The 55,403-nt window shown below is 32.8% G+C and carries 69 protein-coding genes; 49 read left to right on the forward strand and 20 right to left on the reverse strand.

Annotation, left to right across the window (positions count from 1 at the left end):
* The first annotated feature begins 520 nt into the window (after positions 1–520).
* Positions 521–1,384 carry a hypothetical protein gene (locus N4A42_RS09935; RefSeq protein ID WP_294073474.1) on the forward strand — a complete coding sequence of 288 codons (864 nt, stop codon included), beginning with the start codon at positions 521–523 and terminating at the stop codon, positions 1,382–1,384.
* A 55-nt stretch (positions 1,385–1,439) separates the two neighbouring features.
* A complete protein-coding gene (locus N4A42_RS09940; protein WP_294073475.1) occupies positions 1,440–1,919 on the forward strand; it encodes a hypothetical protein in 480 nt (159 codons plus the stop codon).
* Between the two features lie 66 nt (positions 1,920–1,985).
* Here N4A42_RS09940 and N4A42_RS09945 read toward each other — a convergent pair whose 3' ends face one another.
* Together N4A42_RS09945 and N4A42_RS09950 are read right to left on the reverse strand one after the other, a co-directional pair.
* Positions 1,986–2,288 (reverse strand): immunity 53 family protein, encoded by a 303-nt coding sequence (locus tag N4A42_RS09945; protein ID WP_294073477.1) that lies wholly within the window; start codon positions 2,286–2,288, stop codon positions 1,986–1,988.
* 328 nt (positions 2,289–2,616) lie between these two features.
* The gene (locus N4A42_RS09950; protein WP_294073479.1) at positions 2,617–4,458 is read right to left on the reverse strand and encodes a cystathionine beta-synthase; all 1,842 of its coding nucleotides are present in this window, start codon (positions 4,456–4,458) and stop codon (positions 2,617–2,619) included.
* Between the two features lie 173 nt (positions 4,459–4,631).
* Between N4A42_RS09950 and N4A42_RS09955 the strand changes: the two genes are divergently transcribed.
* Both N4A42_RS09955 and N4A42_RS09960 read left to right on the forward strand, forming a co-directional pair.
* Complete coding sequence (locus N4A42_RS09955; RefSeq protein WP_294073481.1) at positions 4,632–4,784, forward strand: hypothetical protein; 153 nt, start codon at positions 4,632–4,634, stop codon at positions 4,782–4,784.
* A gap of 25 nt (positions 4,785–4,809) precedes the next feature.
* Positions 4,810–5,274 (forward strand): hypothetical protein, encoded by a 465-nt coding sequence (locus N4A42_RS09960; protein ID WP_294073483.1) that lies wholly within the window; start codon positions 4,810–4,812, stop codon positions 5,272–5,274.
* Positions 5,275–5,368: 94 nt separating this feature from the next.
* On the opposite strand, the gene N4A42_RS09965 is transcribed toward N4A42_RS09960, so the two are convergent.
* Entirely contained in the window at positions 5,369–5,812 is a 444-nt protein-coding gene (locus N4A42_RS09965) for a DUF1569 domain-containing protein (RefSeq protein WP_294073485.1), read from the reverse strand.
* A 61-nt stretch (positions 5,813–5,873) separates the two neighbouring features.
* Here N4A42_RS09965 and radC point away from each other — a divergent pair, with 61 nt between their 5' ends.
* From radC to N4A42_RS09985, 4 genes are all read left to right on the forward strand, one after another.
* Positions 5,874–6,572, forward strand: a complete 699-nt coding sequence (radC, locus tag N4A42_RS09970) for a DNA repair protein RadC (RefSeq protein ID WP_294073487.1) — start codon at positions 5,874–5,876, stop codon at positions 6,570–6,572.
* Positions 6,573–6,664: 92 nt separating this feature from the next.
* Positions 6,665–7,960 carry a polysaccharide deacetylase family protein gene (locus tag N4A42_RS09975; RefSeq protein ID WP_294073489.1) on the forward strand — a complete coding sequence of 432 codons (1,296 nt, stop codon included), beginning with the start codon at positions 6,665–6,667 and terminating at the stop codon, positions 7,958–7,960.
* Positions 7,957–8,643, forward strand: a complete 687-nt coding sequence (locus tag N4A42_RS09980) for a YjjG family noncanonical pyrimidine nucleotidase (RefSeq protein WP_294073491.1) — start codon at positions 7,957–7,959, stop codon at positions 8,641–8,643. Before N4A42_RS09975 ends, N4A42_RS09980 begins: the two co-directional genes overlap by 4 nt.
* 8 nt (positions 8,644–8,651) lie before the next feature.
* A complete protein-coding gene (locus N4A42_RS09985; protein ID WP_294073493.1) occupies positions 8,652–9,437 on the forward strand; it encodes a hypothetical protein in 786 nt (261 codons plus the stop codon).
* Here the strand turns inward: N4A42_RS09985 and N4A42_RS09990 are convergent.
* The gene (locus N4A42_RS09990) at positions 9,434–10,711 is read right to left on the reverse strand and encodes a replication-associated recombination protein A (protein WP_294073495.1); all 1,278 of its coding nucleotides are present in this window, start codon (positions 10,709–10,711) and stop codon (positions 9,434–9,436) included. The genes N4A42_RS09985 and N4A42_RS09990 overlap by 4 nt on opposite strands.
* 104 nt (positions 10,712–10,815) lie before the next feature.
* On the opposite strand from N4A42_RS09990, the gene N4A42_RS09995 reads away from it, so the two are divergent.
* Positions 10,816–11,559 (forward strand): rhomboid family intramembrane serine protease, encoded by a 744-nt coding sequence (locus tag N4A42_RS09995; protein ID WP_294073497.1) that lies wholly within the window; start codon positions 10,816–10,818, stop codon positions 11,557–11,559.
* 4 nt (positions 11,560–11,563) lie between these two features.
* Here N4A42_RS09995 and rlmB read toward each other — a convergent pair whose 3' ends face one another.
* Both rlmB and N4A42_RS10005 read right to left on the reverse strand, forming a co-directional pair.
* The gene (gene rlmB, locus N4A42_RS10000; protein WP_294073499.1) at positions 11,564–12,298 is read right to left on the reverse strand and encodes a 23S rRNA (guanosine(2251)-2'-O)-methyltransferase RlmB; all 735 of its coding nucleotides are present in this window, start codon (positions 12,296–12,298) and stop codon (positions 11,564–11,566) included.
* Between the two features lie 79 nt (positions 12,299–12,377).
* Positions 12,378–14,021 (reverse strand): POTRA domain-containing protein, encoded by a 1,644-nt coding sequence (locus N4A42_RS10005; protein ID WP_294073501.1) that lies wholly within the window; start codon positions 14,019–14,021, stop codon positions 12,378–12,380.
* 257 nt (positions 14,022–14,278) lie between these two features.
* Here N4A42_RS10005 and rpsL point away from each other — a divergent pair, with 257 nt between their 5' ends.
* From rpsL to eno, 34 genes are all read left to right on the forward strand, one after another.
* Positions 14,279–14,653 carry a 30S ribosomal protein S12 gene (rpsL, locus tag N4A42_RS10010; RefSeq protein ID WP_008269190.1) on the forward strand — a complete coding sequence of 125 codons (375 nt, stop codon included), beginning with the start codon at positions 14,279–14,281 and terminating at the stop codon, positions 14,651–14,653.
* Between the two features lie 22 nt (positions 14,654–14,675).
* Positions 14,676–15,152: a 30S ribosomal protein S7 gene (gene rpsG / locus N4A42_RS10015; RefSeq protein WP_294073508.1), complete on the forward strand. Its 477-nt coding sequence runs from the start codon at positions 14,676–14,678 to the stop codon at positions 15,150–15,152.
* A gap of 6 nt (positions 15,153–15,158) precedes the next feature.
* Positions 15,159–17,285: an elongation factor G gene (gene fusA, locus N4A42_RS10020; RefSeq protein ID WP_294073510.1), complete on the forward strand. Its 2,127-nt coding sequence runs from the start codon at positions 15,159–15,161 to the stop codon at positions 17,283–17,285.
* Between the two features lie 13 nt (positions 17,286–17,298).
* A complete protein-coding gene (gene rpsJ / locus N4A42_RS10025; protein ID WP_007650482.1) occupies positions 17,299–17,604 on the forward strand; it encodes a 30S ribosomal protein S10 in 306 nt (101 codons plus the stop codon).
* A 358-nt stretch (positions 17,605–17,962) separates the two neighbouring features.
* A complete protein-coding gene (gene rplC, locus N4A42_RS10030) occupies positions 17,963–18,580 on the forward strand; it encodes a 50S ribosomal protein L3 (RefSeq protein ID WP_294073519.1) in 618 nt (205 codons plus the stop codon).
* Positions 18,580–19,209, forward strand: a complete 630-nt coding sequence (gene rplD, locus N4A42_RS10035) for a 50S ribosomal protein L4 (RefSeq protein WP_294073521.1) — start codon at positions 18,580–18,582, stop codon at positions 19,207–19,209. The genes rplC and rplD overlap by 1 nt, the downstream gene beginning before the upstream one ends.
* Before the next feature lie 7 nt (positions 19,210–19,216).
* Positions 19,217–19,507 (forward strand): 50S ribosomal protein L23, encoded by a 291-nt coding sequence (gene rplW, locus N4A42_RS10040; RefSeq protein WP_294073523.1) that lies wholly within the window; start codon positions 19,217–19,219, stop codon positions 19,505–19,507.
* A 10-nt stretch (positions 19,508–19,517) separates the two neighbouring features.
* Positions 19,518–20,345 carry a 50S ribosomal protein L2 gene (gene rplB / locus N4A42_RS10045; RefSeq protein ID WP_294073525.1) on the forward strand — a complete coding sequence of 276 codons (828 nt, stop codon included), beginning with the start codon at positions 19,518–19,520 and terminating at the stop codon, positions 20,343–20,345.
* Between the two features lie 10 nt (positions 20,346–20,355).
* Positions 20,356–20,634 carry a 30S ribosomal protein S19 gene (gene rpsS / locus N4A42_RS10050; protein ID WP_008269180.1) on the forward strand — a complete coding sequence of 93 codons (279 nt, stop codon included), beginning with the start codon at positions 20,356–20,358 and terminating at the stop codon, positions 20,632–20,634.
* 5 nt (positions 20,635–20,639) lie between these two features.
* A complete protein-coding gene (rplV, locus tag N4A42_RS10055) occupies positions 20,640–21,047 on the forward strand; it encodes a 50S ribosomal protein L22 (protein WP_294073528.1) in 408 nt (135 codons plus the stop codon).
* Positions 21,048–21,056: 9 nt separating this feature from the next.
* Positions 21,057–21,770, forward strand: a complete 714-nt coding sequence (gene rpsC, locus N4A42_RS10060; RefSeq protein ID WP_278006376.1) for a 30S ribosomal protein S3 — start codon at positions 21,057–21,059, stop codon at positions 21,768–21,770.
* 20 nt (positions 21,771–21,790) lie between these two features.
* Positions 21,791–22,210 carry a 50S ribosomal protein L16 gene (rplP, locus tag N4A42_RS10065; RefSeq protein WP_294073532.1) on the forward strand — a complete coding sequence of 140 codons (420 nt, stop codon included), beginning with the start codon at positions 21,791–21,793 and terminating at the stop codon, positions 22,208–22,210.
* A gap of 12 nt (positions 22,211–22,222) precedes the next feature.
* Entirely contained in the window at positions 22,223–22,414 is a 192-nt protein-coding gene (rpmC, locus tag N4A42_RS10070) for a 50S ribosomal protein L29 (protein ID WP_294073534.1), read from the forward strand.
* Positions 22,415–22,431: 17 nt separating this feature from the next.
* Positions 22,432–22,689, forward strand: a complete 258-nt coding sequence (gene rpsQ, locus N4A42_RS10075) for a 30S ribosomal protein S17 (RefSeq protein WP_294073536.1) — start codon at positions 22,432–22,434, stop codon at positions 22,687–22,689.
* 2 nt (positions 22,690–22,691) lie between these two features.
* On the forward strand, positions 22,692–23,060 hold the full coding sequence (gene rplN / locus N4A42_RS10080) for a 50S ribosomal protein L14 (RefSeq protein WP_294073538.1): 369 nt from the start codon (positions 22,692–22,694) through the stop codon (positions 23,058–23,060).
* Positions 23,061–23,073: 13 nt separating this feature from the next.
* On the forward strand, positions 23,074–23,385 hold the full coding sequence (gene rplX / locus N4A42_RS10085) for a 50S ribosomal protein L24 (RefSeq protein WP_294073540.1): 312 nt from the start codon (positions 23,074–23,076) through the stop codon (positions 23,383–23,385).
* A 2-nt stretch (positions 23,386–23,387) separates the two neighbouring features.
* The gene (gene rplE / locus N4A42_RS10090; protein ID WP_294073542.1) at positions 23,388–23,939 is read left to right on the forward strand and encodes a 50S ribosomal protein L5; all 552 of its coding nucleotides are present in this window, start codon (positions 23,388–23,390) and stop codon (positions 23,937–23,939) included.
* 2 nt (positions 23,940–23,941) lie between these two features.
* Complete coding sequence (gene rpsN, locus N4A42_RS10095; protein ID WP_076620346.1) at positions 23,942–24,211, forward strand: 30S ribosomal protein S14; 270 nt, start codon at positions 23,942–23,944, stop codon at positions 24,209–24,211.
* A 101-nt stretch (positions 24,212–24,312) separates the two neighbouring features.
* Entirely contained in the window at positions 24,313–24,711 is a 399-nt protein-coding gene (rpsH, locus tag N4A42_RS10100; RefSeq protein ID WP_294073545.1) for a 30S ribosomal protein S8, read from the forward strand.
* Positions 24,712–24,723: 12 nt separating this feature from the next.
* Positions 24,724–25,266, forward strand: a complete 543-nt coding sequence (rplF, locus tag N4A42_RS10105; protein ID WP_294073547.1) for a 50S ribosomal protein L6 — start codon at positions 24,724–24,726, stop codon at positions 25,264–25,266.
* 10 nt (positions 25,267–25,276) lie between these two features.
* Positions 25,277–25,633: a 50S ribosomal protein L18 gene (rplR, locus tag N4A42_RS10110; RefSeq protein WP_294073549.1), complete on the forward strand. Its 357-nt coding sequence runs from the start codon at positions 25,277–25,279 to the stop codon at positions 25,631–25,633.
* A 6-nt stretch (positions 25,634–25,639) separates the two neighbouring features.
* The gene (gene rpsE, locus N4A42_RS10115) at positions 25,640–26,164 is read left to right on the forward strand and encodes a 30S ribosomal protein S5 (RefSeq protein ID WP_294073551.1); all 525 of its coding nucleotides are present in this window, start codon (positions 25,640–25,642) and stop codon (positions 26,162–26,164) included.
* An 88-nt stretch (positions 26,165–26,252) separates the two neighbouring features.
* The gene (gene rpmD / locus N4A42_RS10120; RefSeq protein ID WP_114300031.1) at positions 26,253–26,432 is read left to right on the forward strand and encodes a 50S ribosomal protein L30; all 180 of its coding nucleotides are present in this window, start codon (positions 26,253–26,255) and stop codon (positions 26,430–26,432) included.
* 16 nt (positions 26,433–26,448) lie between these two features.
* Positions 26,449–26,901 (forward strand): 50S ribosomal protein L15, encoded by a 453-nt coding sequence (gene rplO, locus N4A42_RS10125; protein ID WP_294073554.1) that lies wholly within the window; start codon positions 26,449–26,451, stop codon positions 26,899–26,901.
* A gap of 11 nt (positions 26,902–26,912) precedes the next feature.
* Positions 26,913–28,280, forward strand: coding sequence for a preprotein translocase subunit SecY (gene secY, locus N4A42_RS10130; RefSeq protein ID WP_294073555.1), 1,368 nt, complete (start codon positions 26,913–26,915; stop codon positions 28,278–28,280).
* Between the two features lie 79 nt (positions 28,281–28,359).
* Positions 28,360–28,575: a translation initiation factor IF-1 gene (infA, locus tag N4A42_RS10135; RefSeq protein ID WP_007094967.1), complete on the forward strand. Its 216-nt coding sequence runs from the start codon at positions 28,360–28,362 to the stop codon at positions 28,573–28,575.
* Positions 28,576–28,580: 5 nt separating this feature from the next.
* Positions 28,581–28,697 carry a type B 50S ribosomal protein L36 gene (gene ykgO, locus N4A42_RS10140; protein ID WP_008269159.1) on the forward strand — a complete coding sequence of 39 codons (117 nt, stop codon included), beginning with the start codon at positions 28,581–28,583 and terminating at the stop codon, positions 28,695–28,697.
* A gap of 101 nt (positions 28,698–28,798) precedes the next feature.
* Positions 28,799–29,173 (forward strand): 30S ribosomal protein S13, encoded by a 375-nt coding sequence (gene rpsM, locus N4A42_RS10145; protein ID WP_294073561.1) that lies wholly within the window; start codon positions 28,799–28,801, stop codon positions 29,171–29,173.
* Positions 29,174–29,276: 103 nt separating this feature from the next.
* A complete protein-coding gene (rpsK, locus tag N4A42_RS10150) occupies positions 29,277–29,660 on the forward strand; it encodes a 30S ribosomal protein S11 (RefSeq protein ID WP_294073563.1) in 384 nt (127 codons plus the stop codon).
* Positions 29,661–29,867: 207 nt separating this feature from the next.
* Complete coding sequence (rpsD, locus tag N4A42_RS10155; RefSeq protein ID WP_294073565.1) at positions 29,868–30,473, forward strand: 30S ribosomal protein S4; 606 nt, start codon at positions 29,868–29,870, stop codon at positions 30,471–30,473.
* Positions 30,474–30,565: 92 nt separating this feature from the next.
* Positions 30,566–31,558, forward strand: a complete 993-nt coding sequence (locus N4A42_RS10160; RefSeq protein WP_294073567.1) for a DNA-directed RNA polymerase subunit alpha — start codon at positions 30,566–30,568, stop codon at positions 31,556–31,558.
* 135 nt (positions 31,559–31,693) lie between these two features.
* Positions 31,694–32,170: a 50S ribosomal protein L17 gene (gene rplQ, locus N4A42_RS10165; protein WP_294073569.1), complete on the forward strand. Its 477-nt coding sequence runs from the start codon at positions 31,694–31,696 to the stop codon at positions 32,168–32,170.
* Positions 32,171–32,381: 211 nt separating this feature from the next.
* Complete coding sequence (carA, locus tag N4A42_RS10170; RefSeq protein ID WP_294073571.1) at positions 32,382–33,485, forward strand: glutamine-hydrolyzing carbamoyl-phosphate synthase small subunit; 1,104 nt, start codon at positions 32,382–32,384, stop codon at positions 33,483–33,485.
* A gap of 151 nt (positions 33,486–33,636) precedes the next feature.
* Positions 33,637–34,929 carry a phosphopyruvate hydratase gene (gene eno / locus N4A42_RS10175; protein ID WP_294073573.1) on the forward strand — a complete coding sequence of 431 codons (1,293 nt, stop codon included), beginning with the start codon at positions 33,637–33,639 and terminating at the stop codon, positions 34,927–34,929.
* Positions 34,930–34,988: 59 nt separating this feature from the next.
* Here the strand turns inward: eno and N4A42_RS10180 are convergent, their stop codons facing one another.
* Positions 34,989–35,741, reverse strand: coding sequence for a DUF481 domain-containing protein (locus tag N4A42_RS10180; protein ID WP_294073575.1), 753 nt, complete (start codon positions 35,739–35,741; stop codon positions 34,989–34,991).
* 308 nt (positions 35,742–36,049) lie between these two features.
* Between N4A42_RS10180 and N4A42_RS10185 the strand changes: the two genes are divergently transcribed.
* Together N4A42_RS10185 and N4A42_RS10190 are read left to right on the forward strand one after the other, a co-directional pair.
* Entirely contained in the window at positions 36,050–37,336 is a 1,287-nt protein-coding gene (locus N4A42_RS10185; RefSeq protein WP_294073577.1) for a citrate synthase, read from the forward strand.
* A gap of 155 nt (positions 37,337–37,491) precedes the next feature.
* Complete coding sequence (locus N4A42_RS10190; RefSeq protein ID WP_294073579.1) at positions 37,492–38,403, forward strand: dimethylarginine dimethylaminohydrolase family protein; 912 nt, start codon at positions 37,492–37,494, stop codon at positions 38,401–38,403.
* A 4-nt stretch (positions 38,404–38,407) separates the two neighbouring features.
* Here N4A42_RS10190 and N4A42_RS10195 read toward each other — a convergent pair whose 3' ends face one another.
* The 6 genes from N4A42_RS10195 to rsfS form a co-directional block, all read right to left on the reverse strand.
* The gene (locus tag N4A42_RS10195; protein WP_294073581.1) at positions 38,408–38,674 is read right to left on the reverse strand and encodes an acyl-CoA-binding protein; all 267 of its coding nucleotides are present in this window, start codon (positions 38,672–38,674) and stop codon (positions 38,408–38,410) included.
* Positions 38,671–39,324, reverse strand: a complete 654-nt coding sequence (locus N4A42_RS10200; protein WP_294073583.1) for a phosphatidylserine decarboxylase family protein — start codon at positions 39,322–39,324, stop codon at positions 38,671–38,673. The genes N4A42_RS10195 and N4A42_RS10200 overlap by 4 nt, the downstream gene beginning before the upstream one ends.
* Complete coding sequence (locus N4A42_RS10205) at positions 39,314–40,135, reverse strand: phosphatidate cytidylyltransferase (RefSeq protein ID WP_294073585.1); 822 nt, start codon at positions 40,133–40,135, stop codon at positions 39,314–39,316. The genes N4A42_RS10200 and N4A42_RS10205 overlap by 11 nt, the downstream gene beginning before the upstream one ends.
* On the reverse strand, positions 40,135–40,743 hold the full coding sequence (locus N4A42_RS10210) for an LUD domain-containing protein (RefSeq protein ID WP_294073587.1): 609 nt from the start codon (positions 40,741–40,743) through the stop codon (positions 40,135–40,137). Before N4A42_RS10210 ends, N4A42_RS10205 begins: the two co-directional genes overlap by 1 nt.
* A 103-nt stretch (positions 40,744–40,846) precedes the next feature.
* Positions 40,847–42,790 carry an ATP-dependent zinc metalloprotease FtsH gene (ftsH, locus tag N4A42_RS10215; protein WP_294073589.1) on the reverse strand — a complete coding sequence of 648 codons (1,944 nt, stop codon included), beginning with the start codon at positions 42,788–42,790 and terminating at the stop codon, positions 40,847–40,849.
* 35 nt (positions 42,791–42,825) lie between these two features.
* Positions 42,826–43,197 carry a ribosome silencing factor gene (rsfS, locus tag N4A42_RS10220; protein ID WP_294073591.1) on the reverse strand — a complete coding sequence of 124 codons (372 nt, stop codon included), beginning with the start codon at positions 43,195–43,197 and terminating at the stop codon, positions 42,826–42,828.
* Positions 43,198–43,289: 92 nt separating this feature from the next.
* Here rsfS and N4A42_RS10225 point away from each other — a divergent pair, with 92 nt between their 5' ends.
* On the forward strand, positions 43,290–44,021 hold the full coding sequence (locus tag N4A42_RS10225) for a biotin--[acetyl-CoA-carboxylase] ligase (RefSeq protein WP_294073593.1): 732 nt from the start codon (positions 43,290–43,292) through the stop codon (positions 44,019–44,021).
* On the opposite strand, the gene N4A42_RS10230 is transcribed toward N4A42_RS10225, so the two are convergent.
* Both N4A42_RS10230 and pyrE read right to left on the reverse strand, forming a co-directional pair.
* Complete coding sequence (locus tag N4A42_RS10230; protein WP_294073595.1) at positions 44,018–44,413, reverse strand: SRPBCC family protein; 396 nt, start codon at positions 44,411–44,413, stop codon at positions 44,018–44,020. The genes N4A42_RS10225 and N4A42_RS10230 overlap by 4 nt on opposite strands.
* A gap of 113 nt (positions 44,414–44,526) precedes the next feature.
* Positions 44,527–45,171 (reverse strand): orotate phosphoribosyltransferase, encoded by a 645-nt coding sequence (gene pyrE / locus N4A42_RS10235; protein WP_294073597.1) that lies wholly within the window; start codon positions 45,169–45,171, stop codon positions 44,527–44,529.
* 120 nt (positions 45,172–45,291) lie between these two features.
* Between pyrE and N4A42_RS10240 the strand changes: the two genes are divergently transcribed.
* Positions 45,292–45,873, forward strand: a complete 582-nt coding sequence (locus tag N4A42_RS10240; protein ID WP_294073599.1) for an NUDIX domain-containing protein — start codon at positions 45,292–45,294, stop codon at positions 45,871–45,873.
* 19 nt (positions 45,874–45,892) lie between these two features.
* On the opposite strand, the gene N4A42_RS10245 is transcribed toward N4A42_RS10240, so the two are convergent.
* Both N4A42_RS10245 and N4A42_RS10250 read right to left on the reverse strand, forming a co-directional pair.
* Positions 45,893–46,255, reverse strand: a complete 363-nt coding sequence (locus N4A42_RS10245; protein ID WP_294073601.1) for a hypothetical protein — start codon at positions 46,253–46,255, stop codon at positions 45,893–45,895.
* 11 nt (positions 46,256–46,266) lie between these two features.
* Complete coding sequence (locus N4A42_RS10250; RefSeq protein WP_294073603.1) at positions 46,267–48,021, reverse strand: M14 family metallopeptidase; 1,755 nt, start codon at positions 48,019–48,021, stop codon at positions 46,267–46,269.
* Between the two features lie 113 nt (positions 48,022–48,134).
* On the opposite strand from N4A42_RS10250, the gene ctlX reads away from it, so the two are divergent.
* Positions 48,135–49,067 (forward strand): citrulline utilization hydrolase CtlX, encoded by a 933-nt coding sequence (ctlX, locus tag N4A42_RS10255; RefSeq protein WP_294073605.1) that lies wholly within the window; start codon positions 48,135–48,137, stop codon positions 49,065–49,067.
* A 91-nt stretch (positions 49,068–49,158) separates the two neighbouring features.
* On the opposite strand, the gene N4A42_RS10260 is transcribed toward ctlX, so the two are convergent.
* From N4A42_RS10260 to N4A42_RS10270, 3 genes are all read right to left on the reverse strand, one after another.
* A complete protein-coding gene (locus N4A42_RS10260) occupies positions 49,159–49,788 on the reverse strand; it encodes a chromophore lyase CpcT/CpeT (protein ID WP_294073607.1) in 630 nt (209 codons plus the stop codon).
* Between the two features lie 131 nt (positions 49,789–49,919).
* Positions 49,920–51,989, reverse strand: a complete 2,070-nt coding sequence (locus tag N4A42_RS10265) for a tetratricopeptide repeat-containing sensor histidine kinase (RefSeq protein WP_294073609.1) — start codon at positions 51,987–51,989, stop codon at positions 49,920–49,922.
* Between the two features lie 330 nt (positions 51,990–52,319).
* Positions 52,320–53,444 (reverse strand): glycosyl hydrolase 53 family protein, encoded by a 1,125-nt coding sequence (locus N4A42_RS10270; protein ID WP_294073612.1) that lies wholly within the window; start codon positions 53,442–53,444, stop codon positions 52,320–52,322.
* A 139-nt stretch (positions 53,445–53,583) separates the two neighbouring features.
* On the opposite strand from N4A42_RS10270, the gene argS reads away from it, so the two are divergent.
* Positions 53,584–55,356, forward strand: a complete 1,773-nt coding sequence (gene argS / locus N4A42_RS10275; RefSeq protein ID WP_294073614.1) for an arginine--tRNA ligase — start codon at positions 53,584–53,586, stop codon at positions 55,354–55,356.
* The last annotated feature ends 47 nt before the right edge of the window (positions 55,357–55,403 follow it).

The following is a 55,403-nucleotide window of genomic DNA, read 5'->3' on the forward strand; positions in this document are numbered from 1 at the left end:
AAAATAAAAACAGTATAAAAAATAAAACCGCCTTAGGATTCTTTTTTCGTTTTTGATAGATAAAGAAACATAGCAAAAACCCCTGAATAGCACCAAGTAATATCAATAGGTTTAAGAAACTATAGTTTAAGGCCATCTTTTATAATAGAACATCGGCTAATATAACAATTCAAAACAGTATTATAAGTTTCTACCATTCCCGCACAAGCAAAAACCTCTAGTTTATAATGCAGTAATATCAGTTTTAAGCCCTTGCCATCCTGAACTAGTCTCAGGATCTCATAATTAATTTCTTTTCAATAATAGATTAACTTACACTAAATTTTCGATTTCAAAATTGAGTGTGAGATAGCAACGGGTCTGAGCTTTTCTGAATTCAGAGTATTATTTTAATGTTTTATAATTTCATATTTGATATGGAGTAAAGATTAGGTTCTGATTTTTACTTGAAAATATTGTTTGTAATAGTCATAATTACTTCATTATTTTATAAATTTAACATCTTAAAAATTAGATGTTTATGAAAAGAAAAATAAAGTTTTATTCATTGAAACAAAAACAGGTTGGAAGAAGTTATACTTACGGTGTCGCTGAATCTTTAAAAGGTGTGTTAAATTACATAAATACTTTAGATATAGAAGATAAAGCCTATACAATAGAGCGTAAAACATGTTTTATAAGTAATGTTAGTTTTGATGAGGAAAACGATTTGTATAGAATAATTTTTAAGTCAGCTTCCTCAGGTTATAGGTCTGATTTAATAGATGTTAGAACATTGATTGAAAGACCTAACCCTAAAAATTTGACAGAGGGTGAGGGGGAAATGACTCATGCAATAATTAAATTTGAGAGTGACGACTGCCTCCTTCTTTTAGAAACTAATGGTAAAGGTGTTGGAATCAAGAAGATTGTTAATTATTTTAAATACATTTACAATAATCATAAGCAAGATTTAGGGGAAGATTTACCTAGCCTCCTATATAAAGAGTGGATTGTTGCTCATGAAAATCTTCAAGAAGTTTTAAATAAGTTAAATAGGATAAAAACGGCAAGTGTTTTTGTCGAAAAGAGCGTATTAGGAAGTGATACTTTCAATTTTTCTGGTAGAACTCAAAATGTAAAGGATGTAGTGGAGTTAAAAGTTTCAGCTGACTATAGAAAAGATATTAAAGCATTTGCTATTGAAACAATGAGTAAATTTTTAGCTGGAACTACAACTGTTGTTAATAAAATTCGAATTGAAGGGACAGACGAGAATAATGCGAATTCAATCATTGATACAGAGATATTGCAGAAGGTTGATTCATTGGTAGTAGAGGTTAATAATGCAACTGGAGAGGTCAGTAGTGTTGATATTTTGAATAAAATAGAAAATTTGTTATAACGTAAATATAATGTATAGAGAATTCTTTATAATTCTTATTGACTTTTTTAAGAATATGAGATATAAAAATCTTGTGTTTGAAGTTGTTTTGCCTTTAATTTTCTCTGTTATAGGTGTTTATTTCCTGTCTAAAAATGTTTCCGACATAACTATTCTTGATGCTATTTTTAATTCTACGTCTAATACAATACTTTCTACTTTGAGTATTTTAGTTGGTTTTACATTAACATTAATTACAGTTATTATTTCTACTGATAAGTTGGCGAAAATTAAAGAGTACATGACTCATTATAAGATTGATGGTAAGCAGATAACTCTTTATAAATATTTGCTAATAAATTTATCATACACTGCTCTTATTGAATTTTTTCTAATATCATTCAATATCTTATTTATTTCATTCGGTCATTCATTCGCAATGACAACTATTTATTTATGCATGTTGTTTAATGCTTTTTTATGTGTGCACCTTCTCTTTATTTCAATAAGAAGTTTTACTGATTTATACAACATTATTATTGGTACTTCCGATTAACACTTATGATTATCAGATTCGAGTAAGATTTATTTTAAAAGATATAAACCTTGGGAAAGTGAAAATTTATTTATTCTCAATCTTTTCAATCATCTCTCTAAATAAATTGAGTAGAAAAGTCAGTTTTGTAGCATCACCAGCAGCTCTAAATCTTTGATTCTGAATTTTTACACCATACCAATCTTGCTTTCCATTTTCGTTAAGAACCCATTTAATCTCAAAATTAGCAATAGAGGTTTTTGAGATATCAATTTCAACATCCCATCCTGCAGGACTATCTATGTTTGTAATTTGTATGGCATCACCTTTTTCCCAGTCTCCATCACAATTGGCTTTAAACCAATTTTGTATCCATTCTAAAATTTCCATGTATTTAATTTTTTCGTCAGTTCTAGCGATTTTTTCTTTTTAAAAAAATGTATCAAGAACCAGTTGCGTTACTAATTTGTTCTCGTTACATGTATTTGTTTTCCGTAGCGCTTAAAATAATTAAAACTTATTTTAATTAACTAAGCTTTACTTCAGTAATAGATTAAAGCATATTCAAATTAAGGGTTCACCCGTATTTAAGTCGGGTTAAATCCGGGTGTAACTCGGGTCTAACCCATATAAAACCCAATATATATAGCGGTCTGTAACTGTGTTTTGGTATTACTAATTAGTATCTAAAGCTAGCATCACTTTAAAAAAACGTTAGCTAAATACACTCAACAAATGCTTTAAATACCTCTTTGTGCTTATCTAAATCCAAATTTGGTGAAACCGCAACCCTAGCAATATAGTCTTTATCACCTTCTTTGGTGGTGCCTTGTGTTGAGGTTGCTGGTATGGTCCAATAACAGCCTTTTAGTTGTCCGTAACTTACACAGTACTTACTCTCGTTAGGGATTTCAGTAATCATTAAATTAATAAGCTTAAGATTTAAGGCGCGTTTGTATGCTTCCTTTTCCTCTGCGGTGTTGCCCTTTGTAGGTAGATCTAACGAAAATACAGATGGTGTAAACCCTTGTTCAGCAAGCTCTTCAGATACAAAATTAATCTTAGCGTTTGGTAAAGTGGATTCTATAAAACTTACAAAAGCTCTAGTGTTAGTATAAGCATCTGCAATACGTTGTAGCATTGAGGGCATTTGCTTGGCCAAAATCTCATATTGCAAATCTGTAGCTTCATTATCGCATATTAAAAGATGGGTTTCAATCTTTGCAATTAAGCTTTCTGCACTTTGGTTAGCTACACAATAGCCTGCAGTACATTTTCCTCCACTAGGAAACTTAGAACCACTAACATAAGCTATAGTCTTTACAGAAGATAATAAACTGTCATTACTTAAAAACTGAAGGTTTGGGCAAAAAGTCTGGTCTAAGATAAAAACAGGCGCAACAGCTGTTGTGTTGGTTGTGGTTTCTCTGCTTTTAGTTAAAACCGCTTTTAAGGCTTCCATATTAGGAACTTCAACACGTGGGTTGGTAGGTATCTCTGCTATAATATAAGGCACAGCATCTTCTTTAGCCACTTTGTCCAAAACAACCTCTAAGCTACTTACCATATCATTATCACCATCTACTTGTAAGTCTAAGACATCTACATTGTCTATACAGGCTGCAATACGCCTAGCTTGATCATTGGTGCCTCCGTAGCAGTTAGTAGGTACAATAAACGTTATGACCTTTTCAGGGTGTTTCTCTATAGCATCATCAATCAAGCCCATCATAATCGCATACTGAATTGATAAACCACTAGAGCCAACTAATGGTTTAGAACTAATGTTATTAATGTTAGTTATAGTGCTTAAAACCTGAGATTTATTGCTCTCTACATGGTAATCAGGATAATTAAATGCAGATTGAGATACCAAAGCATTTAGTGCAATAATACAGTTAGCAGGCGTCATAGCAATGGTCTCTCTACGTCTTACATGTTGTATAGCTGCAATAGTGTTGCTGTTAGTTTTAGAAATGCTTAAAATACTTCCTAGGCCTTGGTAAATATTAACATGAAAATCAACATTTTTATCCTGAAGACTGGTTTCAATCTGTTGAGAATTAGAAATTAAAATAGTAGAACCTTCAAAAGCTTCAACAGTGCTCGTGCTTTCAACCTGTTTAATCTCGAAATTATAATTATAAACCGATTTTAATAGTTCTGCGTTAAACCCTTTTGGTAGATCTTTAGTATACAGAATTCGGGTAGCTTTATTTTCTAAAAGGTTTGTGCGTAAAATGGCTAATACCGCAATAGTTTCTGATGAAAAACTAATAACATTTTCAGAGTTTAAATCATTAAGTTTAGCAATTGTCCATTCTAGTATACAAGACAAAGGATGTCCTAAACGTATGTAATCGTATGCTGTAGGTAGTTCTGCTAATGCATTTTGATTAACATTTTTAGAATCATACAAGCTTTCAAATTTTTCTGTAAATTCGGTCTTGGCTAAAGATTCGTTATAAATATCTAAGCGATGTGTAGTTAGATTAAGCCAGTCTGTTGGCATGTTGTCTAACACTTCATTTATATAATTTAGAACTTTATGATCTTGCATGTTTTATAACTTTCAATTAGTCTGCAAAGATACGTTAGTTCAGTATTTATGTAAAATCTTCTAATAATAAAACAATAAGTTAATTTCTAGTGCGTTAGCTGTAAAGTTTAACCAATCTTTTTTAAAAATATAAAGCACTATTACGTTTCTAACATTAATCAATCTCAACAATTATGAAACGAATAGTATATCTATGTTTTATTGCTTTATTAGGTTCTTCCTGTTCAACATCAGATAATAACGAAGGTCAAAATCTAGAGTCTAATTTTTATGCGCTTACCGTAGGTAATAAATGGGTCTATAAAAATTATAGGTATAATAGTTAATACGCAAAATTATGATGATACTGGTGTGATTGATTCAATAAGCATCATTGGTACAGAAGTTATTAATGATAATACCTACTATAAGTTTAGACGTTTTACAACAGGAAACGAAAATAACATTTCGTTATGCAACGCAAATGGAGAACATTTTGAACTACTGAGAGATTCTTTGGGGTATTTAGTCTGGGACGATGGTACAATTAAGTATGCTAATAACGACTTTACTGCAATACCTAAAACCATAACAGATTGGGGAACTATTTATGACGAACTTATTGCTTTGGATAATGAGATTACAGTTGAAGCTGGTACATTTATTAGTACCTATACGCAACGTTATGCTGTTTTGTCTAACGGTGAACAGGCTTCAGGTTTAGATCATTTTTACTATGCAGATGGTTTTGGACTTATCTATGATACATCTTCTTTTGTGAGTCAGGATATTCCAGCTATTATTAGACGATTAGATTCTTACGAAATTCAAGATTAATTTTTAAATAGCATGTGTGAACACTGCTTAATGCTATATTGGGTGGAATTGATTTATGATTGTTGTTTATTGTATACTGTGAACGACCATTGAGTTATACTCCAAATTGTCTAAAATGATGGTCTAAATGTTTGTATTGCATTTGTCCCCATTGTTGTGCTGTAAAATACCCAAAGGCAGGGTGTAGATTCCATTCTGTTTTGTCTTTATGTGAATAGGCTTCCTGAATAAGTGCTTGTAATTTGGTTTTTTCAACTGTAAAATCTTTAGTGTCTTTTGTTTTTAGAAATTTAGCTGTAGGTAAACCTTTTTTCCATGGTTTGTTATTATATAACGATTTTTTAAAAAACAATTTAGCAATCCAACTCGGTTTCATGTCATAATTGTTTTTTTCTAAAAGAATATTTAAAGGACCTTGGCAGTGCCAAACCATTTGACCAACATTCATTTTTCCCCAAATCGCAGTTGTACTTCCATTTAGTTTGTTAACGCGCTCCATAATTTCGTTATAAGCGTTTTCTTCAAAAATAGATTTCATTTTGATTGATTTTAGTTGAATTATTTTGATGCTTCAAGTTACAATTTTTTATCTTTAGAGCATGTCCGAGAATACAAACTCATTTTCTATAAAGAACTGGTCGCAAGATGATCAGCCCAGAGAAAAATTACGAGATAAAGGAAAAGCTGTTCTTAGTGATGCAGAGCTGGTAGCAATTCTTATTGGATCTGGCAGCAGAGAAGAAAGTGCTGTAGATTTATGCAAACGAATTTTAGCAAGTGTAGATCATAATCTTAATGCTTTAGGGAAATTATCTATTAAACAATTAATGGAATTTAAAGGAATTGGGGAAGCCAAAGCAATTACTATTGCTGCTGCTTTAGAGCTAGGAAGAAGAAGACGATTAGAAGAAACTTTAGAGTTGACTAAAATAACATCGAGCCGTTCTGTATTTGATATGATGCAACCTGTTTTAGGTGAACTGCCTCACGAAGAATTTTGGATTTTGTACCTTAATAATTCTAACAAAGTGCTCCGTAAAAATCAATTAAGTAAAGGAGGTATTACAGGTACCTTAGTTGATGTAAGATTAGTTCTTAAAACGGCTTTAGAAGTTGGTGCAACAGCTTTAATTTTGTGTCATAATCATCCCTCAGGGACTTTAAAACCTAGTGAAGCAGATAAAGCAATTACAAAGAAGTTAAAATTAGCTGCCCAAAGTTTAGATATAAAAGTATTAGATCATTTAATAGTTACTGAGAAAATGTATTTTAGTTTTGCTGATGAAGGTATTCTGTAAGAATGTCAAAAAAATCAAATCATAAACACCAAATTCCAATTTCCCATAAAGCGATTTGAAATTTGGATTTTAGAAATTGAAAATTGAACCATTTGCTTTTAGTTTATACACATAAAATTACACCACGTCTTAAGTTTACCTTTAAGCATATCTGTAAGCGTATTTTAGGTTTAGAGGTAAAGTTTACATCAAAAGTTGAAGATTTCATTGCGCACAATAGTCTTAAGATGTCTTATACTAGGCAGCCTTTAAGTAGTGAGTTGTTTGTAAGAAGCCATGCCTTATTGTTTGAGCAAGGTTTATCTGATCTAGACATTAATGTGCATTCTTGGGATAATACTAAAGGCTTTTTTGTAACAGGTGAGCGTAGTGATTTGCCATTCGATGTTTTTGCAGCATCTTTTTACCTGCTAAGTCGTTATGAGGAATATTTGCCACATGTTAAAGATGAGTTTGGTCGTTTTATGGCCAAAGAGAGTTTGGCATATAAACATAAGTTTTTAAATCAGCCAGTAGTAGATATTTGGGCATACAAACTTAGAGGGGTTTTAAAGGAGCGTTTCCCAGAATTTTTATTTCCAGAAAGAACCTATAGCGTGCAACCAGTTATAGATGTGCCAATGGCATACTATTTTAGAAAAAAGGGATTGTTACGAACAATTGGAGGTACAATATCAGATATTGGTAGATTTAAGTTTAAGCAATTGTACCAGCGTTATTCAGTGTTAATGGGGTTTAAACGCGATCCTTATGATACGTTTAAATGGATTATTACCAAGCAAAAACAGTGCGATTTTAAGTTTATGGTTCTGTTTTTAATTGGAGATTATTCAACTTACGATAAAAACCTCAGCACAAACAAAAAGGAATTTGTATCGCTTATAAAATCTATAGCAGATTATTGCGACGTTGGCATAAAGGTATCTTATTTTGCTTTAGATGATATTTCTATTTTAAAGAAAGAAAAGTTGAAAATGGAAGCTATTGTTAATAGAGAATTAAATGCTGTTAGGCATTCATTTTCTAAGTTAAATCTTCCGAAATCTTATAGAAATTTAATTGAGTTAGAAGTTAATAGAGACTTTACAATGGGTTATATTGATACGCTTGGTTTTAGAGCAGGTACATGTACGCCATTTCAGTTTTATGATTTAGATTATGAGGTGCAAACACCGTTGCAGATTAATCCTTATCAATGTTTAGATAATGGACTTTTAAAGTATCAATCAGAGTTAGACAAAAAAGAACATTTGCAAAAACTTATTGACGAAATAAAAGCTGTAAATGGTAGATTTGTTCCAATATTTCATAATTATGCATTTAGTGATTTAGACCTTTGGAAAGGATATAGATCGCTTTTTAATTTAATATTAGAATCGGTAGAATGAAAGATAGAATAAAGCATGTGTTTTTTGATTTAGATCACACCCTTTGGGATTTTGATAAAAACTCTGGTCTAACATTTAAAAAAATATTCAGCTTAAATAATATTGAAGTAGAGCTTCAAAGTTTTTTAGATGTTTATGAGCCAATAAACCTTAAGTATTGGAAGCTGTATAGAGAAGAACAAATCTCTAAATCAGCCTTACGTTATGGCAGGTTAAAAGATGCGTTTAATGCAATACACGTAGATGTAGATGACACAATGATTAATCATTTGTCTGTTGCTTATATAGATTATCTCACAACGTTTAATCACTTGTTTGATGGAACAATAGAAATCCTGAATTATTTAAGTGATAAATACCAATTACATATTATTACCAATGGGTTTGAAGAAGCTCAAGAACGTAAAATGAATAATGCCAATATTAAAGGGTATTTTGAAACCATTACTAATTCTGAAATGGTTGGTGTAAAAAAGCCTAATCCAAAGATTTTTAATTTTGCATTGAATGCAGCTAATGCAAGTGCAGCCGAAAGTATAATGATAGGTGATAGTTTAGAAGCCGACATACAAGGTGCTGATAATATTGGTATGGAAACTATTTATTTTGATTGTAGAGGGTTAAACAATTCCAATGGATTTAAAAGAATAACGGATTTAAAATCAATAGAAAACTATCTTTAAAAGAACATATGATGAACAAGAAAATAGCAATCGTAATACTTTTTATAGGTGTTGGACTTAGCGCACTGGCACAGAGGGATATTAACAACTATAAATATGTGATAATACCTTTAAAATATGATTTTATTAGTGAAAATGATCAGTATAGGCTTAATACTTTAACCAGATATTTATTTAAGCAAGAGGGCTTTATTGCTCTATTTGATGAAGAAAAATTTCCTGAAGAGTTAAATAATGATAATTGCAAGGCGCTTTATGCTAATGTTAACAAAATTAAGGGCGGTTTGTTTGCTACTAAACTAGAAATAGTCCTTAGTAATTGTTTTGGGAAGGAAGTGTATAAAACGGAAATAGGCTCAAGTAGAGAAAAAGACTATAAAAAAGCGTATAATGAAGCATTGAAAAACGCGTTTAAATCTATAGAAGAGTTAGAATATAAGTATGAAGCAGTTGAAGTAAAACCTATAGAAAAGAAAGTTGTAAAAAAAGATATTGTAGAAGTAAGTGATGATGTAAAACCAAAGAGTATTGAGAAAAAAAAGGAAGCAAAGACCAATACTTTAAATAATGTTAAGAAGGATCCTTATAAAGCTCAACTGTTTGGTGGTTTAAACTATAAGTTAATGAATAATAAAGGAGAGCTTGTTTATGTTCTATTATATTCAGGAAAAGAAAATGTATATATAGTTAAAGGAGTAGATGCGTTAGTTTATAAATTAAATAATAATTGGGTGTTAGCTAAAAGTACTGATAACAAAATAGAAATAGAATCTATAGAGATTAAATTTGATTAATATCCATACTTTTCTTTCCATCTCGCTTTTAAAAATTGACGTTGAGCATTTTCTCTAGCGTTATTTCTTGGGTTGTAAAGTGTTGTGTTTTTTATTTCTTCAGGTAAAAATTCATGATTAGCAAAATTGTTTTCATGGTTATGAGCATATTTATAATCGTCTCCATAACCCAACTCTTTCATGAGTTTAGTAGGTGCATTTCTTATAGATAATGGTACCGATAAATCGCCTGTCTCTCTAACGAGTTGTTGCGCTTTATTAATAGCTTCATAGGCAGCATTGCTTTTTGGTGAACTTGCCAAATATGTTGCGCATTGACTTAAAATAATACGAGACTCAGGATTACCGATTACAGAAACCGCCTGAAAGGTGTTGTTTGCAATTACCAAAGCTGTTGGGTTAGCGTTACCGATGTCTTCGCTGGCTAAAATCAGTAAACGTCTGGCAACAAATTTCACATCTTCACCACCTTCAATCATTCGTGCTAAATAATACACTGCAGCATTAGGGTCACTACCGCGAATAGACTTAATAAAGGCTGAAATTATATCGTAATGCTGTTCACCTGTTTTGTCGTAACGCGCAGCTTTGCTTTGCAATTGTTTTGTGACGAGCTCGTTTGTAATTGTTATGGTTTCGTCTTCAAAGGAATTAACGAGTAATTCAAATATGTTTAGTAGTTTTCTGGCATCACCTCCAGAAAATCTAAGCAAAGCTTCAGTGTCTTTTAGTTCAATTTTTAATTTCGAAATAATTTCATCTTCAGACATTGCGCGCTGAAGTAGTGCTTCTAAATCGGTTTTGCTAAAGGCGTTTAATGTGTAAACTTGGCAACGCGATAGTAATGCAGAGATAACTTCAAAACTTGGGTTTTCAGTTGTGGCACCAATTAAGGTTACCCAGCCTTTTTCAACAGCTTCTAATAACGAATCTTGTTGCGATTTACTAAAACGATGTATTTCATCAATAAACAAAATAGGATTTTTAGCAGTAAATAAACCTCCACTTTTTTTAGCCTTATCTATAACATCTCTAATATCTTTTACGCCAGAGTTTATGGCACTAAGTTTAAAAAAAGGACGTTCAGATTCGTTGGCAATGATATGTGCTAGAGTTGTTTTTCCAATACCAGGAGGTCCCCAAAGTATTAATGATGGAATAACTCCACTTTTAATTTGCTGATATAGCATGCCGTCTTTACCAACAAGATGTTGCTGGCTGAGGTAGTCATTAAGAGTTTTTGGTCTAAGGCGTTCTGCTAAGGGAATATTCATAAATCAAAATTACAAAATGAGAACTGAAAGAAAGGGTTTGTGACAATATTTCATGCAATTCTATTTTGGTTTTAAATTTGAAGAAGAGAATAGAAAAGTATTGAATGTCAAAACAACAATTTAAATATTCTAACCGAATTATTATTTATCCATTATTAATGGTGCTTTTGTTATGGTTGGTGTTTTGGTATCAAACCAATATAGATTATGGTATAAAATCATTCGGCATACGACCAAAAAAGGTTGAAGGGCTTTTAGGTGTTTTTACGAGTCCATTTTTGCATGGAGATCTTAATCATTTGTATAATAACTCTATGCCACTTTTGGTACTGTCCTTAGCCTTGTTTTATTTCTACAATAAGATTGCTTGGAAAGTCATTCTTTATGGTGTTCTATTGTCGGGTTTTTTGACTTGGATAATCGGAAACTCAGGTAATCATATAGGTGCAAGTGGATTGATATATGTTTTAGTGAGTTTTATTTTCTTTAAAGGCATTTTTGCAAAACATTATAGATTAATAGCCTTGTCTCTAATGGTGATTTTTTTGTACGGTAGTATGATTTGGTATGTGTTTCCTATTAAGCAAGGTATGTCATGGGAAGGACATTTAGGGGGTTTAATTACTGGTTTATTATTTGCTTTAGTGTTTAGAAAACAGGTTGCTAAACCAGAGCGCTACCTTTGGGAAGAACCAGATTATAATGAGGGAGAAGATCCTTTTATGAAACATTTTGATGAAGATGGAAACTTTATTGAAGTCTTGCCAGAAGAGGACGATGAAGACAATTCGCATGTAGATATGTCTTCAAAAATCAATTACATTTTTAAAGATTCAAAAAAAGATTAAATAATTAACAACGTTGCCTTACGGCTTCATATAAAAAAGCACCACATGCAACAGAAACATTAAGTGATTCTATTTCTCCTAGGATTGGAAGTTTGGCTTTGTTGTCTACTATTTTTAATACTGATGGATTAATACCTTTGCCTTCTGAGCCCATTATAATAGCGCAAGGTTCTTTAAAAGAAACATCATAGATTAAGTCAGTTGCTTTTTCAGTAGCGGCAACAACTTTTATTCCAGAAGATTGCATGTGAAATACAGCATCCTTAATGTGGTCTACTTTACAAATAGGAATTTTAAATATGGCTCCAGCACTTGTTTTAATTGTGTCTCCATTTATTGGAGCTCCTCCTTTTTTTTGAATAATAATTCCTGAAACTCCTGTACATTCTGCTGTTCTAACTATAGCTCCAAAATTTCTAACATCACTTAGTTGATCTAATAATAAAAACAACGGTGTTTTGTCAGATTCAATGGAGTTAAGTACTAAGTCGTCAATATTATGAAACTTAATAGGTGAAATGTGTGCTACAGCTCCTTGGTGGTTTCCTTTGGTTAATCGGTTTAATTTTTCAATTGGTACATAGGATGAGTTTATACCTTCAGATCGTAATAGATGTTCTAACTCTTGAAATAAGTCACCTCTTAATCCTTTTTGTATAAATACTTTGTCAATAGTTTTACCAGATTTAACAGCTTCAATTATTGCTCTTATTCCAAAAATAGTAGTCTCGTTTTTCATAAGGCAAATGTATGAAACAAATTAGCGTGCGACTAATTTTTTGATTTTTATAGTGCGAAAAGTGGTTTTGTGGAAAAAATCAAAAAGTAGCTGTTAGGCTAACGTGTACTTTAGAGTCTGATAATCTAAATTGTCTGTTTTCAGATTTTCCACTAGAGTAGTTAAGTCTAAAAAGGCCAGCATTGGTTAATAAGCCTAAGCCAAATCCAAATCCAAACAATTTTTCTTTTGTGTTGGTTATTTGATTTTCAAAATACGCAGCGTCTAAAACAGAATGAATAAATACGCTGTTGCTTAAGCGGTAACGGTATTCGGTGTTAATTACGCCGTAAAGATTAGCGACTAAACTGTTTTCTTCAAAACCTCTAATAGAATTAATGCCTCCAAACCTAAAAAGCTCATTGTCTAAATAATCATCGGAAGTTAAAATGGCGCCATTTAATCTAGTGTAGATACTGTTTTTAGGGTTTAGGTTGAAGATTTTGTAAGTGTCTAAATTAAAAACTGTTTGGCTTTGTTTTCCTGCATCGTTTTTTCTGCTACCAAAACCAGATGAAAAATCAATCCAGAAGTTAATGGGGAAAAGTGTGTTGTAAAATTGTGGTTTGGTGTAATTGTAGCTTAAAGTGTAATAATTAGAAGTGTAATCATTTAAGATTGAAGTGTCGTTTTCTAATAGGTTAGATGAGTTGGTAGATGAAATTCCTCCAGCTATTTTGTGTTGAGGGTTTATTTGGTAATTAATCTTGGCATATTGTTTAGCGTTAGAAAATGTGGTGTCTTTTCTGAAAATGTGTAATCCAACCTGTAGCCCAATTGGTGAACCAAACAAATAGGGTAAATCTGCATCAACTCTAAAGGTTTGCTGATCTATCTCGTCACTTTTGTAATATAGATTTAAGGTTTCTCCGAAATTAAGATTGTTGACAAGTCTTAAATCTAAATAACCGTCAAACTCAATTTTATTTGTGTTTTCATTAGTTCCAAAGCCAAGGAAGCCATCAAAAGTGTTTACGCGTGTTTTTTCTATATATAAGTAGAGTGTAGTAGAGTCTTTTGTAAAAAGTACTTCTGGATCTTTTATTTTTGAAGCAAAGCGTATGTTGTTTAGAAGTTCTGTTTTTTCTTTAATCTCATTTAAATTGAAAGCCTTTTTTGTTTTAAGCTTCATGTATCTTTTAATGTAAGATTGTGGAAACTTTTCATAACCCTTTACAATGATTTTGTCTATGCGCCTTTTTTGATGGGTTGTAATTTTAAGTTCGGCAGATATTAACTTAGTGTTGTCTTTATGAATGTTAATAAGTTGTAGCGTGGAAAAAGGATCACCTTCTTCTGCGATTTTTGAGTTAAGCTCATTTAGGGAGTTTTCTAGCTGCTTAATATTAAGTTCAAAAAAATCATCTCCCTTAGTGTGGTTTATGAAGTTTAGTAATTCGGTATTAAAGGTAGAGTCATATTTAATTCTTATTTTACTTATTCTTGAGCCTAAATAAAAATGAGCTTTAAATAGAGTGTCATTCTTTTTTGTAATACTATCAAGTGTTGTGTCTATAAACCCTAGTCTTAATAATTTGGTTTTTAAGTTGTTTAATTCGGTATTAATACTAATGTAGTTTTTAAAAGAAGTTGTGTATCCTATAGAATCAACGATAGAAGATTTAGCTTTGTCTTCACAAATTACTTTTAAGTTTAGATTTTGACTATTAATTTGATTTGTCAAAATCAATATATGAATTATGAAAAAAAGCCTGATAGTTTTAAGCATTTAGTAATGAAGTCGTTTTTTTATCACTTTTTGAGGTGAAGTGATTGTCATTTTTAATTAACAACGTAAAAATATATTATTAAATATATGTGTAAAATGAATTCTTATGGTTCTTTGAAAAATAAATTCTCAACTATTTGAATAATAAATATATATTTCTACCTTTGCAGCCCTCAAAAGTGAGGGTTAAACAAATATTTATATAGAAATATATGCCAACAATTTCACAATTAGTACGAAAAGGAAGAGCCAAAATAACTAAGAAGAGTAAATCGGCTGCTTTAGATTCGTGTCCTCAGAGACGTGGTGTATGTACTCGTGTTTATACAACGACACCGAAAAAACCTAACTCAGCAATGCGTAAGGTGGCAAGGGTTCGTTTAACAAACGGAAACGAGGTAAATGCATATATCGGTGGAGAGGGTCACAACCTGCAAGAGCACTCGATAGTATTAGTTAGAGGTGGAAGGGTAAAAGATTTGCCAGGAGTTAGATATCACATTGTTCGTGGTGCGTTAGATACAGCAGGTGTTGCTGGTCGTACCCAACGTAGATCTAAGTATGGTGCAAAACGCCCTAAAAAGTAATTTAAAACTTTAAAAAGAAGACATGAGAAAAAGAGCAGCAAAAAAGAGACCGCTTTTACCAGATCCAAGGTTTAACGACCAGTTGGTGACACGTTTTGTGAATAACATGATGTGGGATGGTAAAAAGTCTGTAGCTTTTAAAGTATTCTACGATGCAATTGATATTGTTGAGGAGAAAAAGAACGACGAAGAAAAAACAGCTTTAGAAATATGGAAAGACGCTTTATCTAATGTGATGCCTCACGTAGAAGTACGTAGCCGTCGTGTTGGTGGTGCAACATTCCAAATTCCAATGCAAATTCGTCCAGACCGTAAAGTATCAACAGCTATGAAATGGTTGATTGGTTATGCGCGTAAGAGAAACGAAAAATCTATGGCACAACGTTTAGCGGCAGAGATATTAGCTGCAGCTAAAGAAGAAGGTGCGGCCGTTAAGAAAAGAGTAGATACTCATAAAATGGCAGAAGCAAACAAAGCATTCTCACACTTTAGATTTTAATTAGAAATGGGAAGAGATTTAAAATTCACAAGAAATATAGGTATTGCAGCACATATTGATGCTGGTAAAACTACAACTACAGAGCGTATCCTTTATTATACAGGTGTGTCTCACAAAATAGGTGAGGTGCATGATGGAGCTGCTACTATGGACTGGATGGAGCAAGAACAAGAAAGAGGTATTACTATTACTTCTGCTGCTACAACCTGTACATGGAATTTTCCAATAGAAAATGGGCAAAAAACTCCAGATACAAAAGGATATCACTTTAATATTATTGATACTCCAGGTCACGTTGACTTTACTGTTGAGGTGAACCGTTCTTTGCGTGTATTAGATGGTTTAGTATTCTTATTTAGTGCTGTTGATGGTGTTGAGCCTCAGTCAGAAACTAACTGGAGATTAGCTGATAACTATAAAGTACCACGTATTGGTTTTGTAAATAAAATGGACCGTCAAGGATCTAACTTTATGGCAGTATGTCAACAAGTTAAAGATATGCTTGGGTCTAATGCAGTGCCAATTGTTATGAATATTGGTGATGAAGCAGATTTTAAAGGTATTGTTGATTTGGTTAAAAACCGTGCTATTGTTTGGCATGATGAAACACAAGGGTCAACTTTTGATGTTATTGATATTCCAGAAGAATTAAAAGAAGAAGCAGCTGAGTTAAGAGCTAAGCTTATAGAAGAGGTTGCTAGTTACGACGAAAACCTTCTTGAAAAATTCATGGAAGACGAAGATTCTATTACAGAAGAAGAAGTGCATGCTGCACTTAGAGCTGCTGTAATGGATATGTCTATCATACCAATGATTTGTGGTTCTGCATTCAAAAATAAAGGTGTACAGTTCTTATTAGATGCAGTATGTCGTTATTTACCTTCACCAGTAGATAAAGATGCTATTGTTGGTACAGATCCAGATACAGAGGGCCAGATATCTAGAAAGCCAGATGTAAAAGAGCCATTTTCAGCTTTAGCATTTAAAATTGCTACAGATCCTTTTGTAGGTCGTTTAGCATTCTTTAGAGCGTATTCTGGTCGTTTAGACGCAGGTTCTTATGTGTTAAATAATAGGTCTGGTAAAAAAGAGCGTATCTCTCGTATCTATCAAATGCACTCTAATAAGCAAAATGCTATCGAGTATATCGAAGCAGGAGATATTGGTGCAGCTGTAGGTTTTAAAGATATTAAAACAGGTGATACATTATCAGACGAAAAGAATCCTATTGTTTTAGAATCTATGGACTTCCCAGATCCAGTAATTGGTATTGCGGTTGAGCCTAAGACTAAGGCAGATGTAGATAAGTTAGGTATGTCTTTAGCAAAATTAGCAGAAGAAGATCCTACATTTACTGTAAGAACAGACGAAGCTTCAGGTCAGACAATTATTTCTGGTATGGGTGAGCTTCACTTAGATATTATTGTAGACCGTCTTAAGCGTGAGTTTAAGGTAGAGGTTAACCAAGGTCAGCCTCAAGTAGAGTACAAAGAAGCAATTACACAACGCGCTCAACACAGAGAAGTTTATAAGAAACAATCTGGTGGACGTGGTAAATTTGCAGATATTGTATTTACACTTGAACCAGCTGAAGAAGGTAAACAAGGTTTGGAGTTCGTATCTGAAATTAAAGGTGGTAACGTACCAAAAGAATTTGTTCCTTCTGTAGAGAAAGGATTCAAAATGGCAATGGTAAATGGTCCATTAGCAGGTTACGAAGTAGATGCTATGAAAGTAACTTTAACGGATGGTTCTTATCACGATGTTGATTCTGATCAATTATCATTTGAATTGGCTGCTAAGTTAGGATTTAAAGCTGCTGCAAAAGCTGCTAAAGCTGTAATTATGGAGCCAATCATGAAATTAGAAGTGTTAACACCAGAAGAAAGTATGGGTGACATTGTTGGTGACTTAAACCGTCGTCGTGGTCAGGTTAATGACATGAGCGATAGAGCAGGTTCTAAAGTTGTAAAGGCAAATGTTCCATTATCTGAAATGTTTGGTTATGTAACGTCATTAAGAACATTATCTTCAGGTAGAGCAACATCTACAATGGAGTTCTCTCACTATGCAGAAACACCATCTAATATATCAGAAGAAGTAATCAAAGCAGCTAAAGGCGTAGAAGCTTAAAACTAATAAGAAAATGAGTCAGAAAATTAGAATAAAATTAAAGTCTTACGATCATAATTTAGTTGACAAGTCTGCTGATAAGATTGTAAAAACAGTAAAGAGCACAGGTGCTGTTGTAACAGGTCCAATTCCTTTACCAACACACAAGAAAATTTTCACTGTGTTACGTTCACCACACGTTAATAAGAAGTCTAGAGAACAATTTCAATTAAGCTCTTACAAGAGATTATTAGATATTTACTCGTCTTCTTCAAAAACTATTGATGCATTAATGAAGCTTGAATTACCAAGTGGAGTTGAAGTTGAAATAAAAGTGTAATTAATATCCTGAAATAATTCAGGAATTTAAAATAGAGATAACAGTCCAAATAGTTTTACTATTTGGACTGTTTTGTTTTTTGATTAATTGTTTTTTGTTAGTTCGATTATATGCGATGTACCATCTTTTGAGTAATGTATATCTATCGTGAATTAAATTTCAATAAAAAAACAACAAATAACATGTTGTAAATGAATAATTAATTCCTATATTTGCACGCTCTTAGCGGTATGCTAAGAAGAACATGTCCCACCGATGCGGTCGCGGGAAAAACGGTAGAAAAATACAATTCAAGGCTGAAAACGTATTTTTCAGCCTTGAATTGTAAATAGAGAATAATAATTAATAATAAATAAATATGTCTGGGTTAATTGGAAAAAAAATCGGTATGACCAGCATCTTTGATGAAAATGGAAAGAATATTCCATGTACTGTCATTGAAGCAGGCCCATGTATCGTTACCCAAGTCAGAACTGAAGAAGTGGATGGTTATAGTGCGCTTCAATTAGGTTTCGATGACGCGACAGAAAAGAGCGCTACTAAAGCTGCCTTAGGGCATGCTAAAAAAGCGGGTACTTCTGTAAAACGCAAAGTCGTAGAATTTAAAGGTTTTGATGCGGAGTACAAATTAGGTGATGCAATCACGGTAGAGCAATTTACAGAAGGTGAGTTCGTGGATATTTCAGGAACTTCTAAGGGTAAAGGTTTTCAAGGTGTGGTTAAGCGTCATGGTTTCGGTGGTGTAGGTCAAGCAACGCATGGTCAACACAACCGTTTAAGAGCTCCAGGTTCTATTGGTGCGGCTTCATATCCTGCGAGAGTATTTAAAGGAATGAAAATGGCCGGAAGAATGGGTGGTGACACAGTTAAAGTTCAAAATTTAAGAGTTTATAAAGTAGTTCCTGAAAAGAACTTACTAGTGGTTAAAGGGTGTGTTCCTGGTCACAAAAATTCTTATGTAATTATTGAGAAGTAATGAAGGTAGCAGTTTTAGATATAAACGGAAAAGATACGGGAAGAACAGCTGAGCTTTCTAAAGACGTATTCGCTATTGAGCCTAATAATCATGCTGTCTATTTAGATGTTAAGCAATACTTAGCAAATCAGAGACAGGGAACGCATAAGGCAAAAGAAAGAGCAGAGATTACTGGAAGTACACGTAAGATTAAAAAGCAAAAAGGAACAGGTACTGCGCGTGCAGGTTCTATTAAGTCTGGTGTATTTAAAGGTGGTGGTCGTATGTTTGGTCCAAGACCAAGAAATTACGGTTTTAAGTTAAATAAAAACGTAAAGCGATTAGCCCGTAAATCTGCATTAAGTATTAAAGCAAACGATAAGTCAATTGTTGTGTTAGAGGATTTTAACTTTGATGCGCCAAAGACAAAAAATTTCGTTAATGTTTTGAAAGCATTAGAGATAGATAACAAAAAGTCTCTATTTGTATTGGGTGATGCTAATAATAATGTATATTTGTCGTCGCGCAATTTGAAAGGTTCTGAAGTTGTAACAAGTTCAGAATTAAGCACTTATAAAATAATGAACGCTAATAAAGTGGTTCTTTTAGAAGGTGCACTAGAAGGAATTGAATCGAACTTAAGTAAATAGAACACAGATGAGTATCTTAATTAAACCGATTATCACAGAGAAAGCAACTATGCAAAGCGAGGTGCTTAACGCGTATGCGTTTGAAGTGAGCACAAAGGCGAACAAGGTAGAAATCAAAAAAGCGGTTGAGGCTGCTTATGGTGTTTCTGTAGAAAAAGTTCGTACTATAAATGTCCGTCCAGATAGAAGAACACGTTATACCAAAACGGGTATTCAACATGGTAAAACAAATGCTGTTAAAAAGGCAATTGTACAACTGGCGGAAGGTGAGACAATAGATTTATACGCTAACATGTAATTAGACGAAAATGTCAGTTAGAAAATTAAAACCGATCACATCAGCTCAGCGTTTTAGAGTGGTTAATGGATTTGACGCCATTACTACTGACAAGCCGGAGAAAAGCTTACTTGCTCCGAAAAAAAGAACTGGTGGTAGAAACAGTCAAGGAAAAATGACCATGCGCTACAAAGGTGGTGGTCATAAGAAGAAGTATCGTATTATCGATTTTAAACGTAACAAAACTGGAATTCCAGCAGAAGTTAAAACGATTGAATATGATCCAAACAGAACAGCATTTATTGCGCTATTAAACTATCAAGATGGTGAGAAAAGATATGTCATCGCTCAAAATGGTTTAGAAGTAGGTCAAAAAATTGTGTCTGGTGAGAAAGGTATTGCTCCAGAGATTGGAAATGCAATGCCATTAAGTGAAATACCTCTAGGTACTATCATTTCTTGTATAGAGTTACGTCCAGGTCAAGGTGCTGTTATGGCGCGTAGTGCTGGTGCATTTGCTCAGTTAATGGCAAGAGATGGTAAGTTTGCTACTGTTAAATTGCCGTCTGGTGAAACAAGAATGGTATTGGTAACGTGTATGGCTACAATAGGAGTTGTTTCTAATTCAGATCATCAGTTAATTGTATCTGGTAAAGCGGGTAGAAGTAGATGGTTAGGAAGACGTCCACGTACAAGACCAGTAGTAATGAATCCAGTTGATCATCCAATGGGTGGTGGTGAAGGTAAATCTGCCGGAGGTCACCCAAGATCTAGAAACGGTATTCCTGCTAAGGGTTATAGAACGCGTTCTAAGACGAAAGCGAGTAACAAGTATATTGTAGAACGTAGAAAGAAATAATTAAGATAGTATGGCACGTTCATTAAAAAAAGGACCTTATATCCATTATAAATTAGAGAAGAAAGTTGCAGAAAATGTAGCTTCAAACAAAAAGACGGTAATTAAAACTTGGTCTAGAGCATCAATGATTTCTCCAGATTTTGTTGGTCAAACAATCGCAGTTCATAATGGTCGTCAATTTGTTCCTGTATATGTTACAGAAAACATGGTAGGTCATAAATTAGGAGAATTTTCACCAACAAGATCTTTTAGAGGTCATGCAGGTGCTAAAAATAAAGGTAAAAAATAAGAATCATGGGAAGTCGTAAAAAACAAATGGCGGAAGCTATTAAGGCTGAGAAAAAGCAAGTTGCTTTTGCTAAGCTAAATAACTGTCCTACATCTCCAAGAAAAATGCGCTTAGTAGCAGATTTAGTAAGAGGGGAAAAGGCTGAGAAAGCTCTTCAGATTCTTAGATTTAGCCCTAAAGAAGCTTCTCGTCGTTTAGAGAAGTTAGTGATGTCTGCAATTGCAAACTGGCAAGCTAAAAATGAGGATGCTGATGTTGAGGAAGCTAATCTATTTATTAAAGAGATTAGAGTCGATGGTGGAACAATGTTAAAGCGTTTACGCCCAGCACCTCAAGGTAGAGCACATAGAATTAGAAAAAGATCTAATCACGTTACAGTGGTTATAGATTCATTAAATAAAACACAAAGCTAAGATAGAGATATGGGACAAAAGACAAATCCAATCGGAAATCGCTTAGGAATTATCAGAGGATGGGAATCTAACTGGTATGGAGGGAATGATTATGGAGACAAACTTGCAGAGGATGATAAAATCCGTAAGTATATCCATGCTCGTTTATCTAAAGCTAGTGTAAGTAGAGTAATTATTGAGCGTACGCTTAAACTTGTAACCGTTACTATCACTACTGCTAGACCTGGTATTATTATCGGTAAAGGTGGTCAAGAGGTAGACAAGCTAAAAGAAGAGCTTAAGAAAATTACAGGTAAAGAAGTTCAATTGAACATCTTTGAAATTAAAAGACCTGAACTAGATGCACATTTAGTTGCAGCAAGTATTGCTCGTCAAATTGAAAGTAGAATTTCTTACAGACGTGCAATTAAAATGGCTATCGCTGCAGCAATGCGTATGAACGCTGAAGGAATTAAAGTTCAAATTAGTGGTCGTTTAAATGGTGCTGAAATGGCACGATCTGAGCACTACAAAGAAGGACGAATTCCGTTATCTACATTTAGAGCAGATATAGATTATGCTTTAGTAGAATCACATACTACTTATGGTAGATTAGGTGTGAAAGTGTGGATTATGAAAGGTGAAGTATATGGAAAAAGAGAACTTTCTCCATTAGTAGGTCTTTCTAAGCAAAAAGGAAAAGGTGGACGTGGTGGAAACAAAAATCAACGTCGTAGAAAGTAATTTTTTAAAGAAAAGAAAAAATGTTACAGCCTAAAAGAACAAAATTTCGTAAGCAGCAAAAAGGTCGTATGAAAGGAAATGCCGGAAGAGGTCATTTGTTATCAAATGGTACTTTTGGTATTAAATCATTAGACTCGTCTTTTATAAATGCTCGCCAAATAGAAGCAGCTCGTATTGCCGCTACTCGTTACATGAAGAGAGAAGGATCGTTATGGATTAAAATATTTCCAGACAAGCCTATTACAAAGAAACCTCTTGAAGTACGTATGGGTAAAGGTAAAGGTGCTGTAGAATATTGGGCAGCTGTTGTAAAACCAGGACGCGTATTATTTGAAGTAAGTGGTGTACCATTAGACGTAGCTCAAGAAGCTTTACGTTTAGCAGCACAAAAACTTCCGGTAAAAACTAAGTTTATCATAGCTAGAGATTACGAAGCTTAATAAAAGAGTATTATGAAGCAATCAGAAATTAAACAGCTTTCAACAGCTGAGTTACAAGAAAAACTTAGTGAGACTAAAAAGAGTTATGCAGACCTAAAAATGGCTCACGCAATATCTCCTTTAGACAATCCAATTCAGTTACGTCACGCTCGTCGTGCAGTAGCAAGAGTTGCGACAGAATTAACTAAAAGAGACGGACAATAATTGTATTCTGCTGAAAGATGGAAAAAAGAAATTTAAGAAAAGAACGTATAGGGATAGTAACTAGTAACAAAATGGAGAAATCTATTGTTGTTTCAGAGGTTAAAAAAGTAAAGCACCCTATGTATGGAAAGTTCGTGTTAAAGACAAAAAAATATGTCGCACACGATGAAACAAACGACTGCAACGAAGGAGATACTGTAAAGATCATGGAAACTAGACCTATGAGTAAATCTAAGAGTTGGAGATTAGTAGAAATAATTGAAAGAGCGAAGTAATTATGGTACAACAAGAATCAAGATTAAAAGTAGCAGATAACACTGGTGCTAAAGAAGTTTTAGTAATTCGTGTTCTAGGTGGTACAAAAAGAAGATATGCTTCTGTTGGAGATAAGATAGTAGTTTCTGTAAAAGATGCTACTCCTAACGGAAGTGTTAAGAAAAAAGCAGTTTCTACTGCTGTTGTTGTACGTACAGCAAAAGAAGTAAGACGCCCAGATGGTTCTTACATTAGATTTGATGACAACGCATGTGTACTATTAAATCCTGCAGGCGAGATGAGAGGAACTCGTGTTTTTGGTCCTGTAGCTAGAGAACTTCGTGATAAACAATTCATGAAAATTGTATCATTAGCACCAGAGGTGCTTTAATTGATTAAGTAAGATGACAAAGCTTAAAATAAAATCAGGAGATACAGTAAGAGTAATTGCTGGAGACCATAAAGGATCAGAAGGTAAAGTGCTTAAAGTATTAAAGGAAAAAAACAAAGCCATCGTAGAAGGTGTAAACATGGTTAAGAAACACACTAAACCAAGTGCGCAAAATCCTCAAGGTGGAATTGTAGAAAAAGAAGCATCAATTCATATTTCAAACTTGTCTTTATTAACAAGCAAGGGCGAAACTACAAGAGTAGGTTATAGAATGGATGGCGATAATAAAGTGAGATTTTCTAAAAAATCTAATGAAGTAATTTAATTATGGCTTACGTTGCAAGATTAAAACAAGAGTATAAGGACAAAATTGTTTCTGCTCTTACAGAAGAATTTGGATATAAGAATGTAATGCAAGTACCTAAGCTTAAAAAGATAGTTATATCTAGAGGTGTTGGTGCTGCTGTTGCAGATAAGAAATTAATTGATCACGCTGTTGAGGAATTAACTAAAATATCTGGACAGAAAGCTGTAGCTACTATATCTAAGAAAGATGTTGCATCTTTTAAGTTACGTAAAGGTATGCCAATTGGTGCCAAAGTAACTTTAAGAGGTGAGCAAATGTATGAGTTCTTAGATAGATTAGTTACTTCTGCTTTACCACGAGTAAGAGATTTTAACGGCATTAAAGCTAATGGCTTTGATGGTCGTGGAAACTATAACTTAGGTGTTACAGAACAAATCATTTTTCCAGAAATTAACATTGATAAAATCAATAAGATCTCTGGTATGGATATCACATTTGTGACTTCTGCTGAAACAGATAAAGAAGCAAAGTCATTATTAAAAGAACTAGGATTACCATTTAAAAAGAATTAATTATGGCTAAAGAATCAATGAAAGCTCGTGAGGTGAAGCGTGCTAAAACGGTTGCTAAATATGCTGAGAAAAGAAAAGCTTTAAAAGAAGCAGGAGATTACGAAGCATTACAAAAGTTACCAAAAAATGCATCACCAATACGTATGCATAACCGTTGTAAACTTACAGGAAGACCAAAAGGTTATATGAGACAATTTGGTATTTCTCGTGTAATGTTTAGAGAAATGGCTAACAAAGGGTTAATTCCTGGTGTGAAAAAAGCAAGTTGGTAATAAGGAAGCGAATTAGCTTCTGTACTATTAACAATATAATTATTGTATAATCGGAATTTAGGTTCGGATAGATCGAAAACCATTTTCCAAAATTTTAAACTATGTACACAGATCCAATAGCGGATTATTTAACGCGAGTTAGAAATGCTGTGAAAGCTAACCACAGAGTGGTTGAGATTCCTGCTTCTAACTTAAAAAAAGAGATAACTAAAATCTTATTCGATCAAGGATATATTTTAAGTTATAAGTTTGATGACTCTTCAGTTCAAGGTATGATTAAAATCGCTTTGAAATATAACAAAGACACAAAAGAGTCAGTTATCAAAAAAATTCAAAGAATCAGTAAACCAGGTTTACGTAAATATGCTGGTGCTAACGAAATGCCAAGAATCTTAAACGGTTTAGGTATTGCAATTGTTTCTACATCTCACGGAGTGATGACAGGTAAACAAGCGCAAAGAGAAAATGTTGGTGGAGAGGTATTATGTTACGTTTATTAAAAACAGGAAATTATGTCAAGAATAGGTAAAAGCCCAATCGCAATTCCTGAAGGTGTAACAGTAGAGATAAAAGATAACGTAGTTACTGTAAAAGGTAAATTAGGTGAATTATCTCAAGCGTATTCAGCAGTTGAAATTAAAGAAGAAGAAGGTATTATAACAGTATCACGTTCTTCTGAAAGAAAAGATCAAAGAGCAAAACACGGTCTTTATAGAGCGTTAATTGCTAACATGATAGAAGGTGTTTCTAAAGGATTTACTAAAGAATTAGAATTAGTAGGTGTAGGTTATAGAGCATCAAATCAAGGACAGAAATTAGATTTAGCCATCGGTTTTTCTCACAACATCGTTATGGATATTGCTCCAGAAGTAAAAGTTGAGACAATATCTGAAAAAGGTAAGAATCCAATCGTTAAATTAACATCTCACGACAAACAATTAGTTGGTCAGGTAGCTGCAAAAATTCGTGGTTTCCGTAAGCCAGAACCTTACAAAGGAAAAGGTATTAAGTTTGTAGGTGAAGAAATTAGAAGAAAAGCAGGTAAATCAGCTTAATAATTAAGTTATGGCATTGACAAAGAACGAAAGAAGATTAAGAATAAAAAACAGAATCCGTAAGGTAGTATCTGGTACTGAAGCAAGACCAAGATTAACTGTTTTTAGAAGTAATAAAGAAATTTATGCTCAGGTCGTAAATGATGTAACTGGTAAAACTATAGCTGCTGCATCTTCTAGAGATAAAGATATAGCAAAGTCTAAAGGTAATAAAACCGAGGTTGCTGCTTTAGTTGGTAAAACTGTTGCAGAAAAAGCTATGAAAGCTGGTATTGAAACTATTTCTTTTGATAGAGGTGGTTACTTATATCACGGAAGAGTAAAATCATTAGCAGAAGGTGCTAGAGAAGCAGGACTTAAATTTTAAGACATTATGTATCAAAAATATAAAAACGCAGAATTAGTAAAACCAGGCGGATTAGAATTAAAAGATCGCTTAGTTGGTGTACAGCGTGTAACTAAAGTAACAAAAGGTGGTAGAGCATTTGGTTTTTCTGCTATTGTTGTTGTAGGTGACGAAGCAGGAGTTGTTGGTCATGGATTAGGTAAATCTAAAGATGTAGCTACTGCAATTGCAAAAGCTGTAGAAGATGCTAAGAAAAACTTAGTGAAAATTCCTATCGTAAAAGGAACATTACCACACGAACAAAAAGGTAAGTATGGTGGTGCTAGAGTAAACATTATACCTGCTGCACCTGGTACAGGAGTTATTGCTGGTGGTGCCGTTAGAACAGTACTTGAAGCTGTTGGTGTACATGATGTATTATCAAAATCTCAAGGATCTTCTAACCCTCATAACGTAGTAAAAGCAACTTTTGATGCTTTATTACAATTAAGAGATGCTAACGCTATAGCAAGAGAGCGCGGAATTTCACTTGAAAAAGTATTTAAAGGATAAAACATAGTATGAAGTACAAAGTAATTAGTTGTTGTATAATACAATAAATGCTAAATACTTGATACTATATACTTAATACTAGCATAAAATGGCAAAGATTAAAGTAACTAAAGTAAAAAGTGCAATCAATCGTACTAAAAGACAAAAGCTAACATTAGAGGCTTTAGGATTAAAAAAGATTGGTCAAGTAGTAGAGCACGATGCCACACCAAATATCCTTGGTATGGTAAAGAAAGTTGAACATTTAGTTTCTGTAGAAGAAGCTTAAAAATATACACTTAAAAATGGATTTAAGTAATTTAAAACCTGCTAAAGGTTCAGTTAAAAATCAAGGGAAACGTGTTGGTCGTGGTCAAGGATCTGGTAAAGGTGGTACAGCGACAAGAGGACACAAAGGTGCTAAGTCTCGTTCTGGATATTCTAAGAAATTAGGATTTGAAGGTGGACAAATGCCTTTACAAAGACGTGTTCCTAAGTTTGGATTTACTAACATTAATAGAGTAGAGTATCAAGGTGTAAACTTAGATACATTACAACAGTTAGTTGACGAGGATAAGATCAAAGATACTGTAGATTTTGAAACACTTGTATCATTAGGTAAAGCTGGAAAAAATGATTTAGTTAAGATCTTAGGTAGAGGTGAATTAAAAACAAAATTAACAGTAACTGCTCATAAATTTACTGCTACAGCAAAAGCTGCAATTGAAGCTGCTGGTGGTGAAGCTGTAACTTTATAAGACTTATTAATATGAAAATAATAGAAACATTAAAAAACGTCTGGAAAATCACTGAACTTAAGGATAGAATTGTTCTAACCTTAGGTTTATTGTTAGTGTATCGTTTTGGAGCTCAAGTTGTGCTACCAGGAATTGATATTGATAGATTAGGTGGTTTACAGTCTGGAGTCGATGGTGGAATTTTAGGTTTACTAAACGCTTTTACAGGTGGTGCATTTGCTAATGCATCTGTATTTGCATTAGGTATTATGCCTTATATTTCTGCTTCTATTGTTGTTCAGTTAATGGGTATTGCTATTCCTTATTTGCAAAAGTTACAGAAAGAAGGTGCTAGCGGACAAAAGAAGATTACTCAAATTACGCGTTGGTTAACTATTGGTATCTGTTTGGTTCAGGCGCCAGGTTACCTAGCAAGTGTCCCTGCGTTATCAGGTGCACAATCAATGAGTGCTTTACTAGTGCCTAATTTTTCTGAAAGTATCTTTTACTTTTCATCAGTAGTTATATTAGTAACAGGTTGTGTCTTTGCAATGTGGTTAGGTGAAAAGATCACCGATAAAGGTATTGGTAATGGTATTTCATTATTAATTATGGTAGGTATTATAGCTACTTTACCTCAGTCATTTGTTCAAAATGCAGCTTCAAGATTAGAAGGTGGTAATGGTGGTTTTATGATGATATTAATAGAAATGGTAATTTGGTTCTTAATTATATTAGGATCTGTATTCTTAGTAATGGCTGTTCGTAAAGTTGCAGTTCAATACGCAAGAAGAACAGCTTCTGGAGGATATGAAAAGAATGTATTTGGTTCTCGCCAATTCTTACCATTAAAGTTAAATGCATCTGGTGTAATGCCAATTATCTTTGCTCAAGCAATTATGTTTGTGCCAGGATTAATTGGGCAAGCATCGTTTTTAGAGGGTACAGATACAGGTCAATGGTTACAAGCAGAATTCGGTAATAATTTATTTGGGTTTTGGTATAACTTAGTATTTGCATTATTGATTATTGTATTTACATATTTCTATACAGCGATTACAGTACCAACCAATAAAATGGCAGATGATTTAAAACGAAGTGGAGGATTTATTCCAGGTATTAGACCAGGTACTGAAACTGCAGAGTATTTAGATAAGATTATGTCACAGATTACTTTACCTGGATCTATATTCTTGGCTTTAGTAGCAATCTTCCCTGCTTTTGTATTTCAATTTGCAGGCGTACAACAAGGTTGGGCATTATTCTTTGGTGGAACATCACTATTAATTATGGTTGGTGTAGCTATAGATACCATGCAGCAGATTAATTCTTATTTATTAAATAAGCATTATGATGGCTTGATGAAAACCGGTAAAAACAGAAAAACTGTTACCGCATAATTATAAAACCAATTTAGAAAGTTCGGTATAAAAAAGGCAAGGTATTTGCTAATTGAGGATTGAACACTAAAAATAATTTATGGCAAAGCAAGCAGCAATAGAACAAGACGGAACAATTATAGAAGCATTATCTAATGCTATGTTTCGTGTAGAATTAGAAAATGGTCACATAGTGACAGCACACATTTCTGGTAAAATGCGTATGCATTACATTAAGCTTTTACCAGGTGACAAAGTAAAATTAGAAATGAGTCCTTACGATTTAACTAAGGCTCGTATAACTTATAGATACTAAGTAAGATGAAAGTAAGAGCATCAGTTAAAAAGAGAAGTGCTGATTGTAAATTAGTACGTCGTAAAGGAAGACTTTACGTAATTAACAAAAAGAATCCTAGATTCAAACAAAGACAAGGATAAAAAGAAAAAGTCATTAGTAATTAGTAGTTAGATGAATCTGTTCGAAATCGAAAGGTTTAGGATTCTAACAACTAAACGCTAACACTAAACACTAAATTAATATGGCAAGAATTGCAGGTGTAGACATACCAAAACAAAAAAGAGGAGTAATATCCTTAACTTATATCTATGGTATAGGTAGAAGTAGAGCAAAGGAAATTTTAGAAACTGCTAAAGTTGACGAAAGCACTAAAGTACAAGATTGGACTGACGATGAAATCGGAGCTATCCGTGAAGCTGTTGGTACATTTAAGATCGAAGGTGAGTTACGTTCTGAAACTCAATTAAACATTAAGCGTTTAATGGATATAGGATGTTACAGAGGTATTCGCCACAGAGCTGGTCTTCCATTAAGAGGACAACGTACTAAGAATAACTCTCGTACAAGAAAAGGTAGAAGAAAAACAGTTGCTAACAAGAAAAAAGTAACTAAATAATAACAGACATTAGTCATTAGTAATTGGACGTTAGATGAATCTGTTCGAAATCGGAAGGTTTAGGATTCTAACAACTAAAAGCTAACACTAGAAACTAAAAAATATGGCAAAGTCAAGTTCAAAAAAACGTAAAGTAATTGTTGATGCAATAGGAGAAGCACACATCACTGCATCTTTTAATAACATCATCATCTCTTTAACAAATAAAAAAGGTGACGTTATTTCTTGGTCATCAGCAGGTAAGATGGGCTTTAGAGGCTCAAAAAAGAACACTCCTTACGCTGCTCAGTTAGCTGCTGAGGATGCTGCAGGTGTAGCTAAAGAAGCTGGTTTAAAGAAAGTAAAGGTTTATGTAAAAGGTCCTGGTAATGGTAGAGAATCTGCTATTAGATCTATACATAATGCTGGTATAGAAGTATCAGAAATCATAGATGTTACTCCAATGCCGCATAACGGTTGTCGTCCACCAAAGAGACGTCGTGTATAATTTTATCCTGAACTAGATTCAGGATCTCATTATTACAGTTTTACATGAATAAATTAATATCAATCGAACTAAACGGTTGATATTAATTTTTTTATACGTAAATTTGCAAACTGAAAAAAATCAAACAAGTATCAACGAGAGACAAACGATTGTAGAAGGATAAGTTTAAGACCTTAATTTTATAATCACTCTCAAAATTAAATTAAAATGGCAAGATATACTGGTCCTAAAACTAAAATAGCTCGTAAATTCGGACAAGCTATCTTCGGAGATGATAAAGCCTTCGAAAAAAGAAATTACCCTCCAGGTCAACATGGGAACAATAGAAGACGTGGAAAAAAATCTGAATATGCAATCCAATTAATGGAGAAGCAAAAAGCTAAATATACTTATGGTATTTTAGAGCGTCAATTCAGAAACATGTTTAAAAGAGCAACTGCAGCTCAAGGTATTACAGGTGAAGTGTTATTACAATTATGTGAATCGCGTTTAGATAACGTAGTTTTCAGAATGGGTGTAGCTCCAACTAGAAGTGCCGCAAGACAATTAGTATCTCACAGACACATTACAGTTAATGGTAAAAAAGTAAATATCCCTTCTTACCAATTAAAAGCTGGTGATGTTGTAGGTGTAAGAGAAAAATCTAAATCATTAGAGGCTATTCAAAATTCATTGACTAATTCTAGCAATGTTTACGAATGGATCACTTGGAATAATGATACTATGGAAGGTACTTATGTATCTGTTCCTGCAAGAATCCAAATTCCAGAGCAAATCAACGAGCAGTTCATCGTCGAATTGTATTCTAAATAATAAATTAATCACATTGGTATTTAGCCAAAGGGTTTATGGTCTTCTTCAAACCTATAAACCGCGCAACTAAATAACAATTAAAACGAAGAACAATGGCAATATTAAATTTTCAGAAACCAGACAAAGTAATCATGATTGATTCTACTGATTTTGAAGGTAAGTTTGAATTCAGACCTTTAGAACCAGGATACGGATTAACAGTAGGTAATGCATTAAGACGTGTATTATTATCTTCTTTAGAAGGTTTCGCAATCACTTCTGTTAGAATAGAAGGTGTAGATCATGAGTTTTCTACAATTTCTGGTGTAGTTGAGGACGTTACTGAAATGATCTTAAACTTAAAGCAAGTTAACTTTAAGCGTCAGATTGATGAAGTAGATAACGAAACAGTTACAATTTCTATTTCAGGACAAGACCAAATTACTGCAGGTGATTTTCAAAAGTTTATCTCAGGATTTCAAGTGTTAAACACAGATTTAGTAATCTGTAACTTAGATCCTAAAGTAAACATCAATATGGAAATAACAATAGAAAAAGGTAGAGGTTATGTACCAGCTGAAGAAAATAAAAAAGCTTCTGCACCAATGGGAACTATCTTTACAGATTCTATTTACACACCTATTAAGAATGTAAAGTATAGTATTGAAAACTTCCGTGTTGAGCAAAAGACGGATTACGAAAAATTAGTTTTCGAAATACTAACTGATGGTTCTATCCATCCAAAAGATGCTTTAACAGAAGCAGCTAAAATATTAATTCACCACTTCATGTTATTCTCAGATGAGCGTATCACTTTAGAAGCTGATGAAATTGCACAGACTGAAACTTATGATGAAGAATCACTTCACATGAGACAACTATTAAAAACTAAATTAGTTGATATGGATCTTTCTGTACGTGCGTTAAATTGTTTAAAAGCTGCAGAAGTAGATACTTTAGGAGATTTAGTATCATTCAATAAAAATGATTTAATGAAATTCAGAAACTTTGGTAAGAAGTCTTTAACTGAGCTAGAAGAATTAGTAAACGTTAAAGGTCTTAATTTCGGAATGGATTTAAGCAAATATAAATTAGATAAAGACTAAAGAATTTTTGAATTGCGATTTATGAAGTACAATTGTGCTACTTCATAAATCGTAAATCTTAATTCGTAAATTAATAATAATCATATTTTGCTCCTCGAATAAAGAGTTTGGTAGCAAGATGATAAAACAAAAGTCATGAGACACGGAAAAAAATTCAACCATTTAGGTAGAAAATCAGCCCACAGAAAAGCTATGTTAGCTAATATGGCATGTTCTTTAATAGAGCATAAGCGTATTAACACTACAACAGCTAAGGCTAAAGCTTTAAAACAATTTGTAGAGCCTTTAATTACAAAATCTAAAGAAGATACAACTCACAACAGAAGAGTAGTAATGTCTAAATTAAGACAAAAAGAAGCCGTATCTGAATTGTTTAGAGATGTAGCCGCTAAAGTTGGTGATCGACCAGGTGGTTATACACGTATCATTAAGTTAGGAAACCGATTAGGTGATAACGCTGATATGGCAATGATAGAATTAGTAGATTACAACGAGCTTTACAATGCTGGTAAAGTAGCTAAAAAATCTACACGTAGAAGTAGAAGAGGTGGTAAGAAGAGCACTACAGCTGTTCCACCAGTTGAAACTAAAGCTACTAACGAAGAAGAATAAATTGTCTAGAATGTTAATAAAGCGAATACAATTAATGTTCAATTTATTTAACAAACTAAAGACTGTTTTCGTATTAAACAAATCTCGATTATCGAGTGTTAATAACGATTAATAAATATTGAGGATAGACTTTTTAAGTTTATCCTTTTTTTTTGGAATTTTGCAAAACCATATATTCCTGAGAACTTAGGAAACTCAATACATATTGTAAATGAAATACAAACAAAGAAAAAAAGCACTTATATTATTAGCAGATGGCACCATCTTCCATGGTAAATCTATAGGAAAAGAAGGTACAGCGTTTGGTGAAGTATGTTTTAACACAGGTACAACAGGTTATCAAGAAATCTTTACAGACCCTTCTTATTATGGCCAGTTAATGGTTACAACAAATGCACACATTGGTAACTATGGTACTAAAGATGATGAAGTAGAATCTGATGACATTAAAATAGCTGGATTGATTTGTAAAAATTTCAGTTTTGATTACTCAAGACCAGCAGCAGATAGATCTCTAGAAGATTTTTTTGAAAAGCACAATACATTAGCTATTGCAGATGTAGACACAAGAGCATTGGTAAGCTATATTAGAGACCATGGAGCTATGAATGCTGTAATTTCTACAGAGGTTGATAACATAGATAGTCTTAAAAAGCAATTAGCAGAACAACCAAAGATGGAAGGTTTAGAGTTAGCCTCTAAAGTTTCTACTAAAGAGCCTTATTATTTTGGAGACGAAAATGCAACATACAAGATTGCCGCTCTAGACATAGGTATTAAAAAGAACATCCTTAGAAACCTGGCACAACGCGATGCTTATATTAAAGTATTTCCGTACAACTCTAAGTTTGAAGATTTAGAAGCATTTAATCCAGATGGTTATTTCTTATCTAACGGTCCTGGTGATCCAGAACCATTAGTAGAAGCACAAGCTGTTGCTAAGGAAATTATAGCTAGAAATAAACCATTATTTGGTATTTGTTTAGGACACCAAGTTATTGCATTAGCCAACGGAATTTCAACTTATAAAATGCATAATGGACATAGAGGTATTAACCATCCTGTAAAGAATTTAATTACAGGTAGAGGTGAAATTACTTCTCAAAACCATGGGTTTGCTATCAATAGAGAAGAAACTGAAGCTAATGAAAATGTTGAAATTACACATTTACATTTAAATGATAATACTGTAGCTGGAATTAAGATTAAAGATAAAAATTGCTTTTCAGTACAATACCATCCAGAAGCAAGTCCAGGGCCAAATGATTCGGTTTATCTATTCGATCAGTTTATAGAAAACATAAAAAATAATTAATACAAAAAACGCAACAAAATCAAGGATTTGTTGCGTTTTTTTAGTTTCGAAAACATTATAGTAAATATTAATCGCAATTATGATTTTTGTTCTGTTTAACGGTTCATATTTTCGTAATTTTGAAATAAATCAACATTAAAAATATAAAGAAATGAGCATTATAATTAATGTACACGCAAGACAAATTTTAGACTCTAGAGGTAACCCAACTGTGGAAGTTGATGTAATCACAGAAAGTGGTATAATGGGAAGAGCTGCTGTGCCATCAGGCGCATCTACTGGAGAACATGAAGCTGTAGAGTTAAGAGATGGTGGTGATACCTATATGGGAAAAGGAGTTTTAAAAGCGGTAGAAAATGTTAATGCTGTAATTGCTCAAGAGTTATTAGGTGTATCTGTATTTGAGCAAAACGCTATAGATCAACTAATGATAGATTTAGATGGTACAAAAAATAAATCTAAATTAGGAGCTAATGCTATTTTAGGAGTGTCATTAGCCGTAGCAAAAGCAGCAGCTAATGAATTAGGAATGTCTTTGTATAGATATGTTGGTGGCGTATCAGCTAATACATTGCCTTTACCAATGATGAATATCATCAATGGAGGTTCGCACAGTGATGCACCAATAGCATTTCAGGAATTTATGATTATGCCTGTAAAAGCAAAAGATTTTACACATGCTATGCAGATGGGTACTGAGATTTTCCATAATCTTAAAAAAGTATTACATGATAGAGGATTAAGTACAGCTGTTGGTGATGAAGGCGGATTTGCACCAAACCTTGAAGGCGGAACAGAAGATGCTTTAGATTCTATAAAACTAGCTGTAGAAAAAGCAGGTTATACCTTTGGTGATGATGTAAAGATTGCTTTAGATTGTGCTGCAGCAGAATTCTTTGTAGATGGTAAATACGATTATACAAAATTTGAAGGTGATTCAGGGCAAGTAAGAACTTCTGAAGAACAAGCAGCGTATTTAGCTTCACTTTGTGAAAAATACCCTATTGTTTCGATAGAAGACGGTATGGATGAAAATGATTGGGATGGATGGAAGCTGCTTACAGATAAAATTGGCGATAGTGTACAGCTTGTTGGTGATGATTTATTTGTAACTAATGTAGAGCGTTTATCTCGTGGAATTGAAAACGGAATTGCTAATTCTATCTTAATAAAAGTAAACCAAATAGGTACTTTAACAGAAACCATCTCTGCAGTTAATATGGCACATAATGCAGGTTATACATCTGTAATGTCTCACAGATCTGGAGAAACAGAAGATAATACTATTGCAGATTTGGCTGTAGCATTAAATACAGGACAAATTAAAACTGGTTCAGCGTCGCGTTCTGATAGAATGGCAAAATACAATCAATTATTACGTATCGAAGAAGAACTTGGTGATGTGGCTTATTTTCCACAAGAAAAAGCTTTTAAAGTAAAATAATAGTTATAAATATAGAATTAGAGAAAACCTATTCATTAATTTGAATAGGTTTTTTTCGTTTAAAAAGTATAGAGTAACCCATTAGTAAGCTCAAACTGTGTTTTTGACACAGACGAGCTCACAGGAAATTCATCATGAAAAAAATTAAAGTTGGTCTTAAACGCCAAATTCTTATAAATTTTAAATAGAAGAGAGGTATTGCTCGAAAAGCGGTAATCAGAAAAAGTATCAATCTTAGGTTGATAGTAACTAGTACTTATAACGCTTAAGGTTTCTGTAGGGTAAATACTAAAAGACAAATAAGCACTTCCTCTAATATCTTTTTGTGTACGATCTGGAATAGAGCTAGATGCTTTTTCATACTCATACATAATAAGAGAACCTAGATAAAACTTGTAGTTATCATTATTGGTTAATTTAAAACGAGGACCAGTTCCGATTAAACCTCTAAAACCAATTTCTGAAATAGCATCGTATTGTCCTTGTGCAAACGCTTCCCATTTAATGCTGTTAGAAATTTTTCTGTTATATCGTATATGTTGTGTTCCTCTATTAACTAATGAGTTGTCTTCTATTTTCTGAAGGTTAATATCATTTACAAATAACCAAAAGTTAGTGCTATTGTCGTATTGAATATGAGCCTTGTTTTTAATTCTAAAGATGTCATTAGTATTTCTTATAAGTGATACATCTAGGCTAACAGAACCTGTCCATTTTGTAGTGTCACTAGGTTTTCGTAAAGACTCAACATTAATGACTTGTGCAAAGCAAGAAGTACTGATAAAAAAAAGGATAAACTTAAGCCAGTTCATAATGGACTATTTTACAACGTAATATTAAAAATGATAAAAAAGCTATCAATCTAGTATTTTACAATAATAATTATCCTTACAAAAGTAACAACTAACTTCTATAAGATTTTTAACTAGATTGTATACTTTGTTTTTTTAGCAGATAATTGTTCTGTTTATTGAGTATATGCTAATAGCAAAGCGCTCTAATTTCTATTTCCTAAAATGTAACTAGATATTAATAAATAGGTCATAAATCAGTTTTCGAAATCGTTTGATATTTTGTAAATTAGCAATCCTTATAAATTCACAAAAAACAAGTAAAAAATATGTCAGAAAAAGCTACCTTAGAAATCAATGGTGAGAGATATGAATTGCCTCTAAAAGTAGGAACAGAAAATGAAGTTGCTATAGATATTAAAACCTTAAGAGGAGCAACAGGAGGAGTAATTACTATAGATCCTGGTTATAAAAATACAGGAAGTTGCGAGAGTGCAATTACATTTTTAGATGGTGAAAAAGGTGTTTTAAGGTATAGAGGTTATTCTATTGAAGAGTTGGCAGAGAAAGCTGACTTCTTAGAAGTGGCTTACTTGTTAATTTTTGGTGAATTACCAACTCAAGAGCAATTAAATAAGTTTGAAGATGATATTAAGGAAAAGTCTGTTGTAGATGATGACATTAAGAAGATTTTAGACGCTTTTCCTAAAACAGCACATCCTATGGGTGTTTTGTCTTCGTTAACAAGTGCATTAACAGCGTTTTATCCATCTTCTGTAGATGTTAATTCAGAAGAGGCTATGTATAATGCTATTGTTAGAATTTTGGCTAAATTCCCAATTCTTGTAGCTTGGACAATGCGTAAAAAGCAAGGATTACCATTAGATTATGGTGATAAAAACCTAGGTTATGTAGAAAACGTTCTTAAAATGATGTTTAAGAGCCCAAATAGTGAGTACGAGCAAAACTCAATTTTGGTTAATGCATTAGATAAGTTATTAATTCTTCATGCAGATCATGAGCAAAACTGTTCTGCTTCAACAGTAAGAATTGCAGGTTCTTCTCATGCAGGTTTATTTGTGTCGTTAGCATCTGGTATCTCAGCACTTTGGGGACCATTACATGGTGGAGCTAACCAAGCTGTATTAGAAATGTTAGAAGCTATTAAAGAAGATGGTGGAGATACTAAAAAATATATGGCTAAAGCCAAAGATAAAAACGATCCGTTCCGTTTAATGGGCTTCGGTCACCGTGTTTATAAAAACTTTGATCCAAGAGCACGTATTATTAAAAAAGCTGCTGACGAAGTATTAGGAGATTTAGGAGTAGAAGATCCAATTTTAGATATTGCAAAAGGATTAGAAAAAGAAGCCTTAGAAGATCAGTATTTTGTAGATAGAAAGTTATATCCTAATGTAGATTTTTATTCTGGTATTATTTACAGAGCTATGGGAATACCTGTAGAGATGTTTACTGTAATGTTTGCCTTAGGCCGTTTACCAGGTTGGATTGCACAATGGAGAGAAATGCGTATGCGTAATGAACCAATTGGTAGACCAAGACAATTATACACAGGTGAAACTTACAGACCTTTTAAGTCTATTGACCAACGATAATTTTTTATTATTTATATAAAAAGCTTCATAAAACTTATGAAGCTTTTTGTATTTATAACTATGAAAACCCATAATCTGGACTAGATAAACTAAGATCATTATTCCAAGAAATCATTAAATAGTAGAGCCTATAGTTCTTGAAAACGTTTAAATAGATGAAATTAAATATACAAAACGAAACCTCTCGTCTTAGAGCAGTTATTTTAGGAACTGCTGAAAGCAATGGACCAACACCAAAATCAGAAGACTGTTACGATCCTAAAAGTCGTCAGCATGTATTAGCAGGTACCTATCCTTTAGAAGCAGATATGGTAAAAGAAATGGATGCTGTGGCTAAAGTTTTAGAAAAGTATGATGTAAAAGTTTATAGGCCAGAAGTGATTAAAGATTATAATCAAATTTTTGCTAGAGATATTTCTTTTGTAATCGAAGACAAAATAATAATAGCTAACATTCTGCCAGATCGTGACCGAGAGATAGAAGCTACAGAATATATTTGGGAAAGCTTAGATGAGTCTAAGAAAATAAAGTTGCCAGAAGAGTGCCATGTAGAAGGAGGAGACGTTATGCCATGGAACGATTATATTTTTATTGGTACATATACAGGTGAAGATTATTCAGATTATATTACAGCACGTACAAACAGCGCAGCAGTAGAAGCTATTAAAGCGTTGTTCCCTCAAAAAAAGGTAAAATCCTTTGAGCTTAGAAAATCTAACACAGATCCAAAGGAAAATGCGTTGCATTTAGATTGTTGCTTTCAGCCTATAGGAAAAGACAAAGCCATTATTCATAAAAACGGATTTTTAGTAGAAAGTGAATACCAATGGTTGATTGATTTTTTTGGTAAAGAGAATGTTTTTGAAATTACTAAGGATGAAATGTATAATATGAATAGTAATATATTTTCTATTTCTGAAGATGTTATTATTTCTGAAAAGAACTTTACCAGACTAAATACTTGGTTAAGAGAAAAAGGCTTTACCGTTGAAGAAGTGCCTTATTCAGAGATTGCTAAACAAGAAGGGTTGCTACGTTGCTCTACAATGCCTTTGGTTAGAGACTGATTATTTATTTTCTATATAAAAAGTAATTGTTAACTAGCTTTATATATTCCGCTTTAGCTTCGTCTTGGCTAATATTTTGTACCTGAAAAAGCGCATTAGTTTTAAAGGCATTAATTATCGGTTTACTACTGTTAGGTCTTCCGTAATCGTTTGTGGCCTTTTTGTAGTAAGCATATAGACGAAGTAAAAAATCTGCAGGAAATGGTTCAGTATACGCATTAATACGCTTTACAGCATCTTCAAATTCTATATGTAGTTCTTCTGAAGTCATTTCATTTCTGCAATAATGCTCTCACCACCTCTAACTTTTTGGTTGAGTTCTACCTTAATGTCGGCATCTAAAGGTAAAAATAAATCTACTCTAGATCCAAATTTTATAAAACCAGCATCAGCACCTTGTTGTGCTGTTGCATTTACTTTAGCGTAGTTTACAATGCGTTTAGCCAATGCACCTGCAATTTGTCGGTATAGTACTTTACCAAAACTTTCATTTTCTACTACTATAGTTGTGCGCTCATTTTCTTCACTGGCTTTAGGATGCCAAGCTACAAGGTATTTTCCTGGATGGTATTTACTAAAGCTAATTTTTCCGCTAATTGGATAGCGTGTTACATGTACATTTATAGGCGACATAAATACAGATACCTGAATACGTTTATCTTTAAAAACTTCATTTTCCATTACTTCTTCTATAACAACAACTTTACCATCAACTGGTGATAAAGCATGTTTTTCATTTGCGTGTGTATGGCGTTTAGGGTTTCTAAAAAACTGAAGAATAAGAATAAAGAAAATAAGGATAGTAATCATTAGCCCTTTTCTAATCCATTCGTTGATAATAAATTCGTCGATTAAAAAAAACGAACCCACTACAATTACTAATGTTATAAATATGATTTTATGACCTTCTTTATGAAACATAACTTAAAACTCTTAAAAATAAATACATAAATGGTGCAGCAAAGATAATACTATCTAGCCTGTCTAATAAACCTCCGTGTCCAGGCATTACATTTCCACTGTCTTTAACGCCAGCTTGGCGTTTAAATTTAGATTCTATTAAATCACCTAAAGTGCCTAAGACACTAACTATTATAGCCATAACTAACCAGCTAGTAGATCCTAAGGTTTCTGTATAGGCAGCAATAAAATAACTAGACACGCAAGCAAAAAATAAACCGCCTAAAAAGCCTTCTACAGTTTTTTTAGGTGATATACGTGGAAACAATTTTTGTTTTCCTAAGTTTTTACCTACTACATACGCAGCGCTATCATTTACCCAAATTAATATAAATCCTCCTAATAGCAACAGTGGAGTAAACTCGTTTTGATAATTGGCAATGAGTAACATAAAAATGAAACCACTTGTTAAATAAAAAGTAGTTACTATAAAGCGTTTAGAGCTAAACAACGGAATTTTATTTGTAGTAAATAAATCTTTTATAAGAATAAGATTTACAAATATGGTAATAACTAATAAGATTTGAATGGCTTCATCATTTCCAGGTATGTTATTACTCCAGATATTCAAATACCAAAATGCACCAAAAAGAATAACGAATATAACATATTGTGCATAAGACTTAAGGTTGATTAGTTTAGTAAGCTCCATCAAACTTAAAATACCAAAAACAACTAATAAAGCTGTAAATGTATTTTGTAAGTATAGTGAACCAATAAGTAATAGCACATATACAACTCCAGAGATAGCTCTTATAGATAATTCTTTCATTATAAATCTTCTAATAGAAGTAGATAGAGGTTTTTAGCACTACTTCCGTAAGTGAGAAAATCTTTATCGTCAGCAGTTTTAAAGTGCTTTATGGTTGTGATGTTGGTTGGGATTTTGGATTTGCTCTTGGCTTTTATACCTTTTAAGCCTTCACCAATATTTTCTGCAAATTGACTTGTGGTAGCGTAAATAATAAAATGCTCTGGTAGTTCTTTAAGCTTTTTTTCTGCAATTTGGTTAGATGAAATTAATAGCGAACCATCGTCAGAAATAAGATATTCACAGGTAGATAAAAAGAATTTACTCTCAGAGATGTTTGTTGTACTATTAAGCTCAAAATCCTTAAATAAGTCTAGTAAACGCTCGTCAATCACAAAAACTTTGTCATTATGCCATTGGTTTTCATCTAAAATAGCATTGAAACATTCTTTAACTTCAGCCATATTTTCGCAATACAAAAATTTCCCACCATTGGTCTTAAAGTTTATTGTAAAGCGTTCATCAGCAGGCAACTTTACCTCTGGCATATATTTGCCACGTTCTTGATTTGGTATTTGTTCTTCGGACTTGTCAGATTTTTTCCCGAAGAGTTTACGAAATAAGCTCATTCAATTGCTGCTATTAATCCTGGCGTTAGTGAATTTCTCAAATATAAAAAAACTTAAATTAACATTTAGCCAATTTAAGTTTTTTATATGATTGTAATGCTTGCTATTCTTCTTCTTCAGAGATGACTTCCTCTTTATCGAAAGCGCGTTTTCCAAATATTTTTTCGAGGTTATCCTTGAAAATCACTTCTTTATCTAATAATACTTCGGCAAGTTCTGTAAGTTTATCTTTTTGTTCTTCAAGAAGTTTTACAGCACGATCGTATTGTTTTTCAATAATATCAGAAATTTCTTTATCTATTAATTCAGCGGTTTGTTCACTATATGGTTTTGTAAATCCATATTCTGATTGACCTGAAGAATCGTAATATGTTAAATTTCCTACTTTATCACTAAGTCCATAAATAGTAACCATAGCTCTAGCTTGTTTGGTCACTTTTTCTAAGTCACTTAAAGCACCAGTAGAAATTTTTCCGAAGATAACCTGTTCTGCAGCTCTACCTCCTAGTGCCGCACACATTTCGTCTAGCATTTGCTCTGGTCTAACGATAAGGCGCTCTTCTGGTAAGTACCATGCAGCTCCAAGAGAACGTCCTCTAGGTACAATAGTAACTTTCACTAATGGTGCAGCATGTTCTAACATCCAGCTTACAGTAGCATGACCAGCTTCGTGAAAAGCAACGGCACGTTTTTCTTCTGGTGTAATGATTTTGTTTTTCTTTTCTAAACCGCCAATAATTCTATCTACTGCATCTAAGAAATCTTGTTTGTTAACCGCTTTTTTTCCTTTTCTTGCAGCAATTAAAGCCGCTTCGTTACATACGTTAGCGATATCTGCACCAGAAAAACCTGGTGTTTGTTTTGCTAAGAAATCTACGTCTAAAGATTCTTCTTTTTTCAGCGGACGAAGGTGTACCTCGAAAATTTCTTTACGCTCTCTTACATCTGGAAGATCTACATAAATCTGCCTGTCAAAACGACCGGCACGCATTAAAGCACTGTCTAAAACATCGGCTCTGTTGGTAGCAGCTAAAACAATAACATTGGTATTAGTACCAAAGCCATCCATTTCAGTTAATAACTGATTTAAGGTGTTTTCGCGTTCGTCATTAGAACCTGAAAAATTATTTTTTCCTCTTGCTCTACCAATAGCATCAATTTCATCAATAAATATTATTGAAGGCGATTTTTCTTTAGCTTGTTTAAATAAATCTCTAACACGAGATGCACCAACACCAACAAACATTTCAACAAAATCTGAACCAGATAAGGAAAAGAATGGCACTTTGGCTTCACCAGCTACAGCTTTTGCTAATAAAGTTTTACCTGTACCTGGAGGTCCTACTAATAATGCTCCTTTTGGTATTTTTCCTCCTAAAGAGGTATATTTTTCTGGGAACTTTAAGAAATCTACAATTTCTTGTACTTCTTCTTTAGCACCTTCTAAACCTGCAACATCTTTAAAAGAGGTTTTAGTATCTGACTTTTCATCGAATAACTTGGCTTTAGATTTTCCTATGTTAAAAATCTGTCCGCCAGCTCCGCCTCCACCTCCTGAAGACATACGACGCATTATAAAAATCCAAACTCCTATGATTAAAATAAAAGGAAGTAAAGTGAGTAAGAAATCACCCCAAACATTCTGTTCGGTTTCATATTCTACTTCGGTACTTAGGTTGTTTTCTTCAATACTTTGTCTAATATCTTTTTCGAAATTTTGAAGATCTCCAAATTCGAATTTATAATTCGGGATTGGAGTTACCGATGGTAAAATAGTTTTAGGCTTTGAGTTTTTGTGTTTTTCAAGCTGTTGTGCTTCTTTGGTAAGGTAAACTCTAGCTTCTCGTTTATTTACAATTTCTACTCTAGCAACATCTCCATTATCTAAATACTCCAAAAATTGAGATGGCGTTGTAGGCTTGCCTGTAGAACCACCTAATCCACCAGAGAATAATTGGATAGATATAAATATTGCGATTATTATTCCATATATCCAATATGGATTTACTTTAGGTTTTTTATTTAAATTTTTATTGTCTTTTGCCATATCGTTGCCGTCAAAGCGGTAATCTTTTTAAAAGTTTAGTAACCTGTTTCTATTTGTGTCATCTTAGCGTCTCCCCAAAGGCTTTCAATATCGTAATATTCTCTAATATGCTTTTGGAAAACATGCACAACAACATTAACATAATCCATTAACACCCACTCTGCATTATCAGTACCTTCTATGTGCCAAGGTTTGTCTTTGGTTGTTTTGCTAACTTGTTTTTGGATGGAGTTGACGATTGCGTTAACCTGTGTGTTAGAAGTACCTTCACAAATTATAAAATAATCGCAAACGGTGTTTTCTATTTCTCTTAAATCTAATATTGTAATTTCTTTTCCTTTAACTTCTTCTATTCCAGCAATAATTGTAGTAATGAGAAGATCAGCGTTGGTTTTTTCTTTCGTCATTAAATTGATTTAAATTTATGCAAAGTTATTATTTTTTTAGTTCTTGTAAGCCTTAATTGTCATAAGAAAACTATAAAAAGCTTGTTGTTAATATGTATATAATCAAACTTAATGCCATTGACTCCACTAATACTTATTTAAAGGCAATGACTTCGGTAACTTTGCCTAAGGACTTTACAGTTGTTGTTGCAGAGCAACAAACTGAAGGACGTGGACAAATGGGTACAAATTGGCAATCTGAACAAGGTAAAAACCTTACAGCTAGTGTGTTTAAAGCGCTTAAAGGTTTTAATATAGAACGCCAGTTTTATATTAGTATGGCTGTTTCGTTAGCTGTTTGTAAAGCTCTTATTAGTTTGCAAATTCCGCAATTGCGTATAAAATGGCCAAACGACATTTTGTCAGCCAATAAAAAAATATGTGGTATTTTAATTGAAAATGTAATTAAACACAATCAATTTCAAGGATCCGTTATTGGTTTTGGGTTAAATGTAAATCAGAAGCATTTTAATAATTTACCTCAGGCATCTTCGTTAACTTTATTAACAGGTAATTTGTATAATAAAGATGAAGTGTTGTCTAAAATTTTAACCGAGTTACAATACTATTTTAAGTTATTAGAATCTAAAAACTACAAAGAGTTAAAAGCTCAATACGAAGCTCATCTTTTTAGAAAAGACAAACCTTCAACTTTTAAAAATACTAGCAACGAAACGTTTTCTGGTATTATTAAGGGAGTTGAAGATAATGGTAAACTTAAAGTCTGGACAGAAAATGACATTGTTAAAACCTTTGATTTAAAGGAAATAACCTTGCTTTACTAAACAGCAGTTTTCATATTAGTAACCAAAGTCTCTATAAATTTACTAATAGGACCTTTAATCATCATTGCCATCATAGCATTAAACTCTCCGTTAAATGCTAGTTGAACTTCACTTTTGTTTGCTTCTACTTCAGTAATATTTCCAATGAGAGCGAAGTCTAATTTTCCTCCAGCAGCACCTAAAACAATTTTATTATGTGGTACAGTCTCTTTTTTCTTTAGCACTATTTCTGGCATGCCTTTTAATGCAAATAGGAACTTATCGTCTTCTAAAACTTCAAACTTGCTAATGTTTTCTGGCATTAAGCTTTCAAAATTTTTAACGTCTGACAAAAAATTAAACGCCTCTTCTGCAGATTTATCTAAAGTTACTTTTGGTGATTCTAAATTCATGTTTAAAAAATGTTTATTCGTTTAGTTGTTTAATTCGTTTAGAGGTTATATTAAAGCTATATTGTATAGTCAAATAAACAAATACACGACTAAACGAATCCTCATCATGCATATCAATTAGCGTTCCATTCGCTAGGGTTGGCATTCCATTGTGCTAAAATGTCTTGTTCTGCTTTTGTAATATAATTAGTATCTAAAGCTTGGTCTAAAAGATTTTCGTAATTGCCAAGTGTGTGTAATTCAATATTTGCATCGTTAAAATTCTTAACAGCTACATCAAAACCATAAGAGAAAATAGCAACCATTCCTTTTACATTAACTTCTGCTTCTTTTAGTGCAGCAACAGCGTTAAGGCTACTTTTACCAGTGCTTATTAAGTCTTCTACTACAACGACAGTTTGTCCTTTTTCTATGTGGCCTTCTACTTGGTTTTGGCGTCCATGTTTTTTAGCCTCAGGTCTTACATATACAAACGGAAGATTAAGGTATTCTGCAACTAAGGCTCCGATACCAATTGCTCCTGTAGCAACACCAGCAATAACATCTGGTTTGCCATAGTGGTTTTCAATATGTCTTGCCATGGTTTCTCTAATGTAATTTCTTATAAGAGGGTAAGAAAGAACGATTCTGTTGTCGCAGTAAATTGGTGATTTCCATCCAGAAGCCCAAGTGAAAGGGTCTTTGGGTTGTAGTTTTATTGCATTAATTTGTAATAAAACTTCTGCGGTTTTTTTTGCGGTTTCTTTGTTAAAAATCATGTTGCAAAATTAATGATTTTTATAGGCTTAAAAATTTAATCTCAATTTAATTTTCAATTTTAAATAGTTCTTATAAAAAATAATACTTTTACAATTATAAAGTTATAACTTACCAAATCTATGTATACCATTTACGTTGGAGACAAGCCTATTATTTTGACAACCAAAGTTGAAAAAGAAACGTATTTTAAAACGTACTTGCTTAAGACCGTTAATATTGGTAAGGTTATAAAAAAGCTTAATACTACAGATTTACAAGGTGTACATTTAGTGCATGCAAAACCAGAAAAGCTTTTAAAATTATTTTTAAAATTACTGCCTAATGTTATTGCTGGTGGAGGCAAGGCTTATAATGCTAAAAGTGAAGTGCTTTTTATTTATAGAAATAATAAATGGGATCTACCAAAGGGTAAGATAGAACATAAAGAATCTATTGAAGAAACAGCAATAAGAGAAGTGGAGGAGGAGACAGGTGTTGAAGGTTTAAAAATAACTAAAGCGCTACCTACGACCTATCATATCTTTAAGCGTAATGGTAAGCATAAAATTAAAATTACATATTGGTTTGAAATGAAAACCAATTTTGAAGGGCAACTTTTTCCGCAAGAAAATGAAGGTATTACCGAAGTAAAATGGTTAGATGATAAAGCCTCTCAAAAAGCTTTAGAAAATAGCTATGCTAATATTAGAATTTTGGTTTAGTTATTTACTTTTTAAAAAATTATTCTCCAATTACAATTTTTATATCTTTATTAAGAATTTTTTTTCTAGACAATAGACCTAAACCAAATCTTCCCATATAAGTTGCTTTTACATGAGAAGCATTTTCAAAGTGTATAGAGAATAATCCACCTTTGTCAATATCAATATCAGCTACTATCTTAGCTTTTCTTCCATTTACATAATCATTTGGGCGAAACATTCTTTTCTTCCAATAAATTAATCTATCTCCATTGACTTCTTTTAAATAAACTCTAAAAAGATTTAACGAAACTAACCAGCTGCCTATTATTTTAATATTATGAATTCCAGCATATAATTCTATAATTTTGCCATCTTCATAAATTCCAATTGTTTCCTTCATTATAAGTTAGATTATTGATTTAAGCGATAAACAGGATACTGCAAATGTGATTTTTCATAGTGTTTACTCTTTTTATGTATCCAATCGAGTTGAGCATACCAGTTATTAGCAAACTCTTCGTCGTAACTCACTTTAATGTTATATTCAATTTGTAATTTGGGATTAGTCTTTAAAAGTAATTTTGCTCTGTCTTCCCAAACGTAAGGGGAAAAGCCTTCTTTTTGCTGTAAAATGGTATCAAAGAAATTCCAGTTAAAAAAAGAATCTGATGCTATTGGTTCTAAGGTTTCTATTAAATAACGAATAGCACTTTGGTCTGTATTTATTATATAATCTCCTTGTCTAAAAGTTAACTTTTCTTCGGTTAATTTTACTTTTGTATTATAATGCGGATAATGACCTTCGTAAGCAGAGGTTCTGGTTTGGTAATCCTTAATTTTATAAGATTCTACAGTTAATGTAGTATCTTTTTTAAGTTGCGTTAATTCTACATTGTTCAGCTTTAATAAATCAATAACATTGTACCAACCATGTGGAATAATATAAGCTTTAGGTATGGTAACTTCTGCTGTAGGTACAAAGTAGTTTTGGTATTCTATTGCTTTTGTAAATGGTTTATTTCTATCGTACTTTAGGCGTTGCGCACCTGTTAAATCACTTTTTATCATCTCGCCTTCATAGCCTTTAAATTGTAAAGTAGACGATTTTGTGGTATCAATAGTCCAAGTTATAGCATAATTATCGCCAGACTGCCATGTTTTAGTTTGCTCATGTCTAAGAGCTGAAATTTTATCACCTTGTTCTTCAGTAATTTCTATCATACTTTTCATTACTTCATAAGTGCCTTCAACGCGTTGTTTATACGGTTTTAGCATGTGTGTTTCTACCATCATACCCAAAGTATTAAACAAAGTAGTGTAACCCGTTGAGTAACGAGGTGAATCCATAAACTGAGAAAAACCAGAATCTGGTGTGCGATTAAAGACATTAACATATGGTGTAATATCCCACGATTTGTCAGCTAGCTTTTGTTCTAGTTGAGGCATTATTTGATTGTGTAAATAATCACCAAGTTTACCTCCTAATTTATTGTGTTGGGTAAATAAATGTGTTAATGTGTATTGGTAGTCTGCACCATTACTTACATGGTTGTCTATAAAAACATCTGGTTGTACAAGATGAAAAATCTTTGCAAACGTTTTAGCGTTTTTAGTGTCACATTTTATAAAATCTCTGTTTAAATCATAATTACGAGCATTACCTCTAAAACCATATTCCTTAGGTCCGTTTTGGTTGGTGCGTGTGTTAGAATTTCTGTTTAAGCTTCCGCCAACATTATATATCGGAATAGTGACCAAAACAGTTTGCTTTGGTGTTTTAATCTTGCCTTGCACAAGATCTCTGTATAATAGCATAGTGGCATCAATACCATCAGACTCACCAGGATGAATACCGTTATTTATAAGTATTATTCTGTTGTTAGATCTCAATGCTTCAAAATCGTCGCCAGAGTTATCTGTGCTTAATGTTACTATATGTAGTGGTTTACCGGAATCTGTTTCTCCTATTTCTTTGATTGAAATTTCTCGATAGCGCTCCGCCAAATTTGTATAATATTGAATGGTTTCTTCGTAGGTTGATGTTTCTTGTCCATTGCTTTTTTCAAAAATAGTAGTAAAGTCTGTGTATTCTGAATCATTCTTCTTTTGATTGTTATTGTCTGAGCAAGAGGTGAGTATTAATAGAAGGATTAGAAGTTTTTTCATTATTGTAAGATTGTATGTCAAACTTACATATTTTATATCATAATTTTTTTCGCATTGTAAATTTCAGATTATAAAAAAGACTAATTTTGCAACACTTTCAAAAAAGTTAAATCATGCAACAAACAACAGATACTATTTTAATGATTCGTCCTGTAAATTTTAGGATGAATGAGCAGACTGCTGTAAATAATTATTTTCAGGAAGAGATTGATTTAAAAAATGCTGAGATTAATACAAAAGCACAAGAAGAATTTGATGCTTTTGTAGAAAAATTAAGAGCTGTTGGTATTAATGTTATTGTTGAGGATGATAATAAATTAATGGATACACCAGATTCTATTTTTCCTAATAATTGGGTGAGTTTTCATGCTAATGGTGATATTGCAACGTATCCTATGTTTGCTGAAAATAGACGAAAGGAGCGACGAGAAGATGTTTTTATTAGGCTAGAAACTGAAGGTTTTAAAATTGAAAATATTGTAGATTATACTTCTGCTGAGGACGAAGGTGTTTTTTTAGAAGGTACAGGAAGCATCATTCTAGATCGTGTTAATCGTAAAGCCTATTGTGCTTTATCACCAAGAGCAGATGAGGAATTATTTATAGAATTTTGTGAAGATTTTGAGTTTACTCCTGTGATTTTTACTGCGAACCAAACTGTAGATGGAAAGCGTATGGCTATCTATCATACCAATGTTATGATGTGTTTGGCAGAGAAATTTGCAGTGATTTGTTTAGACACTATTGATGATAAAAAAGAGCGTAAACATGTTATAAAGCAATTAAAGGAAGATGGAAAAGAAGTTATTTCTATTTCAGAAGCTCAGATGCATCAATTTGCTGGTAATATGTTACAGTTGCGTGGGCATAACAATCAGCGCTATTTAGTTATGAGTGCTGCAGCTCACAAAAGTTTGTCTCAAGAGCAAATAGATAAAATAGAAAAGTACTGTCCAATACTTTCAAGCTCTTTAGAAACTATAGAAACCTGTGGTGGCGGAAGCGCACGTTGTATGATGGCTGAGGTGTTTTTGCCTAAGGCTTAGTATTAGAGTGCAAAGTAATAAGTGAAAAGTGCAAAGTCATTTAATTCAGTGATATTCTACTGATGACTTTACACTTTTTACTTTGTATAAACTAATCTAGTTTATTAAAAATATAAGGTCCTTTTTCTGCTCCCCAAACATAGTTGCCTTCAGCATCAAATCCTCTATCCCAAGAAATAACTTTATCTTCTAAGATTTCAACTTCACTTCTAGCAAAAGAAGCTCCGCGCATTGTGCTTACACAAGTGGTGTCACCTGTTTTTCCCATGTAGTGTTTTTCAGAAATACGTTTTAAGATAACTTCACAACCTTCTTTAAGCGCAATATCTTTTAATGCAATAGCATCAAATGCCTTTGGTGTTTTCCATTTGCCAATCCAAAGCGAATCTACATCTAGTTTGTATATCGCAGAACTAAAAGTACTATCCGATAATCGTTTTACTTCATAAATACGTTGGCGATATGGCTTGTTTTGCATGCTGTTTAAGGCTTGTTCAACGTAAATAAAATTGCCTTTATCTTCCCAAATAGGATACATATGTAGTGAAATATTATAGTAGGTAGAATTTATTTCAGATTGTAATTCAGAATTAAAAGATCCTTGCATTAATGCCAATAATTCTTTGAGTTCAGTATCTTCTTTAATTACCTCGGGTTGTTTTTCGTTTTTGCAGCTTAAAAAAGTAACTAGTACTATAAAAAAAGGAAGTAAACGTTTCATCTGTTTTAGTTTTTAGAACCTAAATATAGATAAATTAGTAAAAAGATTAGAGACCAACTAGCTGTTAGAGAATAGAAATTCTTATACAAGAGATTGTAAATCCCTTTTTTTAATTGAATATCAATGATTGACTATGCTTGAGGTGCTGCTTTTGGAAGTTCTATAAAGAATTTACTACCAACATTTAGCGTGCTTTCTACCCAAATTTTCCCACCATTTAGCTCTACTAAATCTTTAGCAATTGTAAGCCCAAGACCAGTGCCTTTTTCGTTTTTAGTACCAACTGTAGTGAAGTTTTTATTGGCATTAAAAAGCTTATCAATGTTTTCTCTAGAAATACCAACACCAGTATCTTCTACACAGATAAGAGATTTACCGTTTACATCTTGGTTAGATACTGTAATAACATCACCTGTTTTACTAAACTTAACAGCATTAGTGATTAAATTCTGAATAACTATTTCTACCATACTACGATCGGCATAAATAAAATCGCGCTGAGACTCATCAATAAGAACAATGCGTTTGTCTTCAACTTTTTGTTCTACCAAGTTCATTTTTGTATGGAATACTTCCTGAATATTAAATAACTCAGGGTTTGGTTCTAAGTTTTGCATTTGCGACTTAGACCAGTTTAATAAGTTGAATAAAAGCGAAGATGCATTGTTAGCGTTTTCACTTAATTCTGGAATAAGCGCTCTAAACTCTTCCTTAGAAATACTGTCTTCTTTCAGTAAATCTATAAATGCTTTTATTGACGAAATAGAATCTTTTAAATCGTGAGACACTATAGAGAAAAGCTTATCTTTTACTTGGTTAACTTCTTCGAGATGATGAGTTTGCTCTAGTATAGCTTCGTTTCTAATTTTTTCTTGTTCTAGTTTCTCTTTTTGTTTTACTAAATTTTTTCTGTATGAATTACTTTTTAAATAGTTTAATAGCAATAATGTGAGTAGAATTAAAGAACTAGCTAGTGCGCCATAAACAACCAAAGGATTATTTAACCATGTTTTTTTGGCTTGAGTAGTGTCTTCTTCTTTACCTTCTTCCTCAAAATTATTCATTTCTTCTTCAATAGGATTAGAATCATTGAGGTTAATAGGTTCTATTTCAGAAGGAAATTCTGGTTGGTCTACTTTTAGTAATTCTTCTTTAAGATCATAGTATTTATTTTGCCAGAAAAATGCATTCTGAAAATAACCACGTGTAGAGTCTAATGCAATATGAAGTTTGTAATTTTCTAAAAGCGCAGGTTTATTATCAATTTTTTTAGCAATACCGTAAGCTTCATTAAGTTGAATTTCTGCTAGCTTAACTTTTCGTTTCTGAAGGTTTAAATTACCAATTGCATTTAGTGCAAGTAAAACACCTTCTTGATTTTTTTGCTTTCTGTTGTATTTTAATCCTTCTACTAAATAAGAAGCAGCTTTATCATATTCTTTAAATTCTAAATACTGGCTACCAAGTCTAGGTAGTATTTCTCCACGTAAGTTTTTGTCCTTAGTAGGATTTAGCATTTTTAAAACTTTCTCGTAGTACTCAATAGCCTTACGATGCTCTTTTCTTAAAGCATACAGTTCTGCTATATTTTTGGTAGATGAAATAATACCATCTCTTTCATTTATTTTTTGATTTATATCTAAAGCTTTAAAATTAAAATCAATGGCTTTATCTATCTGGTTAGTTCTAAAATAAGCTTCTGCAAGATTGCTATAGGCAGTACTTAATTCGTCGTATAGGTTTTGGTTTTCAAAAATCTCAATAGCTGATAATGAATTTTGAAGACCAATATTATAGTTACCACGTTTAATTTCAATAAGTCCAATACTATTACTTACTTTGGCAACACCCAAAGTGTCACTTATTTGTAGGTAGTATTTTCTAGACTTATCGTAATTGTCTATAGCATTGTAGTAGTCGTTACGTTCTGCATAAATTAAGGCTCTGTAATAAGTGCTTTCAGCAAGGCCTTTGGTATATTTTAATTCCTGAGAAAGTTTTGCAGTTTGGTTAACATAACGTAAAGCTTTTTTATAATCTTTAATAGCATAAAGTTCGTTAATGAGCATTAGCGATAAATCCACTTTAGTAGAATCAGCTTCTTGGTAGGCTAATTTTACCGTAAGGTCGTCTATTCTTTCATTTTGAGAAAAACCAATGAAAGTTATAAGACAAACAGCTAATATCAAAAACTGCTTCATCTTTTTGTGTTTGATAGACGAAGTACAATGTTTTGGTGTATGTAACTTTTATAGAGGGATGTCAAAAGTAAGTCAACACTAAACAATAACAACGTGGTTAATGTTCGATTATAAAGCCTCATTTAATGTTTGGGACATTGTTAATAGCCTACCAAAAATGACATAATGTGCTCAAATACACTAATAATTAGGATTTAATGCTAATAAATTAGATAAAGCGACAGATGAAATTGGTTGAAAAAAAAGCGATATCGATTAACGGCAAAAATCTTAGGAAAACTACCATTTTGTCGATGAAATGCATGGAAATCGTAAATAGCTAATAATTAGTTAATTATTGTTGAAAGTTTCTATTGCTGGTAATGCTTTTAGTTCAAAATCAAAAAGACATTGATTTTCCCAGGAAGAACCATTTGTAGACGTAGCGCTGTTGCCATTAAAAGCAACCCAATCTGGTGCCCAATAGCAAAAACCAATACCATGATTATTAGGAATATTTTGTACAGTTTCTGTCAGCCATTCTAAATATGCTCTTTGTCCTTGAGGTGTTGGCGAAAATTCTACTAAAGTTTGGTCTAGGCTACCAATGAGATTGGTTTGGTTATCGTTCCATTGTAATGTAAAGGGATAAGCAACTTCTACCATTAAAATGTCTTTATTAAAGGTGTTGGCTAATTCATTTAATTTTGAAGTGAATAAACTTAAATTTTTAGTATGAAACTGTGGGTAATAAGACAGGCCAATAATATCAAAATCAATATTGTAAGGTTGTAGTTCATTAAAAAAGAATATAGCATTTTCTACATTAGAGTGATGTAACATAACACGAATATTATTATCTGTATCAACGTCTCTCACAGCTCTAATGGCTTCGGAAACTAAATCGGTATAGTTATTCCAATTGTTATTAAAGTTGTCCCAAACTCTTCCGTGATTCCAAAGAAAACCACTGTCAGTTTCATTGCCAATTTGAATAATATCTGGTAATGTGTTTTGTGCTTTTAATTGTTGTACAACATCTTTGGTGTAATTATATATAGCAATTTTAATCTGTTCAGAAGTCATGTTTTGCCATGCTGCAGGTGGAGTTTGCGTACTAGGATCTGCCCAATAATCACTATAATGAAAGTTAAGCAAGAAACTCATGCCTTTAGCTTTAATTTTTTGAGCATAAGTTTTTACATCGTTTAAACTATTTTGTCCGTCTTGAGGAGTGTGCCAAAGTTTTAGCCTTACTAGGTTGGTACCTTTAGATTTTACAAAATCTAATAATTCAATAGAATTACCATTAGCATCCTTGTAGTCTATATTATAATCTTCCAGTTCACTTTGAAATGATAAATCCATACCTTTATAAAAAGGCTTAGGATTATTTCCATCATTTGAATCGTCGTTCTTAGAACAGGAAAGACTCAGTATTAAAATTGCAAAAACATATAATTTTCTATACTTCATAAAATCGTAAATCTCTTATTCAAATTTAATCATAATTAAAACGAAAAAAGCCTTTATTTCTTCTTTGTAAAACTAAATTTTGTCTAAAAAAAATCACGTACTTTTGCAAACGTTTAAAATGCTAAATCCTAAGTAGAAAATGAAGCTACAAAACACATTAGAATTACATGTAAAAGCGGCTGTAAAAGCCTTGTTTCAATCTGAAATAGAATCTGTAGAATTTCAAGCAACTCGCAAGGAGTTTGCTGGAGATATTACTGTTGTTGTTTTTCCGATGTTGCGTGTTGTGAAAGGGAATCCTGTAGTTATTGGTGAGCAAATCGGTCAGTACTTACAAGATAATGTAGGCTTGATAAAAGGCTTCAATGTTGTAAAAGGCTTTTTAAATATAGAAATTGATGATTCTTATTATTTAGATTTCTTTAATAACATAAAAAATAAAGACAATTATGGTTTTACAGAGCTAAAGGACGATAAGGCTGTAATGGTTGAGTATTCTTCACCAAATACTAACAAACCTTTGCATTTAGGGCATGTGAGAAATGTGCTTTTAGGATACTCTGTTGCAGAGATTTTAAAAGCATCTGGTAAAAAGGTTTATAAAACACAAATCATAAACGATAGAGGGATTCATATTTGTAAAAGTATGTTGGCTTGGCAACGTTTTGGCAATGGTGAAACTCCGGAATCTACAGGTTTAAAAGGAGATAAACTCGTTGGGAATTATTATGTGGAGTTTGATAAGGCTTACAAAAAAGAAATCTCTGATTTAGTAGCAAAAGGACAGTCTGAAGATGATGCCAAAAAGAATGCACCTATTCTTTTAGAAGCCCAAGAAATGCTACGTCAATGGGAAGCTGGTGATAAAGACATTGTTGTGCTTTGGGAAAAAATGAATGGTTGGGTGTACGATGGTTTTGAGGAAACCTATAAAGCTATTGGTGTAGATTTTGATGAATACTATTATGAAAGTCAAACCTATTTATTGGGTAAAGAATTTATTGCAGAAGGACTAAAAACAGGAGTGTTTTTTAAGAAAGACGATGGATCGGTTTGGTGTGATTTAACCGAAGATGGTCTTGATGAAAAAATAGTTTTAAGAGCAGATGGGACTGCGGTTTATATGACCCAAGATATTGGTACTGCTATACAACGTATTAAGGATTATCCAGATGTTGGTGGTATGGTTTATACAGTAGGTAATGAGCAAGATTATCATTTTAAAGTGTTGTTCTTAATCTTAAAGAAATTAGGTTTTGATTGGGCAGAAAACTTATATCATTTAAGTTATGGCATGGTAGATTTACCAAGCGGAAAAATGAAGAGTAGAGAAGGCACTGTTGTAGATGCAGATGATCTTATACTAGAAATGGCAAGTACTGCTGAAGATATTTCTAAAGAGTTAGGGAAATTAGATGATTACTCAGAAGAAGATAAAAAAGCACTTTACAAAGTTATTGGTTTAGGAGCATTAAAGTATTACATCTTAAAAGTAGATCCTAAGAAACGAATTTTATTCGATCCAAAAGAATCTATAGATTTTCAAGGTAATACAGGGCCATTTATTCAATATACTTATGCTAGAATTCAGTCTATATTGAGAAAAGCTGATGTAAAAGGAAATGAATCAAATGGACTTGAGTTGCACGATAAAGAAAGGGAGCTTCTTAAGCAATTAGAACAATTCCCAGAAGTAATTCAAAACGCTGCCGAAAATCACAGTCCAGCTTTAATTGCTAACTATACTTACGATTTGGTTAAGGATTTTAATTCATTCTATCAAAATGTTTCTATTCTTGGAGCAGATAAAGAAGAAGAAAAAGCCTTTAGAGTACAACTCTCTAAAACTGTTGGGCAAACCATTAAAAATGCGTTTACCCTTTTAGGTATAGGTGTGCCAGAGCGTATGTAATCCTTATATAAAATAGACCGTTGCACTATTGGGTATTAGAAATTAGA

It is taken from the genome of Winogradskyella sp. (assembly GCF_025210595.1).
Classification (GTDB): domain Bacteria; phylum Bacteroidota; class Bacteroidia; order Flavobacteriales; family Flavobacteriaceae; genus Winogradskyella.

Bases quoted from the DNA above. Each gene is read 5' to 3' on its own strand.
- N4A42_RS09935 (WP_294073474.1), top strand. From the start codon at position 521: ATGAAAAGAAAAATAAAGTTTTATTCATTGAAACAAAAACAGGTTGGA.
- N4A42_RS09955 (WP_294073481.1), top strand. From the start codon at position 4,632: ATGAAACGAATAGTATATCTATGTTTTATTGCTTTATTAGGTTCTTCC.
- N4A42_RS09965 (WP_294073485.1), bottom strand. From the start codon at position 5,812: ATGAAATCTATTTTTGAAGAAAACGCTTATAACGAAATTATGGAGCGC.
- N4A42_RS09990 (WP_294073495.1), bottom strand. From the start codon at position 10,711: ATGAATATTCCCTTAGCAGAACGCCTTAGACCAAAAACTCTTAATGAC.
- rpsD (WP_294073565.1), top strand. From the start codon at position 29,868: ATGGCAAGATATACTGGTCCTAAAACTAAAATAGCTCGTAAATTCGGA.
- rlmB (WP_294073499.1), bottom strand. From the start codon at position 12,298: ATGAAAAACGAGACTACTATTTTTGGAATAAGAGCAATAATTGAAGCT.
- rplW (WP_294073523.1), top strand. From the start codon at position 19,217: ATGAGTATCTTAATTAAACCGATTATCACAGAGAAAGCAACTATGCAA.
- rpmC (WP_294073534.1), top strand. From the start codon at position 22,223: ATGAAGCAATCAGAAATTAAACAGCTTTCAACAGCTGAGTTACAAGAA.
- N4A42_RS10260 (WP_294073607.1), bottom strand. From the start codon at position 49,788: ATGAAACGTTTACTTCCTTTTTTTATAGTACTAGTTACTTTTTTAAGC.
- ftsH (WP_294073589.1), bottom strand. From the start codon at position 42,790: ATGGCAAAAGACAATAAAAATTTAAATAAAAAACCTAAAGTAAATCCA.
- N4A42_RS10245 (WP_294073601.1), bottom strand. From the start codon at position 46,255: ATGAAGGAAACAATTGGAATTTATGAAGATGGCAAAATTATAGAATTA.
- N4A42_RS10225 (WP_294073593.1), top strand. From the start codon at position 43,290: ATGTATATAATCAAACTTAATGCCATTGACTCCACTAATACTTATTTA.
- rpsJ (WP_007650482.1), top strand. From the start codon at position 17,299: ATGAGTCAGAAAATTAGAATAAAATTAAAGTCTTACGATCATAATTTA.
- N4A42_RS09985 (WP_294073493.1), top strand. From the start codon at position 8,652: ATGATGAACAAGAAAATAGCAATCGTAATACTTTTTATAGGTGTTGGA.
- radC (WP_294073487.1), top strand. From the start codon at position 5,874: ATGTCCGAGAATACAAACTCATTTTCTATAAAGAACTGGTCGCAAGAT.
- N4A42_RS09995 (WP_294073497.1), top strand. From the start codon at position 10,816: ATGTCAAAACAACAATTTAAATATTCTAACCGAATTATTATTTATCCA.
- N4A42_RS09980 (WP_294073491.1), top strand. From the start codon at position 7,957: ATGAAAGATAGAATAAAGCATGTGTTTTTTGATTTAGATCACACCCTT.
- rsfS (WP_294073591.1), bottom strand. From the start codon at position 43,197: ATGACGAAAGAAAAAACCAACGCTGATCTTCTCATTACTACAATTATT.
- rpsN (WP_076620346.1), top strand. From the start codon at position 23,942: ATGGCTAAAGAATCAATGAAAGCTCGTGAGGTGAAGCGTGCTAAAACG.
- rpsL (WP_008269190.1), top strand. From the start codon at position 14,279: ATGCCAACAATTTCACAATTAGTACGAAAAGGAAGAGCCAAAATAACT.
- ctlX (WP_294073605.1), top strand. From the start codon at position 48,135: ATGCAACAAACAACAGATACTATTTTAATGATTCGTCCTGTAAATTTT.
- rpmD (WP_114300031.1), top strand. From the start codon at position 26,253: ATGGCAAAGATTAAAGTAACTAAAGTAAAAAGTGCAATCAATCGTACT.
- N4A42_RS09945 (WP_294073477.1), bottom strand. From the start codon at position 2,288: ATGGAAATTTTAGAATGGATACAAAATTGGTTTAAAGCCAATTGTGAT.
- eno (WP_294073573.1), top strand. From the start codon at position 33,637: ATGAGCATTATAATTAATGTACACGCAAGACAAATTTTAGACTCTAGA.
- argS (WP_294073614.1), top strand. From the start codon at position 53,584: ATGAAGCTACAAAACACATTAGAATTACATGTAAAAGCGGCTGTAAAA.
- N4A42_RS10230 (WP_294073595.1), bottom strand. From the start codon at position 44,413: ATGAATTTAGAATCACCAAAAGTAACTTTAGATAAATCTGCAGAAGAG.
- N4A42_RS10190 (WP_294073579.1), top strand. From the start codon at position 37,492: ATGAAATTAAATATACAAAACGAAACCTCTCGTCTTAGAGCAGTTATT.
- N4A42_RS10270 (WP_294073612.1), bottom strand. From the start codon at position 53,444: ATGAAGTATAGAAAATTATATGTTTTTGCAATTTTAATACTGAGTCTT.
- N4A42_RS09940 (WP_294073475.1), top strand. From the start codon at position 1,440: ATGAGATATAAAAATCTTGTGTTTGAAGTTGTTTTGCCTTTAATTTTC.
- rplB (WP_294073525.1), top strand. From the start codon at position 19,518: ATGTCAGTTAGAAAATTAAAACCGATCACATCAGCTCAGCGTTTTAGA.
- rpsC (WP_278006376.1), top strand. From the start codon at position 21,057: ATGGGACAAAAGACAAATCCAATCGGAAATCGCTTAGGAATTATCAGA.
- N4A42_RS10240 (WP_294073599.1), top strand. From the start codon at position 45,292: ATGTATACCATTTACGTTGGAGACAAGCCTATTATTTTGACAACCAAA.
- infA (WP_007094967.1), top strand. From the start codon at position 28,360: ATGGCAAAGCAAGCAGCAATAGAACAAGACGGAACAATTATAGAAGCA.
- rplQ (WP_294073569.1), top strand. From the start codon at position 31,694: ATGAGACACGGAAAAAAATTCAACCATTTAGGTAGAAAATCAGCCCAC.
- N4A42_RS10160 (WP_294073567.1), top strand. From the start codon at position 30,566: ATGGCAATATTAAATTTTCAGAAACCAGACAAAGTAATCATGATTGAT.
- pyrE (WP_294073597.1), bottom strand. From the start codon at position 45,171: ATGATTTTTAACAAAGAAACCGCAAAAAAAACCGCAGAAGTTTTATTA.
- fusA (WP_294073510.1), top strand. From the start codon at position 15,159: ATGGGAAGAGATTTAAAATTCACAAGAAATATAGGTATTGCAGCACAT.
- rpsH (WP_294073545.1), top strand. From the start codon at position 24,313: ATGTACACAGATCCAATAGCGGATTATTTAACGCGAGTTAGAAATGCT.
- rplV (WP_294073528.1), top strand. From the start codon at position 20,640: ATGGGAAGTCGTAAAAAACAAATGGCGGAAGCTATTAAGGCTGAGAAA.
- carA (WP_294073571.1), top strand. From the start codon at position 32,382: ATGAAATACAAACAAAGAAAAAAAGCACTTATATTATTAGCAGATGGC.
- N4A42_RS10210 (WP_294073587.1), bottom strand. From the start codon at position 40,743: ATGAGCTTATTTCGTAAACTCTTCGGGAAAAAATCTGACAAGTCCGAA.
- N4A42_RS10185 (WP_294073577.1), top strand. From the start codon at position 36,050: ATGTCAGAAAAAGCTACCTTAGAAATCAATGGTGAGAGATATGAATTG.
- N4A42_RS10265 (WP_294073609.1), bottom strand. From the start codon at position 51,989: ATGAAGCAGTTTTTGATATTAGCTGTTTGTCTTATAACTTTCATTGGT.
- rplP (WP_294073532.1), top strand. From the start codon at position 21,791: ATGTTACAGCCTAAAAGAACAAAATTTCGTAAGCAGCAAAAAGGTCGT.
- rplD (WP_294073521.1), top strand. From the start codon at position 18,580: ATGAAGGTAGCAGTTTTAGATATAAACGGAAAAGATACGGGAAGAACA.
- rplR (WP_294073549.1), top strand. From the start codon at position 25,277: ATGGCATTGACAAAGAACGAAAGAAGATTAAGAATAAAAAACAGAATC.
- rpsM (WP_294073561.1), top strand. From the start codon at position 28,799: ATGGCAAGAATTGCAGGTGTAGACATACCAAAACAAAAAAGAGGAGTA.
- N4A42_RS10180 (WP_294073575.1), bottom strand. From the start codon at position 35,741: ATGAACTGGCTTAAGTTTATCCTTTTTTTTATCAGTACTTCTTGCTTT.
- rpsS (WP_008269180.1), top strand. From the start codon at position 20,356: ATGGCACGTTCATTAAAAAAAGGACCTTATATCCATTATAAATTAGAG.
- ykgO (WP_008269159.1), top strand. From the start codon at position 28,581: ATGAAAGTAAGAGCATCAGTTAAAAAGAGAAGTGCTGATTGTAAATTA.
- secY (WP_294073555.1), top strand. From the start codon at position 26,913: ATGAAAATAATAGAAACATTAAAAAACGTCTGGAAAATCACTGAACTT.
- N4A42_RS09950 (WP_294073479.1), bottom strand. From the start codon at position 4,458: ATGCAAGATCATAAAGTTCTAAATTATATAAATGAAGTGTTAGACAAC.
- rplO (WP_294073554.1), top strand. From the start codon at position 26,449: ATGGATTTAAGTAATTTAAAACCTGCTAAAGGTTCAGTTAAAAATCAA.
- rpsE (WP_294073551.1), top strand. From the start codon at position 25,640: ATGTATCAAAAATATAAAAACGCAGAATTAGTAAAACCAGGCGGATTA.
- rplC (WP_294073519.1), top strand. From the start codon at position 17,963: ATGTCTGGGTTAATTGGAAAAAAAATCGGTATGACCAGCATCTTTGAT.
- rplN (WP_294073538.1), top strand. From the start codon at position 22,692: ATGGTACAACAAGAATCAAGATTAAAAGTAGCAGATAACACTGGTGCT.
- N4A42_RS10195 (WP_294073581.1), bottom strand. From the start codon at position 38,674: ATGACTTCAGAAGAACTACATATAGAATTTGAAGATGCTGTAAAGCGT.
- rpsQ (WP_294073536.1), top strand. From the start codon at position 22,432: ATGGAAAAAAGAAATTTAAGAAAAGAACGTATAGGGATAGTAACTAGT.
- rpsG (WP_294073508.1), top strand. From the start codon at position 14,676: ATGAGAAAAAGAGCAGCAAAAAAGAGACCGCTTTTACCAGATCCAAGG.
- rplF (WP_294073547.1), top strand. From the start codon at position 24,724: ATGTCAAGAATAGGTAAAAGCCCAATCGCAATTCCTGAAGGTGTAACA.
- N4A42_RS10250 (WP_294073603.1), bottom strand. From the start codon at position 48,021: ATGAAAAAACTTCTAATCCTTCTATTAATACTCACCTCTTGCTCAGAC.
- N4A42_RS10205 (WP_294073585.1), bottom strand. From the start codon at position 40,135: ATGAAAGAATTATCTATAAGAGCTATCTCTGGAGTTGTATATGTGCTA.
- N4A42_RS10200 (WP_294073583.1), bottom strand. From the start codon at position 39,324: ATGTTTCATAAAGAAGGTCATAAAATCATATTTATAACATTAGTAATT.
- rpsK (WP_294073563.1), top strand. From the start codon at position 29,277: ATGGCAAAGTCAAGTTCAAAAAAACGTAAAGTAATTGTTGATGCAATA.
- rplE (WP_294073542.1), top strand. From the start codon at position 23,388: ATGGCTTACGTTGCAAGATTAAAACAAGAGTATAAGGACAAAATTGTT.
- rplX (WP_294073540.1), top strand. From the start codon at position 23,074: ATGACAAAGCTTAAAATAAAATCAGGAGATACAGTAAGAGTAATTGCT.